49 protein-coding genes and 3 pseudogenes (1 of these 52 running past the window's edge) are annotated in these 57,353 nt (G+C 55.5%); 22 read left to right on the forward strand and 30 right to left on the reverse strand.

Going from position 1 to position 57,353, the window contains the following annotated elements; all coding sequences use genetic code 11:
• The first annotated feature begins 168 nt into the window (after positions 1-168).
• From IGS16_RS05020 to IGS16_RS05025, 3 genes and pseudogenes are all read left to right on the forward strand, one after another.
• A complete protein-coding gene (locus IGS16_RS05020; protein ID WP_297083862.1) occupies positions 169-1,062 on the forward strand; it encodes a helix-turn-helix domain-containing protein in 894 nt (297 codons plus the stop codon).
• A gap of 184 nt (positions 1,063-1,246) precedes the next feature.
• A pseudogene (locus tag IGS16_RS22295) lies at positions 1,247-1,348 on the forward strand (alpha/beta hydrolase); the annotation flags it as partial.
• A gap of 143 nt (positions 1,349-1,491) precedes the next feature.
• The gene (locus IGS16_RS05025; protein ID WP_297083865.1) at positions 1,492-1,893 is read left to right on the forward strand and encodes a RidA family protein; all 402 of its coding nucleotides are present in this window, start codon (positions 1,492-1,494) and stop codon (positions 1,891-1,893) included.
• 79 nt (positions 1,894-1,972) lie between these two features.
• Here IGS16_RS05025 and IGS16_RS22300 read toward each other — a convergent pair.
• Positions 1,973-2,128 (reverse strand): annotated as a pseudogene (locus IGS16_RS22300) (nucleotidyltransferase domain-containing protein); the annotation flags it as partial.
• Between IGS16_RS22300 and IGS16_RS05030 the strand changes: the two are divergent.
• The 3 genes from IGS16_RS05030 to IGS16_RS05040 all read left to right on the forward strand — a co-directional run bounded on the left by IGS16_RS05030 (position 2,099) and on the right by IGS16_RS05040 (position 3,383).
• A complete protein-coding gene (locus tag IGS16_RS05030) occupies positions 2,099-2,284 on the forward strand; it encodes a hypothetical protein (protein ID WP_297083867.1) in 186 nt (61 codons plus the stop codon). The pseudogene IGS16_RS22300 and the gene IGS16_RS05030 overlap by 30 nt on opposite strands.
• 7 nt (positions 2,285-2,291) lie before the next feature.
• Positions 2,292-2,609: a transposase gene (locus IGS16_RS05035; protein ID WP_297083002.1), complete on the forward strand. Its 318-nt coding sequence runs from the start codon at positions 2,292-2,294 to the stop codon at positions 2,607-2,609.
• Between the two features lie 372 nt (positions 2,610-2,981).
• On the forward strand, positions 2,982-3,383 hold the full coding sequence (locus IGS16_RS05040) for a response regulator (RefSeq protein WP_068510234.1): 402 nt from the start codon (positions 2,982-2,984) through the stop codon (positions 3,381-3,383).
• A 71-nt stretch (positions 3,384-3,454) separates the two neighbouring features.
• Here IGS16_RS05040 and IGS16_RS05045 read toward each other — a convergent pair whose 3' ends face one another.
• Both IGS16_RS05045 and IGS16_RS05050 read right to left on the reverse strand, forming a co-directional pair.
• Positions 3,455-4,081, reverse strand: coding sequence for a DedA family protein (locus IGS16_RS05045; RefSeq protein ID WP_297083868.1), 627 nt, complete (start codon positions 4,079-4,081; stop codon positions 3,455-3,457).
• A gap of 272 nt (positions 4,082-4,353) precedes the next feature.
• A complete protein-coding gene (locus tag IGS16_RS05050; RefSeq protein WP_297083870.1) occupies positions 4,354-4,866 on the reverse strand; it encodes a hypothetical protein in 513 nt (170 codons plus the stop codon).
• Between the two features lie 936 nt (positions 4,867-5,802).
• On the opposite strand from IGS16_RS05050, the gene IGS16_RS05055 reads away from it, so the two are divergent.
• Complete coding sequence (locus IGS16_RS05055) at positions 5,803-6,972, forward strand: extracellular solute-binding protein (protein ID WP_297083872.1); 1,170 nt, start codon at positions 5,803-5,805, stop codon at positions 6,970-6,972.
• On the opposite strand, the gene IGS16_RS05060 is transcribed toward IGS16_RS05055, so the two are convergent.
• Positions 6,878-7,579, reverse strand: coding sequence for a hypothetical protein (locus tag IGS16_RS05060; RefSeq protein ID WP_297083873.1), 702 nt, complete (start codon positions 7,577-7,579; stop codon positions 6,878-6,880). The two genes, IGS16_RS05055 and IGS16_RS05060, sit on opposite strands and share 95 nt — an antisense overlap.
• A gap of 538 nt (positions 7,580-8,117) precedes the next feature.
• Here IGS16_RS05060 and gcvP point away from each other — a divergent pair.
• Positions 8,118-11,144 carry an aminomethyl-transferring glycine dehydrogenase gene (gene gcvP, locus IGS16_RS05065; protein WP_297083875.1) on the forward strand — a complete coding sequence of 1,009 codons (3,027 nt, stop codon included), beginning with the start codon at positions 8,118-8,120 and terminating at the stop codon, positions 11,142-11,144.
• Positions 11,145-11,257: 113 nt separating this feature from the next.
• Here gcvP and IGS16_RS05070 read toward each other — a convergent pair whose 3' ends face one another.
• Positions 11,258-11,557 carry a hypothetical protein gene (locus tag IGS16_RS05070; protein ID WP_297083878.1) on the reverse strand — a complete coding sequence of 100 codons (300 nt, stop codon included), beginning with the start codon at positions 11,555-11,557 and terminating at the stop codon, positions 11,258-11,260.
• Positions 11,558-12,089: 532 nt separating this feature from the next.
• Between IGS16_RS05070 and IGS16_RS05075 the strand changes: the two are divergent.
• Positions 12,090-12,374, forward strand: a pseudogene (locus IGS16_RS05075) (hypothetical protein); the annotation flags it as partial.
• A 127-nt stretch (positions 12,375-12,501) separates the two neighbouring features.
• Here the strand turns inward: IGS16_RS05075 and urtE are convergent.
• From urtE to IGS16_RS05125, 10 genes are all read right to left on the reverse strand, one after another.
• The gene (urtE, locus tag IGS16_RS05080; RefSeq protein ID WP_297083880.1) at positions 12,502-13,263 is read right to left on the reverse strand and encodes an urea ABC transporter ATP-binding subunit UrtE; all 762 of its coding nucleotides are present in this window, start codon (positions 13,261-13,263) and stop codon (positions 12,502-12,504) included.
• A gap of 88 nt (positions 13,264-13,351) precedes the next feature.
• Entirely contained in the window at positions 13,352-14,161 is an 810-nt protein-coding gene (gene urtD / locus IGS16_RS05085; RefSeq protein WP_297083881.1) for an urea ABC transporter ATP-binding protein UrtD, read from the reverse strand.
• Positions 14,136-15,302, reverse strand: a complete 1,167-nt coding sequence (gene urtC / locus IGS16_RS05090) for an urea ABC transporter permease subunit UrtC (RefSeq protein WP_297083882.1) — start codon at positions 15,300-15,302, stop codon at positions 14,136-14,138. The genes urtD and urtC overlap by 26 nt, the downstream gene beginning before the upstream one ends.
• Positions 15,303-15,360: 58 nt before the next feature.
• Entirely contained in the window at positions 15,361-16,518 is a 1,158-nt protein-coding gene (gene urtB / locus IGS16_RS05095) for an urea ABC transporter permease subunit UrtB (protein WP_297083883.1), read from the reverse strand.
• A 114-nt stretch (positions 16,519-16,632) separates the two neighbouring features.
• Complete coding sequence (gene urtA / locus IGS16_RS05100) at positions 16,633-17,961, reverse strand: urea ABC transporter substrate-binding protein (protein ID WP_297083885.1); 1,329 nt, start codon at positions 17,959-17,961, stop codon at positions 16,633-16,635.
• 218 nt (positions 17,962-18,179) lie between these two features.
• A complete protein-coding gene (locus tag IGS16_RS05105; RefSeq protein ID WP_297083887.1) occupies positions 18,180-20,054 on the reverse strand; it encodes a monovalent cation:proton antiporter-2 (CPA2) family protein in 1,875 nt (624 codons plus the stop codon).
• Complete coding sequence (locus tag IGS16_RS05110) at positions 20,044-20,739, reverse strand: NAD(P)H-dependent oxidoreductase (protein WP_297083889.1); 696 nt, start codon at positions 20,737-20,739, stop codon at positions 20,044-20,046. Before IGS16_RS05110 ends, IGS16_RS05105 begins: the two co-directional genes overlap by 11 nt.
• Before the next feature lie 107 nt (positions 20,740-20,846).
• Positions 20,847-21,347, reverse strand: coding sequence for a DUF3124 domain-containing protein (locus IGS16_RS05115; RefSeq protein WP_297083891.1), 501 nt, complete (start codon positions 21,345-21,347; stop codon positions 20,847-20,849).
• A gap of 212 nt (positions 21,348-21,559) precedes the next feature.
• Positions 21,560-22,177 (reverse strand): urease accessory protein UreG, encoded by a 618-nt coding sequence (ureG, locus tag IGS16_RS05120; protein ID WP_297083892.1) that lies wholly within the window; start codon positions 22,175-22,177, stop codon positions 21,560-21,562.
• A 117-nt stretch (positions 22,178-22,294) separates the two neighbouring features.
• Entirely contained in the window at positions 22,295-23,605 is a 1,311-nt protein-coding gene (locus tag IGS16_RS05125; RefSeq protein WP_297083895.1) for a TAXI family TRAP transporter solute-binding subunit, read from the reverse strand.
• A 201-nt stretch (positions 23,606-23,806) separates the two neighbouring features.
• Between IGS16_RS05125 and IGS16_RS05130 the strand changes: the two genes are divergently transcribed.
• The 3 genes from IGS16_RS05130 (at position 23,807) to IGS16_RS05140 (ending at position 28,146) form a co-directional block, all read left to right on the forward strand.
• Positions 23,807-24,697 carry a GGDEF domain-containing protein gene (locus tag IGS16_RS05130; protein WP_297083897.1) on the forward strand — a complete coding sequence of 297 codons (891 nt, stop codon included), beginning with the start codon at positions 23,807-23,809 and terminating at the stop codon, positions 24,695-24,697.
• A 63-nt stretch (positions 24,698-24,760) separates the two neighbouring features.
• Positions 24,761-25,267: a molybdenum cofactor biosynthesis protein MoaE gene (locus IGS16_RS05135; RefSeq protein WP_297084041.1), complete on the forward strand. Its 507-nt coding sequence runs from the start codon at positions 24,761-24,763 to the stop codon at positions 25,265-25,267.
• A gap of 362 nt (positions 25,268-25,629) precedes the next feature.
• Positions 25,630-28,146, forward strand: a complete 2,517-nt coding sequence (locus IGS16_RS05140; RefSeq protein ID WP_297083898.1) for a 5'-nucleotidase C-terminal domain-containing protein — start codon at positions 25,630-25,632, stop codon at positions 28,144-28,146.
• 83 nt (positions 28,147-28,229) lie between these two features.
• Here IGS16_RS05140 and ctpB read toward each other — a convergent pair whose 3' ends face one another.
• Positions 28,230-29,570, reverse strand: coding sequence for a carboxyl-terminal processing protease CtpB (gene ctpB, locus IGS16_RS05145; protein ID WP_297083899.1), 1,341 nt, complete (start codon positions 29,568-29,570; stop codon positions 28,230-28,232).
• A 1,591-nt stretch (positions 29,571-31,161) separates the two neighbouring features.
• On the opposite strand from ctpB, the gene IGS16_RS05150 reads away from it, so the two are divergent.
• Complete coding sequence (locus IGS16_RS05150; protein ID WP_297083900.1) at positions 31,162-33,234, forward strand: NAD(P)H-quinone oxidoreductase subunit 5; 2,073 nt, start codon at positions 31,162-31,164, stop codon at positions 33,232-33,234.
• Positions 33,235-33,497: 263 nt separating this feature from the next.
• Positions 33,498-35,090, forward strand: coding sequence for a photosynthetic/respiratory NAD(P)H-quinone oxidoreductase subunit D1 (gene ndhD1 / locus IGS16_RS05155; protein WP_367185730.1), 1,593 nt, complete (start codon positions 33,498-33,500; stop codon positions 35,088-35,090).
• Between the two features lie 153 nt (positions 35,091-35,243).
• Here ndhD1 and IGS16_RS05160 read toward each other — a convergent pair whose 3' ends face one another.
• A complete protein-coding gene (locus tag IGS16_RS05160; protein ID WP_172358542.1) occupies positions 35,244-35,699 on the reverse strand; it encodes a Fur family transcriptional regulator in 456 nt (151 codons plus the stop codon).
• A 174-nt stretch (positions 35,700-35,873) separates the two neighbouring features.
• Positions 35,874-36,593, reverse strand: a complete 720-nt coding sequence (locus tag IGS16_RS05165; protein WP_297083902.1) for a hypothetical protein — start codon at positions 36,591-36,593, stop codon at positions 35,874-35,876.
• Positions 36,594-36,866: 273 nt separating this feature from the next.
• Here IGS16_RS05165 and IGS16_RS05170 point away from each other — a divergent pair, with 273 nt between their 5' ends.
• Complete coding sequence (locus tag IGS16_RS05170) at positions 36,867-37,259, forward strand: hypothetical protein (RefSeq protein ID WP_172359115.1); 393 nt, start codon at positions 36,867-36,869, stop codon at positions 37,257-37,259.
• Between the two features lie 34 nt (positions 37,260-37,293).
• On the opposite strand, the gene IGS16_RS05175 is transcribed toward IGS16_RS05170, so the two are convergent.
• The 3 genes from IGS16_RS05175 to upp all read right to left on the reverse strand — a co-directional run bounded on the left by IGS16_RS05175 (position 37,294) and on the right by upp (position 38,844).
• The gene (locus tag IGS16_RS05175) at positions 37,294-37,572 is read right to left on the reverse strand and encodes a YggT family protein (RefSeq protein ID WP_084782466.1); all 279 of its coding nucleotides are present in this window, start codon (positions 37,570-37,572) and stop codon (positions 37,294-37,296) included.
• A 177-nt stretch (positions 37,573-37,749) separates the two neighbouring features.
• A complete protein-coding gene (locus IGS16_RS05180) occupies positions 37,750-38,055 on the reverse strand; it encodes a hypothetical protein (protein WP_068510187.1) in 306 nt (101 codons plus the stop codon).
• A gap of 138 nt (positions 38,056-38,193) precedes the next feature.
• Positions 38,194-38,844 (reverse strand): uracil phosphoribosyltransferase, encoded by a 651-nt coding sequence (upp, locus tag IGS16_RS05185; protein WP_068510184.1) that lies wholly within the window; start codon positions 38,842-38,844, stop codon positions 38,194-38,196.
• A gap of 178 nt (positions 38,845-39,022) precedes the next feature.
• Here upp and IGS16_RS05190 point away from each other — a divergent pair, with 178 nt between their 5' ends.
• Positions 39,023-39,262, forward strand: coding sequence for a TIGR02450 family Trp-rich protein (locus IGS16_RS05190; protein ID WP_068510182.1), 240 nt, complete (start codon positions 39,023-39,025; stop codon positions 39,260-39,262).
• Positions 39,263-39,284: 22 nt separating this feature from the next.
• Here the strand turns inward: IGS16_RS05190 and ftsZ are convergent, their stop codons facing one another.
• The 4 genes from ftsZ to IGS16_RS05210 all read right to left on the reverse strand — a co-directional run bounded on the left by ftsZ (position 39,285) and on the right by IGS16_RS05210 (position 43,343).
• Positions 39,285-40,493 carry a cell division protein FtsZ gene (gene ftsZ, locus IGS16_RS05195; RefSeq protein ID WP_297083906.1) on the reverse strand — a complete coding sequence of 403 codons (1,209 nt, stop codon included), beginning with the start codon at positions 40,491-40,493 and terminating at the stop codon, positions 39,285-39,287.
• A gap of 583 nt (positions 40,494-41,076) precedes the next feature.
• Complete coding sequence (locus IGS16_RS05200; RefSeq protein ID WP_297083908.1) at positions 41,077-42,096, reverse strand: FtsQ-type POTRA domain-containing protein; 1,020 nt, start codon at positions 42,094-42,096, stop codon at positions 41,077-41,079.
• A gap of 221 nt (positions 42,097-42,317) precedes the next feature.
• Entirely contained in the window at positions 42,318-42,737 is a 420-nt protein-coding gene (locus IGS16_RS05205) for a hypothetical protein (RefSeq protein ID WP_297083909.1), read from the reverse strand.
• 81 nt (positions 42,738-42,818) lie between these two features.
• The gene (locus IGS16_RS05210) at positions 42,819-43,343 is read right to left on the reverse strand and encodes a hypothetical protein (RefSeq protein WP_297083911.1); all 525 of its coding nucleotides are present in this window, start codon (positions 43,341-43,343) and stop codon (positions 42,819-42,821) included.
• 337 nt (positions 43,344-43,680) lie between these two features.
• Here IGS16_RS05210 and IGS16_RS05215 point away from each other — a divergent pair, with 337 nt between their 5' ends.
• A complete protein-coding gene (locus IGS16_RS05215; protein WP_297083913.1) occupies positions 43,681-44,697 on the forward strand; it encodes a TOBE-like domain-containing protein in 1,017 nt (338 codons plus the stop codon).
• Between the two features lie 61 nt (positions 44,698-44,758).
• Here the strand turns inward: IGS16_RS05215 and IGS16_RS05220 are convergent, their stop codons facing one another.
• A complete protein-coding gene (locus IGS16_RS05220) occupies positions 44,759-45,178 on the reverse strand; it encodes a hypothetical protein (protein WP_297083915.1) in 420 nt (139 codons plus the stop codon).
• Between the two features lie 413 nt (positions 45,179-45,591).
• Between IGS16_RS05220 and IGS16_RS05225 the strand changes: the two genes are divergently transcribed.
• Positions 45,592-47,217: an ABC transporter substrate-binding protein gene (locus IGS16_RS05225; protein ID WP_297083917.1), complete on the forward strand. Its 1,626-nt coding sequence runs from the start codon at positions 45,592-45,594 to the stop codon at positions 47,215-47,217.
• Between the two features lie 81 nt (positions 47,218-47,298).
• Here the strand turns inward: IGS16_RS05225 and IGS16_RS05230 are convergent, their stop codons facing one another.
• Positions 47,299-49,515 (reverse strand): alkaline phosphatase PhoX, encoded by a 2,217-nt coding sequence (locus IGS16_RS05230; protein WP_297083918.1) that lies wholly within the window; start codon positions 49,513-49,515, stop codon positions 47,299-47,301.
• Positions 49,516-50,419: 904 nt separating this feature from the next.
• On the opposite strand from IGS16_RS05230, the gene IGS16_RS05235 reads away from it, so the two are divergent.
• Together IGS16_RS05235 and IGS16_RS05240 are read left to right on the forward strand one after the other, a co-directional pair.
• Positions 50,420-52,105, forward strand: a complete 1,686-nt coding sequence (locus IGS16_RS05235; RefSeq protein ID WP_297084042.1) for an AarF/ABC1/UbiB kinase family protein — start codon at positions 50,420-50,422, stop codon at positions 52,103-52,105.
• Between the two features lie 150 nt (positions 52,106-52,255).
• On the forward strand, positions 52,256-52,777 hold the full coding sequence (locus IGS16_RS05240; protein WP_297083920.1) for a hypothetical protein: 522 nt from the start codon (positions 52,256-52,258) through the stop codon (positions 52,775-52,777).
• Between the two features lie 25 nt (positions 52,778-52,802).
• Here IGS16_RS05240 and sixA read toward each other — a convergent pair whose 3' ends face one another.
• The 3 genes from sixA to IGS16_RS05255 form a co-directional block, all read right to left on the reverse strand.
• Complete coding sequence (sixA, locus tag IGS16_RS05245; RefSeq protein ID WP_297083922.1) at positions 52,803-53,300, reverse strand: phosphohistidine phosphatase SixA; 498 nt, start codon at positions 53,298-53,300, stop codon at positions 52,803-52,805.
• A gap of 98 nt (positions 53,301-53,398) precedes the next feature.
• The gene (locus tag IGS16_RS05250; RefSeq protein WP_297083923.1) at positions 53,399-53,731 is read right to left on the reverse strand and encodes a hypothetical protein; all 333 of its coding nucleotides are present in this window, start codon (positions 53,729-53,731) and stop codon (positions 53,399-53,401) included.
• A 172-nt stretch (positions 53,732-53,903) separates the two neighbouring features.
• Positions 53,904-55,313 (reverse strand): aspartate ammonia-lyase, encoded by a 1,410-nt coding sequence (locus IGS16_RS05255; protein WP_297084045.1) that lies wholly within the window; start codon positions 55,311-55,313, stop codon positions 53,904-53,906.
• Between the two features lie 249 nt (positions 55,314-55,562).
• Between IGS16_RS05255 and IGS16_RS05260 the strand changes: the two genes are divergently transcribed.
• The gene (locus IGS16_RS05260; protein WP_297083925.1) at positions 55,563-56,456 is read left to right on the forward strand and encodes a tetratricopeptide repeat protein; all 894 of its coding nucleotides are present in this window, start codon (positions 55,563-55,565) and stop codon (positions 56,454-56,456) included.
• Positions 56,457-56,662: 206 nt separating this feature from the next.
• A protein-coding gene (locus tag IGS16_RS05265; RefSeq protein ID WP_297083927.1) for an endonuclease/exonuclease/phosphatase family protein crosses the window boundary here: on the forward strand, positions 56,663-57,353 show its 5' portion. The gene runs 212 nt beyond the window's last position; 691 of the gene's 903 nt are visible here — the first part of the coding sequence; it begins with the start codon at positions 56,663-56,665; the stop codon falls past the right edge of the window.

Here is a 57,353-nt window from a genome sequence, read left to right on the forward strand (position 1 = left end):
GGAGCTTCATAGGGTCAAATGTAAAGTTTTATGTCTCAATTCAACACTTCTGGATCTAACACTTTTGTTGTTATCTTGGCTTCCTGACTGACAAACGCTTTTTTTTCATAGTTAATTTAGAAAAATTTTAATTTTTGGGATCACAAGAAAACGGTGAGAGCAAGCTCTATGGCCAGCAACCAGCTCAACTCGCTTGAACTCAGCCACCAGTGGAATAAAACGCTGATGTTCTCCAGTCGCAAAATGAACTGGAATGGCATTTTGGTGGAGCAGTGTCAAAGCCCTGCTTCAGCGTTTGAAATGGAACTCCCTGCTTTAGCCGATCACTGGCTCTACTTTCACACGGGAGATTCTGCCCCTTTAGTTCAAAAACGCGACGATCGCCTATATGAATCAACCCTCCACAAAGGGGACAGCCTTTTGGTTCCAGCTGGACAACCGAGCTATTGGTGTCAAGCACCAGATATGAGTGATGTCATTTGTGCGCCGCTGCACATTTGCTTAAAACCGGAATTGATTCAACAGGTTGCTGAAGCCTCTGATATGGATTCAGAACGGTTCGAGTTTATGCATTGTTTTGGTCAGCAAGATTTGCAACTTCACCAGATTGGCATGCTAATGTTCGCTGAGTTGAAATCGGGCGGGATGATGGGGCAGTTATATATCGAATCACTCACTCAGGCTTTAGTGATTCATTTACTACGACGCTATTCAAACCTAACGCAACCGATCGCATCACCCAACAGCAGCTTCTCTCGTATCCAGTTGCAGCAGGCGATCGATTATATTCACACTTACTTGAATCGAGACTTATCCCTGGCAGAACTGGCAGGTGTTGTTAACATCAGCCCAACTTACTTTGCGAGTTTGTTTAAGCAAACAATGGGAATTTCGCCCCATCAATACGTAATTCAACAGCGTGTAGAACGGGCGAAAGTGATGTTGATGAAAACGGATCTGGCGATCGCCGACATCGCTCTACAAGTCGGCTTCTCCAGTCAAAGCCATCTGACGCAACAGTTTAAGCGACTCACTGGAGTAACACCAAAACAGGTTCGCTAACACCTTAAGAATCTGACAATTTACCCTAAGAATCTGAAAGAAACCGAGCATTAGAACTCACTATACTTCGGTTAAATCAGATAAGAACATTTTGCAATGTTCATTAGGGGGCAACATGCCTTATGTGACTGTTGGTCAAGAAAATTCTACAACCACTGATATCTATTCTGAAGATCTGGGGGCCGATAGTCAGCTTGGGATTATCCCTGGCGGGCCGCATGCCGTCAACTAGACTCACGCTGATCAGGTCAATCCCATCTTGCTAGACTTTTTTCAGCAAAAATAGTCAGCAATCTACCACATTTCTGACTGATGAAAAAATTGTGAATTCAGACTGTCCACGGTTCCCATCCTGGTGGCTGGCTGGCGTAGGCTAAACGTTCAGCAACTGAATCAAAAGAATTAATTGCTCCCAAAAAAAGGAACACTATGAATCAGCCTGAATTTTTTGTCACCCCTGGCTATGGGGAATACATGCTGAATGAATTGCATTACTCGCAAGCGCTAAAAATTGGCGATCGCGTGGAGACATCCGGTCAAGGTGGCTGGGATGACAATCTGCACATTCCTGAATCACTTGCGGATGAGATTGCTCAGGCGTTTCGGAACGTAGAGCGAACCCTGGCGGCGGCTGGGGCGGGTTGGGAGCATGTTGTCCATGTCAATTCTTACCATGTTGGCGGGTTGCCCCCAGAGGTAAACGATGTGATGGTCAGGCTATATCACCATTACATGCCCAACCATGCCCCAATTTGGACACAGGTAGGAGTCGCGGCTCTTGGGCTGCCAACGATGCGGATTGAAATCCGCGTGACTGCAATTGTTCCTTGAGTTGTGCATCAGTGGTAGCTTACCGCCTAGATAAAATTGAAATTTTTGGTTGCGGCATCATGGCGAGCATTCTGCATGTCGATTTAAGTCTATGTATAAAGCACAGGTCTACGTCTGACTTGGGGGTATGGTTGCCTCTTGCCCTTGAGCCACTCAGAGCGATCGCCACAATTCCCTCAATTGCCTGCAAGCCATCGACAACACGATGAATGAACTGGAGCAATTGCTGATTCATAATCGCAAGTTGACGGGCTTTGGGGTGCAGCCGATTGGTTCAATTCAATGGGAGTTTGTGTATCGGTGGCTGTACGGTCTAGTGGAACCGCTGAGCGATGCCTCGTGGATAGTCGAGTTCTCTCATCTCGACGGTTCTCGACGGTTCCTGTTTTGAGGCGTTTTTGCACAGCTTTGCGGCTCAGTTCCCCGATGATTTACATCTGATTCAGGTGGATAATGCCGCAGCCCATACGGCTTTGAACCTGACGATACCGGACAATGTCATCTTGGTGTTTCAGCCGCCTTATTGCCCTGAGGTCAATCCCATTGAGCGGGTCTGGCGAGAACTCAAGCGGGAGCTAGCTTGGGTTCACTTTGATGATGTTGGCCAACTCCAGCACGCCATCAGCCAGTGGGTTTGTCGCCTTTCGGCTGAGTCGCTGCGATCGCTGACTCAGTGGGATTGGATTGTCGATGCTCTATGTGTAGCAGGTATTTAGAGAATTGATATAAGAGAATATTGCGAGGAATCATTGCCATTTTTCTTTAAGGAAACTCTCCTTGCAACGAAACAAAAAACGCTCAAAATTCTCTACGAGACTTTCAATAAGACTTTCATCCGGTATCGTTTAACGCTCCATGAGTCAAACCGGTGTTAACTTGTAAGTCTTTTGATAATGCAGTGTTAAGGTTTGAAAACTATCGCCAAGTTTCTATTGTCAAAGCCTAAAAAAAATTGAAGGCCGCTGATAGAAACTAATCACTAAATCGTCCTACTGGCAAGGGTTTGAGCCTAATTTTTCACGAACTATAGTCTGGAGTATAGTTACTTGACAACACCCGATATCCCAAGCTGGGTATCTGAAAAAATCATGCAACTGCAACTCAACCAGAGCTATGTCTTGGTGTTGGATAAGCCGTCCGACGAACTTCGCAGACTGGAGTCTCAACTTGCTCGGTTGCACTGTCCCGTTGTGGTGACGAACTCAGCCGTGCAGATGATGCTACGGGTCAGCCAATCGCCGCCGTCTCTGGTGATTTTGGTGGGGGGCGATCGCCGCTGGTCTGAGGTGCTAGTCAAACAGCTCCGCAACAACGCCAACGCCCGCCACACTACCATCGTCACGCTGACCGATCACCATGCGCCGAGCTGGCTACATCAAGAAGAAAATCCGGGCTTTGATGGGTTTTTGGTTAAGCCGCTGACGGCCGATGTGCTGATGTCGCTAGTCCAGTCGGCCTGGGCGCGGCAAAGCGTCGGCTCTGCAAGCTAGCTTCAGGCATGTTTAATCCGGATTTGTTGATCCAAACTTGTCTAATCCAAACCTGGCTGAATGGATTGGGCTTAGCCTTCAAGCTCCTGCTTGGCGCGGTGTTCTAGCCAGATGGGGAGGGCGATCGCCGCACAAAACAGCAGCAGCGCCACCACTGCAAACTGCCCCACTATGGTTACCAATTGCTCCAAGGGAATCAGCTTCCCCACAAAGAAAGCCAGCGTCACCATCACCGAAGCCCAGGACAGCGCCCCGATCAGGTTGCACAGCAAAAACTGGGGATAGGGCATCTGGGCAATGCCTGCTAGGGGTCCAGCAAAGATTCGCAGCAACGCCAGAAATCGCCCAAAGATCACGGCTCTGGCGGCATTTTCGCTAAACTGCTTGCGGACTGCCAGCAGCCTAGATTCCTCAATGCGAAACACGCGGCCCGCTCGCACCAGTAGCGGCCAACCCCCAAAATATCCAATCCAGTAGCCAAAATTGTCCCCCAGCACAGCCCCGGCCGTTGCGCTGGCTAAGACCAGCCAGTAATTTAGCTCATCGCTGCCTGCCAAAAACCCACCCACCAGCGTAATCGTCTCCCCTGGCAGCGGCACACCAGTATTTTCGAGCATAATGCCCAAAAACACGACCCAATAGCCATACTCATGTGCAAGATTTTCCAGGGCCTCTAGCGATAACAGCTCAAGCGACATGAGGGAAGCCTTCACAAAGATTTACGAACACCCTTTTGATCTTCACTTAAGCGGGAGAGGGTGTCAATGATTAAGAAAATCCCCCCATTTCCCAGTGCGATAGGAGTTCGGGGGGATAGCCGGAGGATTTAGTTCAGACTTTAGATCGGTGAGATCCCAACTAGACAGTGTTGGCTATCCCGTTAGATCTCAACCTAAACATCACACAGTGTCATCGTTTCTAGCCGTAGTCGCTGCAAACCTGCAAGTCAAGAGATGCCCTACGCAGCAGCCTAGAATCGATAAGCTGCACCCACTTGCAGGCTCACAGCAGCGTCGTTGCTGTTTCGGTATGCATCAAAGCCTACCTTCGCGTCACCGTAGAGGACGATGTTGCGACGAATCGCGGCTTCCACACCCACCGTGGCCACCGGAGCGCTGCGATCGCCCAGCGGGGTAGACCGACCCTCATCCGTGACGAAAGAGTAGCCACCACCAATGTAGAGGTTGGCACCCGGCGCGATGCCGATGTCATACGTCACTAGGGGCATTAGCGCCGCCGAATCGCTGATCAGGGCTGCGCCGCGCACCGAGATCGGAGCCACAGGCACGTCAAACCGCCCTTGAACATTTGCCCCGAAGGACGTGTCGCCAGCGGCATCTTCGGTCACACCCGCAGCAATACCTGCGCCAATGTAGCTACCAGACATCTGGGCCGAAGCAGGGCTGGCAGAAAACAGCATGGGAACCGCAGCAACAGCCGACAGAGCAGAAACGGTAGCAATCGATTTCAGAGAGAGTTTCATAGGTTTTTCCATCCCAAAAACGTACAAGAGAGCGCAACAATCCGACATAAATGCAAACTGCACTTATGGTGAATTCGAACCAGGTAATCGAATCAGAGTCGCTTCATGCTCGACCATAGACCTGAGATGAAAGATTTCTCAAAAAGGCGCTTTCGCACCTCTTTCAATCTCAGTCTGATGGCATCAAGAGCAGGTGAATTGCAGGTTCTGGTTTAAAGAATTCGTCTATGTCTCAAAAGTTCCTTAGACTTAGAAAGAATCCTTTAGCGCCTGAACTATCTTAGTTATAGAACTAGAAAATGAGCGATCGCCCCATCTATGTTTCGCTAATTAAACTGTCACAAGTCTGAGCGCGATCGCCAAACGAAAATTAGCTTCCAAGGCTTTTCACCATCGTCTAGGCGCATCTATTCAAAGATATAAATAACCAAAACTGACAGCTTAAAAGTCTTGCTAAAAGACGAATAAACTTACATTTTGTTCCCGGAATGAAAGGTCGCAATTGTCTACGCAATCATCTATCTGACACAAGTGAATAGAAGGATGGAAATCTTATGAGACGTATGAGTAAAAGGTACACCAGTTGGTTTAGAGGAGGCAGGCATTCCTCCAAAATTTAAGACCGTCCTTTTCTTATTCCCTACTCCTTTCTATTTTATCTATCGGCGCAATCGGGAGGATCGATCTGACTTGCGTTTTGCAGTCCACCTGATGTCTAAGAATTGCCCGCAAGATTCTGCCAGTTTCATAAGAATTAGCGCTGTCGGAACGCTACGTTGGCAGCAGTGGGCTGCAATCCTCGCTCGAAACGATAAAAGGGGCGATCGCTCTCTGACCCGTGGGGAAGCGACGGATACCTGACATTCTGCTAACATCCTGAAACAACTAGTTCCTTGAGTCCAACCCTCTATCTCTACCCTCCTACCCCTGATCAACATGAAGCGGCGATCGCTCCTCATTGGCTCCGGCAGTGTAGCGCTTGCGGCCCTGCTGGGCGGATGTCGCCGCCGCGACAACGGGCTGCGGGTGCTGTTTCTCGAAGACTCGGTGCCGCCGCAGGTCTTGAAGGCATTTCGCAGCACCCTGAGGCAACCGCTGCCGCTGAGCTTTGTGCCCCGTCCGCAGCTTGCCAGCATCTTTGAGCAGTTGCAAACCTGGCAAACGGCGGAGTCGTCGCAGACGGCCGACTTGGTAACAATGGGTGATGCGTGGCTAACGGAGGCGATCCAGCAAAAGCTGATTCAGCCGCTGGAGATGTCGTCTATTCCCGGCTGGGAGCGAGTACCCAAGCCCTGGCAGGATTTGGTAACGCGCGATCGCCAGGGTGCGCTGAGCGCTACGGGTCTGGTGTGGGGTGCGCCCTACCGCTGGGGCAGCGTGGCGATCGCCTTTCGCAGGGACAAGCTAGACCCCCTGGGCTGGCAACCCCAAGACTGGGCAGACCTGTGGCGGCCGGAGCTAGCCGGAATGCTGTCGCTGCCCGATAGCCCGCGCACGGTGTTGGGGCTGGTGCTAAAGAAACTGGGGCGCTCGTTCAATGAATCAAACCTGGAGGCCGTTCCCAATTTGCAGGATGAACTGGCTGCCCTCGACCGCCAGACTAAGTTCTACAGTTCTACCGATTATTTGCAGCCGCTGCTGATCGACGACACCTGGGCCGCCGTGGGCTGGACGACCGACATTCTGCCCGTGATGCAGGGCGACCCGCGCATTGGGGCGGTGATTCCCGCGTCGGGCACGATGCTGTTTAGCGATTTGTGGGTGCGTCCAGCGCGATCGCCCTCTACAGAGTCCAATCCGGGGGCGATCGCCGAATCTGCGCTGGCCCAGTGGATCGACTTTTGCTGGCAGCCGGAGACTGCAACCCGCCTGTCGCTGCAAACGGCCGCCGCATCGCCAATCTTTGCATTAGATGCGTCAGACTTGCCAACAGACCTACGAAACCGGGAGCTACGACTGCCCGCCGAGTCCATTTTGCAAAAAAGCGAATTTCTATTGCCGCTGTCGCCCGCTAGCGCTGCCCAATTTCGGCAGGCGTGGTCGGCGTTGCCGCGGCAGGCGTGGGCCGACCCGTCAGCCCAGCAATCCCGTCGGAACGCAGCATAATGTCGCAGTCTCGCTGCCCCTCTGCCTGGCCCAATGCCACGCCCGAAAAATCGCACAGATAAGCTGCCAGCAGGTTACCCTGGCGGTCAAAGACGCGGGTGCTGTAGCCATAGGTGCTGGCAGACGCGCCAAATTGGTTTACAAACGTGTAGCGCTCCATATAGTTATAGATGCTCCACACTTGCGGGTTGACGACGAGTTCCACCCGCTGGGGCGAGTCTTCGCGGGCGGGATAGACCAGCCAAGTTTCCAAAAGCTGTTCGCCAAACTGGTCACGCACCCACCACAGACTGGGCAGCGTCAGTCCTTCCTGAGAGATAGTGTTTGCGGTAATCATTCCCGGATCGGGCAAAACTGCGCCGGGTTGCGCCAGCGATAAATCCGGGGGTTCGCTCAGCAGCAGACGGGTCATGTCGTCGGAGGCTGCCGCTGCTGTGCGGGTTGCTGCGGGTGCGTCGGACTGGGGAGCCGCGTGGACGGCGATCGCCCCACCCAGCAGCCCTGCAACCAGACCCACGCTCAACCCTGTTCTTGCACCAACAGACATCCAGTGCGATTGGCGAAGCGATCCCTGGGGAAATCGCCCGTCTACCCGTCTACCTGCCATTTTCATGGTTTGCTCCAAGTGCCTCATGACCTACCGCTGACGGGCCCTTGTGTCTGCTGGTTGGGCGCGACATCAGCCAGTGCGACATCAGCCAATGCGGCATTAGCCCACTAGAACGAGCCAGCCAGGGTTCGGCTTTTCTGACTTGCGGTTGTCAACTTTTCCTATGAATTTTTCCTATCCTCACCCAAACCGATTTAATCGGCAAGTCCAGGAAAAATAGATCATCCGATTGGATGATCCAGAGCCAGAGTCCGGATGAACCAAGCCGCGACCCGACGGAGCGATGGGCGATTTTCTTAACATCCCTTAAGATTACTAGAATACGTCTTAGAGAAATGGGAACTCAGGAGCAGCAGCGTCATAACCAGTGCCTCGTCTGTTTGAGTGGCTGTCTTTCGGCGGCGCTTCTGAGTCTTCGTGAGTCTATCGGTAAGGTCTGTCGGTAAGGTCTGTTTCTCTGGGCTGGTTTTCCCAAGCTCTTTTCGATTTTTATCCTCAAACTCACCCTCTGCTGCTGTCTATGTCGCCTGAAACTTTGACCAATTCTCAAGTGTCGATGGATAACGCTGGCTCAATTTCAAACGGCGAGGTCGCCGGAACGCTGTCCACAGGGATAGAGAACAGCGCAGAGGCAGATGGCAGGCAATCGGGCGATTCCCGCAGGGATTGCTTCGCGAATCGCGCTGGCAATGCAGCGGTCGATGGGGTTACGGCTGCGGATGACTTTGTGCAGCGGCATATTGGACCGTCGGAGGCAGAGATGCAATCCATGCTGGCGACGCTAGGCTTGGGGTCTTTGGAAGAACTAATCGACCGGGCCGTGCCCAGGGCTATCCGGCTCCAGCAGCCGCTGAACTTGGGAGAGGGGCAGAGCGAGTATGAGTTGCTCAAGGAACTGAGGGCGATCGCCGCTCAAAATAAACTCTTCCGCTCCTTCATCGGCATGGGCTACCACAACACCATCACGCCGCCGGTCATTCAGCGCAATATTCTGGAAAATCCTGGCTGGTATACGCAATACACGCCCTACCAGCCCGAAATTGCCCAGGGTCGCCTGGAGGCGCTGCTGAACTTTCAGACGATGGTGATCGACCTGACAGGGCTGGAAATCGCCAACGCCTCGCTGCTGGACGAAGGCACCGCCGCGGCCGAAGCGATGACCCTCAGCTATGGCCAGCACAAGGGCAAGAGCAAGACATTTTGGGTGTCGGAAGCCTGCCACCCGCAAACGATCGAGGTGGTGCAAACCCGCGCCCAACCGCTAGGCATCGACGTTTTGGTGGGCGACCACCGCACGTTCGATTTTTCCACGCCTGTCTTTGGCGTGCTGCTGCAATATCCGGCGACGGACGGCGCAATTTACGACTACACGGCGTTTATTGAGCGGGCGCATGAACAAGGGGCGATCGCCACTGTGGCCGCCGACCTGCTCAGCCTGACGCTGCTGAAACCGCCGGGAGAATTTGGCGCAGATATTGCCGTCGGCAGCACCCAGCGCTTCGGTGTGCCCCTCGGCTATGGCGGCCCCCACGCGGCCTACTTCGCCACCAAAGAAGCCTTCAAGCGGCAGATTCCGGGTCGTCTCGTCGGCGTATCCAAAGACGCGACGGGCCAGCCCGCCCTGCGTCTGGCCCTGCAAACCCGCGAACAGCATATCCGCCGTGACAAGGCTACTAGCAATATCTGCACTGCCCAAGTGCTGCTGGCCATCATTGCCAGCATGTATGCCGTCTACCACGGCCCAGATGGACTGAAGCGCATCGCCACCCGCATTCACCAACTCACCTGCGTCCTCGCCGAAGGTCTAAAGGCGCAAGGCTACGAACTGGGGAGCGAACCCTTCTTTGACACGCTGCGGGTGACGGTGCCCAATGCTGAGAAGCTCATGGAGCGGGCGATCGCCCACCAGATCAACCTCCGCCGCATTAACCCCAACACCTTCGGCATCAGCCTCGACGAAACCACCACCCCCGCAGACCTCCAGGATCTCCTCCAAGTCTTCGCCCCCAGCGCCCCAACGCCTTCCCTGCCGAATGCCCCTCACGTCAGCGCTGCGGAGCAAAACCCTCAGATCCCCAGCCCCCTCGCCCGCACCAGCCCCTACCTCACCCATCCCGTCTTCCACCGCTACCACTCCGAAACCGAACTCCTCCGCTATATGTATCGCCTCCAGCTTAAGGACTTGTCCCTAGCCACGGCGATGATTCCCCTCGGCTCCTGCACCATGAAGCTGAACGCCACCTCCGAAATGCTGCCCGTCACCTGGGCGGAGTTTGGCCAGCTTCATCCCTTTGTGCCGCTGGATCAGGCCCAGGGCTATCAAGTCCTGTTCCAGCAGCTTGAGGACTTGCTCAAGGAAATTACGGGTTTTGCGGGTATCTCACTCCAGCCAAACGCCGGGTCCCAGGGCGAATACACCGGGCTACTGGTGATTCGGCAATATCACCTCAGCCGGGGCGAAGCGCATCGCAATGTCTGCCTAATTCCCGAATCGGCCCACGGCACTAACCCCGCCAGCGCCGTGATGTCCGGCATGAAGGTGGTGCCCGTCGCCTGCGACAGCGAAGGCAACATCGACGTGGCGGATTTGCGAACCAAGGCAGAGAAGCACCAGGCCGATCTGGCAGCGCTGATGGTGACGTATCCCTCTACCCACGGGGTCTTTGAGGCGGCGATTCGGGAAATTTGTGACATTGTTCATGCCTACGGCGGTCAAGTCTACATGGACGGCGCCAACATGAACGCCCAGGTGGGATTGTGTCGTCCGGCCGACTTTGGCGCAGATGTATGCCATTTGAACCTGCACAAGACCTTCTGCATTCCCCACGGCGGCGGCGGCCCCGGCATGGGTCCCATTGGCGTAGCGGCGCACCTGGTTCCTTTCTTGCCTAGCCATCCAATCGTGCCAATGGGCGGCGAAAACAGCGTCGGCTCCGTCTCTGCTGCGCCCTGGGGCAGCAGCAGCATCTTGCCCATTTCCTGGGTCTACATCCGCCTGATGGGCACGGCTGGGTTGACCCGCGCCACCCAGGTCGCCATCCTCAGCGCCAACTACATTGCTAAGCGGCTGGAGAAACATTACTCCGTGCTGTATAAGGGCGAAAACGGGCTGGTGGCCCACGAGTGCATCCTTGACCTGCGCCAGTTCAAGAAGACGGCTGGTGTGGAGGTGGAAGACGTTGCCAAGCGGCTGATCGACTACGGGTTTCACCCGCCCACCATGTCCTGGCCCGTGGCGGGGACGATCATGGTAGAGCCGACCGAGAGCGAGTCGCTGGCAGAACTGGATCGCTTCTGCGATGCGATGATCGCCATCCGCGAAGAAATCCGCGAGATCGAAGACGGCAAGGTTCCCCAAGACAATAACCTGCTGAAAAATGCACCCCACCCTGCTGCCATCTTGCTCAGCGACGAATGGAACCGCCCCTACTCGCGGGAGCGGGCTGCCTACCCCACCGCATGGACACGGGAGAACAAGTTCTGGCCCGCAGTAGGACGGATTGACAACGCCTATGGCGATCGCAACTTAGTCTGTTCCTGCCTGCCCATGGACGCTTATTAGATCCATCGCGCCATCGAATGGGGGAATTTTAGATTGGGGATTTTGGATTTTGGATTGAGGGAATGCCCTGCCAAAACCCAAAACCCAAAACCCAAAATCGCCCTTATCTGTTCTTACTCGTTTGCGCTGGGGTTGCTCCGGACTTCACGGTGCAGGCAGCGCAGCACTTCGCCGGGTTGCTCGGCGTTGAGGACGATGCCGTTGGGCGGGAATTCCAGGGCGCGAGTCCACTCGAAGCGTTCGGCATAGCGGAGCAGGTGCAGCCGGTCAATCGCCATCTGTGCGTCTTCGGGCAGGCCGATGATGCAGTGGCGCAGGCGGCGACGGTGGGGCAGTTCGCAGGTGAGCGGGGGCAGCGAAAACTGGGTCGCCTCCGAGCGTGGGGACGACCAGGTGTATTGGATTGTCAGCATTTGGGGTTTCCTCCTTGGAAACGAGGTAGGGAAACCCCGAAAAGATGGCCGCCCAAACGACGCAAAGCAGGTTTCAAGGCGGCCATACAATAGGCAAAGCCCTGAGACAGCTCACTCTGTCCTGGGGTCAGGCGTTGGTAGGTGTTGGCGCATCTACCAATGCCGTAATCGACGAACCGGCCAAATTTTCGGGGAGTGGAATAAGCTGCGTGTTGGAAAAATTACAGCTTGATGGACGATTGTAGTGGATACCCCTGATCGACGCAAGCAAAATTTTGCTACGGAATGTGAAGGAGTCTGGCATCCGCTTTTTGGCGCGAAATCGCTCGATGCGTGGCTCTAGATGGGACACTTTTTTGAAGGTTTGTATTCTAGATTCGCAGCGAAACTCAACATTGCATTACAGTTTGCAATCTGTTTTTCTAGGAGAGTGCTTTAATAAATCTGTGAACTGCTGTGAATTGCTGTGAATTGAACTATTGCTTTGCTGTGCATGTCGGCTGTCCTGACGCATTCCGCTGAACTCACCGTGGACTCTAATCTTTCGTCGATTCCCTCCAGCGTAGATACCAGCGACAACTTGCCCCGCGAGGTGCGGGTTGCTCAGCTTCGCAATACTGTCGAAACGCTGCAAATGGCCGATGCGATCGCCAGCAGTGGTTATCTGATCACCAGCGCCGAACTGGCCGACCTGATGGATGTCAACGCCAGCGCCGTCACCGGGCGGGGCGATCACTGGGTCTGGCGCAACTGGGTCGTCTCTCGCGTGCGCCGCGAAGGAAACCAGATTCTCTGGCAGCTAGAGCGAGTCGATTAGCCGCTGAGCGTTTGGGTTTGCTTAGGGACTTCAAGCCCCTCTTGCTCCCCGCCTCCCGACTGGGAGCAGAGGTTGGGAAATGACGGCAGATTGAACGTTGCACATCGCGCCGTGATACGACACGTCATTACACGGCCAGGAATTGCTGGATCACGTCATTACTGAGTTCGCTAGTCGGGCCAGAGGCGACAATGCCGCCCTTTTGCATAGCGTAGTAGCGGTCGGCCTGGCGCACAAAATGCAAATGCTGCTCCACCAAAAGGACCGAAATCCCTGTGGAGGCGACGATCTGGCGCACGGCGTTTTCGATATCCAGGATGATCGAGGGCTGAATACCTTCGGTGGGTTCGTCCAGCACCAGGAGTTTGGGCTTGCCCATGAGGGCGCGGGCGATCGCCAACTGCTGCTGCTGCCCGCCCGATAGGTCGCCGCCCATCCGATCCAGCATGGTCTTTAGGACGGGAAACAGGTCGTAGATGTAGTCGGGAACCTGGTTGGTACTGCGCCCAGCCTTGTCTGCCCTTGCTTCGCGCCCCAGCAGCAGGTTTTCCTGCACCGTCAGCCGGGGAATCACCTCGCGCCCCTGCGGGACGTAGCCAATGCCCAGCCGCGCCCGCTGGTCGGGAGTCCGTTCTAAGAGCGATCGCCCATCGAACGTGATATTCCCACTGCGCGGCTTCAGCAGACCCATGATGGTCTTCAGCAGGGTCGTCTTGCCCACGCCGTTGCGCCCAATCAGGCACACCATCTGCCCCCGCGGCACCGTGAGATCAACATTCCGTAAAATATGACTCTCGCCGTAATACACATTCAGCCCCGATACACGGAGCATCGCGTCATCAGCAACGGCAGGCGTTTCGTAGGCAACAGCAGAGTTGGTTTGGCTCATGATGGCAGAGGGAAAGGATAACAGAGTGTTGGAATGACGAGAGTTGGAATGACAAGATATTGCCGTATTGGAACACCTGCTTCCTGCGCTACACGCCTTCGACGGCCTCTAGCAGTTCCTCAGTGTCTTCCAGGCTAATGGGGCCGTCGGCGTGAATTTCTTGACCCAGGTAAACCTCAATAACGCGGGGGTCAGACTGCACCTCGTCGATGGTGCCTTCACAGAGGACAGAACCCTGGTGCAGCACCGTAACCGTGCCTCTGGCAATTTGGCGAACGAATTCCATGTCATGTTCGATCACGATGATCGAGTGGCTCTCCGCCAAGGACAGAAGCAGTTCACCCGTGCGTTCCGTTTCTTCGTCCGTCAGCCCAGCCACGGGTTCATCCACCAGCAGCAAATCAGGGGATTGCGCGACCAGCATCCCAATTTCTAGCCACTGCTTTTCGCCGTGCGACAGCAGATTCGCTTTCATGTCCGCTTTGTGTGATAGACCGATGGTTTCCAGAAGTTCCGCCACCGTTCGCCGCTCAGCGTTCAGCGTCTTGCGAAACAGGGTGTGAATTACGGACTTTTGGCGGTTGGTGGCTAGCTCCAGGTTTTCGCGGGTGGACAGGTTCAGGTACACTCGTGGCGTTTGAAACTTCCGCCCCACGCCCATCTGCGCGATTTCATGCTCAGCGTAGGGACGCAGATTCCGACCTTTGAATCGTACCTGTCCTTCGGTGGGCTTGGTTTTTCCCGTAATGATGTCGAGAAAGGTCGTCTTGCCTGCACCGTTGGGGCCGATGATGACGCGCAGTTCCCCCTTATCGAGGCTGAAGTTAAGATGATTGAGGGCTTTGAACCCGTCAAAGCTGACGGTCAGGTCGTCAATCTCCAAGATTTTTTCGTTCATATTCAACCTCTGGGTCTTCCTCTAGGCTTGGGTAGGTAGATAGGCGAGTTTGTCCGGTGAGTTGCTTATAGAGGTTTACGCCGCTCGTGCGGAGCCAGCCAATGATGCCACTCGGCAACAGCAACACCACCAGCAAAAACAAGCCACCCTGGAAAAACAGCCAAAAATCAGGAAACTTTTCGCTCAGCAGGCTCTTGGCCAGGTTCACAACCACTGCACCCAAAATTGCGCCTACCAGCGTTGCGCGGCCACCGACTGCAACCCAGATCACCATTTCAATCGAGAAGGCAATGTTCATCGTGTTGGGCGACACAATGCCCGATTGCAGCGTGAATAGGGCACCCGCAATCCCGGCCAGCGCACCAGACACAGCAAACACCAGGATCTTGAACCCCGTTGGGTTATAGCCTGTAAATCGAACGCGACTTTCATCATCACGGATGGCCACGAGGAGGCGACCAAACCGACCGCTGGTCAGCCATCGACACAGGGCGTAGGCCGCCACAACAAACAGGATGGTGACAATGTAGAGAATGTACTGTGTCCGGTTGTCCTTCACAGGCAACCCAAAGACCGATCGAAAATCGGTCAAGCCGTTGGTTCCGTTGAACAGCTTTTGCTGACCATTGAAAAAGTTGAAAAAGATAATTGTTGCGGCTTGCGTCAGGATGGAGAAGTACACGCCGCGAATCCGGTTTCGGAAGATGACGTAGCCCAGCAGTCCGGCAATGATGGCGGGGATGACAGCGATCGCCATCATAGAAAATGGCGCAGAGTAAAACGGTCGCCAGAACCAGGGCAACTCGCTGACTCCATAAAGCGACATGAAATCTGGAAGCCCGCTTCCTGGCGGCTGGGGCAACTTCAGGTACATAGCCAGGGCGTAGCCGCCCAGCGTAAAAAAGATGCCATGTCCCAAGCTAAGTAACCCAGTGAAGCCCCAAATCAGGTCAATACCGAGGGCGACGATGGCTAGCGCCAAGAATCGACCCATCAGGTTGAGGCGAAAGGCGGAAATCATCCAGGGCAGCGCGAAGATGAGGAACAGGGCGATCGCCGCTACGATGGCAATTTCTATCAAGAGCGATCGCCGCTTTGCCAGGTCGATTGTGCGGTTGGGAACAAAAGTGTCAACGGCCATGAGGATTGCTCAGGTAACGGCAACATGAATGGGTGCAGGGCTAAACAAAATCGGATCGCTAGGCATCCACTGTGCGTCCTTTCTGCGGGAACATCCCCGCCGGACGAAACTGGAGAAATAGGACGATTAGGGCAAACACCATCACCTTTGCCATGCTAGTGGTCGCAAAAAAGGTGAAAAAGTCCTTGATAAACGGGATATTGGTCAAGTTTGCCAGCATTCCGGTGCCAATGATGTAGTCCGTAATGCCAATTGCCATCGCGCCGACAATCGTGCCAATGAGTTTGCCCACGCCACCCACAACCACCACCATGAACGTATTCACGATGTAATTTTGTCCCGTGTTGGGGCCAACAGAACCCAGCAGGCTGAGGGCGCATCCAGCAATGCCCGCCAGTCCCGACCCCAAGGCAAACGTGAGTGCGTCCACAGTGCGAGTGGGAATGCCCAGACAGGCACTCATGTTGCGGTTTTGGGTGACAGCGCGAATTCGCAGCCCCCAGGCGGTGCGGTTCAGAAACCAGTAGACCCCTAGCACACACAGCACCGTCAGCACCATGATGAACAGGCGCGTGTAGGGAAGTTGGTAGTTGCCGAGGGGAATGCCGCCACGTAGCCAGGCCGGTGCAGTCACGTCTTTGTTTTGTGCGCCAAACCAAGGTTGTGTCACAGCTAACCCATAGGTTCTGGCGAGGACGTTGCCCGCGACAAGGGCGATCGCCCCCGACAGCGCCAGCAGCAGCGCTGTGACCCAGCCTTTCACCCGGTCAAAATCAGGACGACGCTTCGCAATCCACTGTCCACCAAAGTACAAAATGCAAAATAGAGCCAAGCCAAACACCAGCACCCAGTTCACACTGCGGACGAACTGTTGCAAAATCAGGCTCACGCCCCAGGTGGCTAGAAGCGTTTCCAGCGGTCGCCCGTAGAGATAGCGAATCACGCCCCGCTCCAGCAGCAGCCCCACCAGCGCTGCGACAATAAACGCCGCTATCAGCGCAAAGAAAATATAAACCTCAAACAGCGGCCCACCGATCGCTCTGAACACATTCTGCACCACGAAGGTCGTGTAAGCGCCAAGCATCATTAGCTCACCGTGGGCCATGTTGATCACGCCCATCAAGCCAAACACAATCGCCAATCCCAGCGCCGCCAGCAGCAAAATCGAGCCGATGCTGACTCCGTTAAAAATACCGTCCAAAATACTTGCAACCACAGGCTCTCTCCCAGTGAGTCAGCAACAGGCAACAGGTCACCCATAACCGAGGTAAGTAAGGGATTTCCCGCGGGCACGGCCCGCGAGAAATCTGAGAAATCAGCTACCCAACCTCTAGATCTTGAACTTCCCTGGATCATCCACGTCAGTTCTCGTCCAGTCGCAGGCAAAGCCCTTCGTCTCGGCAACGTACTGATTCCAGGGCACTGGATCGACCGGCGCAGGCGTGGAGTAAACAATTTCAAACAGGCCGTCATCCCGCACTTCACCAATCCGAACCGTCTTGGAAATGTGGTGATTTGGGAACATCTTCACCGGGCCGTGCGGTGCAGCAAATTCTTGACCGTAGGCGGCAGAGCGCACTGCTTCTAGATCAGTCGGTGTGCCTTCAGAACCGGCCTTTTCAACTGCCTGCTTCCAGATGTTGACGGAGATGTAGCCCGCTTCCATCGGGTCGTTGGTCACACGGTTGTCGCCATACTTGGCTTTGAAGGCATCCACAAACTTCTTGTTTTCGGGCGAATCGACCGTCATGAAGTAATTCCAGGCAGCAGCATGGCCGAGCAAGTATTCCTTGCCGATGGCCTGCACTTCTTCTTCTGCGATACTGACTGACATGGTGGGGTACTTGTCGGGCGTGAGACCTGCGCCTTGCAGTTGCTTGAAGAAGGCGACGTTGCTGTCGCCGTTCAGCGTGTTATAAATGACACCGCCGTTGGGCAGAGCCGAACGAATCTTGGCGATAATCGGCGCAACTTCGGTGTTGCCCAGGGGTAGGTAGTCTTCGCCAACCACCGTGCCGCCCTTGGCAGCCACCTGGGCTTTGATAATCGTGTTGGCGGTGCGGGGGAACACGTAGTCCGAGCCGACCAGATAGAATTCCTTGCCCTTGTTTTCCAGCAGCCAGTCCACCGACGGCTCAATTTGCTGGTTAGGCGCAGCACCCGTGTAGAAAATGTTCTTGGAGCATTCCTGCCCTTCGTACTGCACCGGGTAGAACAGCATGTGGTTCTTTTCTTCAAACACGGGCAGCACCGCTTTGCGGCTGGCAGAAGTCCAGCAGCCAAAGATAACGACGACCTGATCTTGATCGATTAGCTTGCGGGCTTTTTCGGCAAAGGTGGGCCAATCCGACGCGCCATCTTCGACGACCGGGATAATTTGCTTGCCCAGCACGCCGCCAGCCGCATTGATTTCATCGATGGCGAGCAGCGTAGAATCGACCACCGACTTCTCAGAGATGGCCATCGTGCCGCTGAGCGAGTGGAGGACACCCACCTTGATGCCATCCCCTGAAGCAGGAGCCGTTGGCGAAGATGCATCCGCAGCGGGGGAACTTGCCGTAGTGGTAGTAGAGGGGGCACAGGCCTTGAGCAACATGCTAGCTCCGAGTGCAGCGGAGCCATAGACCATAAATTTCCGACGACCAAATAGCCTTGTCATGCAACACGTCTCCTCATCGCGAGGGGGCGAAATGAACGAATAATCATACTAGGGTGTGATGGTAGGTCTGGAGACTCTTGCCATTTGTGCTGTAGGCTACAAAACCAAGGTTCTTAAGTTTTTATAAATCTGCTTTCAGACCTTATTTCTGCGCTTTGGCGGAGTCTTCCCTGTCGTTTGGCTGAGTTGGCGCGGCGCTATCGCCTCTTTGCCGGTACCTATGCGTCTTTTTCGACTGCTTCTTTTCTAAGAGCAGAAGTGTCCCAAGCGCGATCGCCCTCGTCTCGTCGATCTTCTGCGTCTGCATGCAAAATGCGCTCCAGATCTTGGGCCAACTGGCGCGATCGCGCAACGATGGCAGTATCGTCGTCTTCCATGACTGCGACTTCGCGCAGCGCCGCTTCATCGTGCTGCTTAAAGATCTGCGCTGCGCGGTGGGCCCGATAGGCCCGCATTCCCATGAGTTTCAGTGCTTCCACGCCCAGATCCAGCGCGGAGCTAAAGGTTTCCCGCTGGATCACGTCTACGCCGCTGCGGATGAGTTCGTAGGCATGACGGCGATCGCCCGCCCGCGCCAGAATCTTCAGGTGGGAAAAATGCTTGTGGGTCAGTTGCACAATCTCCCGCATCTTTTCACGGTCGTCGATCGCCAGCACCAGCAGCCGAGCCTCCGCCGCCCCCGCCGCGTGCAGCAAATCCAGCCGCGCCGCATCGCCATAAAACACCTTCCAGCCAAAGCGTCGCAGCAGGTCAATCTGCGCCGGGTTATGCTCTAGCACGGTGATGCGATAGCCATTGGCAATCAGCAAACGTCCGACAATTTGCCCAAACCGCCCGAAGCCAACGATGATCACCGGATTATCAGATTCATCAATCTCATCGGCTTCGCGTTCTTCGGTCTGCGTTTCAAAGCGGGGCATAATCAGGCGATCGTAGGCAATCATCATCACAGGCGACAGCAGCATCGACAGCGCCACCACTGCAATCAAAATCCCCGCCAGATCCTCCGTCAGCACCTTGGTTTGCGCGGCGAAGGAAAACAGCACAAAGGCAAACTCGTCGCCCTGCACCAGCGAAAAGGCAAACAAAAGACTCTGGCTCAGAGCCAGCTTAAACAAGTTGCCCAACCCTACCAGCACGCCGCACTTCAGAACCGTGATGCCCGCGATTAGCCCAGCGATCAGCATCGGCTGCGCCAGGATCAGGTTAAAGTCGATGCTGGCCCCAACGGAGATGAAAAACAGCCCCAGCAAGAGGCTTTGGAACGGCTCGATGGTGCTCATCAGCTCGTGGCGATACTCGCTCTCTGCCAGCACCACGCCTGCCACAAACGTGCCCAGTGCAGGCGACAAGCCTACCGTCTGCATGGCCAGCGTGATCCCCACGACCAGCAGCAGCGCCGTCGCCGTAAAACTTTCCCGCAGGCGTGTCGCAGCGATAAAGCGAAACACAGGCTGCATGAGAAACCGCCCGCCTAGGACGATGCCGCCGACCGTGCCGATCACCAGCAGGGTTTGCTGCCAGCCCGCCAGAGTGCTTGCTGCCGAGACGGTCTGTTGAGTCATAGCGGGCGGAGCGGTGGATAGCAACGGCAGCAGCGCCAGGATAGGGATCACCGCCACCGCCTGAAACAGCAGCACCGCAAAGGCTGATTGTCCGCCTTCGGTTTTCATCAATCCACGTTCGTTCAGGGTTTGCACGCCGATGGCGGTGGAGGAGAAGGGGAGGATGAGGGCGATCGCCATCGCCATGTTCCACGGCAGCCCCACCAGCATTGCCAGCGCCGTAATCAGCACTACGTTTGCCACCAGTTGCAGCCCACCCAGCCCCACAATCGGCACCCGCAGCCGCCATAGCAAATCTGGCTGGAGCTGCAACCCTACGAGAAACAGCATCATCACCACGCCAAACTCGGCGAAGCGCATCACATCCTGTCCTTCCTGACCCACCAACCCCATGACAAACGGGCCGATGACCACGCCTGCAATTAGGTAGCCCAACACCGACCCCAGCCCCAGTCGCTTGGAAATAGGCACCGACAGCACCGCTGCCGCTAGGTAAATAAACGCCTGAAGAAATAAGCTACTGTCCATTCGGGGCAATCTCCGGCTGCATTGGGGGAGTCAGTGTGGGAGTCAGTGTTAAGGGCGGGTTGGGAGCAGCAACCTGGGGCAAAATCTTTGTCAGATAAGCATTCAGCGTCTTTTGCTGGATCAGCGTGGGCCAGTCCAGCGTGCCGTCGCGCAGCGCCACCAGCGCCATTCGGTACGCCTCGGCATAGGGCGCAATCTGATCTGCCTGCCGCAGTTGATGCGTTCCCGTGATGACAAACGGCGGCAGATATTCCATGCCGCAGAGCCGCGCCGTCTGCTCAAAGGGAGTCAGCAGTTCCCGAATGGTGAAATAGTTGTGGCCCTGCCGACAATAGGCTTGCTCACTGCCACCTGTGGTGATGGCAGACAGGAACTTCTTATCCCGCAGTGCTGTGCCATTGTGCCCGTAGGCAAAGCCATATTCCAGCACCAGATCCTGCCACTCTTTGAGGAGGGCGGGGCTACTGTACCAATAGAAAGGATGCTGGAAGACGATAATATCGTGCGATCGCAGCAAATCCTGTTCCAGCTTTACGTTGATGTGAAAGTTGGGGTATTGCTCGTAGAGATCGTGCAGGGTAATGGAATCGAGTCCCTGCACCGCGCGAATCAGTTGACGGTTCACCCGCGACTTTTCCAGCGCTGGGTGTGCAAACAAGATCAGGATACGGTTTGGGTTGCCCATGCGCTTGATTGAGGAACGCGATCGCTTCTAGGGCAATCTTAATCTTAAAAAGAATCTTAAGAAAAACCAGCTTCGTTTAACGGAGCATTGTAGCGGCGGTGTTAGCATTACGGCGCAACGTCCCGCTGCTTCACCACTCGCCCAGGGCTGACAAAGGAAATGCCCTGAGAAGACGAGGTGCTGATCATCACCGCTTCGATTACAGGTTCCGAAACGGCCGTTTCTGCCACCCAGTCCACCAAAAAGTTTGCGCCTGCGCCGCCGCTGACATCGTTTGCCGCCACAAAAAAGCTGACCGAAGCCAGCGGCCCTAGTTTCGACGGCTGGGCAATATCTTGACGAATCATCTCACCCGCAGAGTCGAAGTAGCGCACCGACGTAATGACGATGGCGTGTTCTGCGTCGGTATTGCGAATGCTCAGCGTGGCCGACAGGTTGATCGCGTTGCGCGGGTTGTTGTGGTGATAGATATGCGAATAGACCGGAACATAAACCGTCTGTCCGTCGATGATTTTCTCAGGGTTTAGGGAGACGGGTTGAAGCGTTGCTTCTTGCTGAACAATCGTCGCTGGCAGTTGCTCTGGCGGCTGGGTGGAACAGGCCACCATTACAATCGCCAGGAGGAGTCCAAAACCTGCTGTCAGTCGTTTCGCTGATTTACCAGGTTCCATCTTTTTACTGGTTTTTGAGCTTTGCTTTGAGACTTGTCGCCATGTTCTTGCTTGCGTTCGAGAGAGAGTGCCTTCTACTTGTTCTATTGTTGCAGGATTCTGGTCGGAGCTTGTTCTTGGGGAGCGATCGCCCCCCATCTCCATCTCATTCAAGCCGACGGTTGCAAAGACGGTTTGCCCATGTGCAGTTCTATAAACTGCACGATAGTTTCTAGCTCCTGATTGATCTTCAGATTTGTAAAGACAAACGGCTTGTCGCCGCGCATCTTGCGGGCATCGCGCTCCATCACGCCCAAGTCTGCCCCCACCAGCGGAGCCAGGTCGATTTTGTTAATCACTAGCAGGTCAGATTTCGTAATGCCAGGGCCGCCCTTGCGGGGAATCTTGTCCCCAGCGGCCACGTCGATCACGTAAATCGTCAAGTCCACCAATTCTGGGCTGAAGGTAGACGCGAGGTTGTCGCCGCCGCTTTCCACAAAGATTAAATCAGGCTGAAACTGCTGCTCTAGCTGCTCAATCGCCACCAAGTTGATCGAGGCATCTTCGCGAATCGCCGTGTGGGGGCAGCCGCCCGTTTCCACACCCACGATGCGATCGCCCGTCAGCGCCTCACTCCGCACCAAAAACTGCGCGTCTTCTTTCGTATAGATATCGTTCGTCACCACCGCCAGGTTATACGTCTCCCGCATCGCCTTACACAAGCGATCAACCAGAGCCGTCTTCCCAGAACCCACAGGGCCAGCAATACCAACGCGAAAAGTATTCATCGGAGTCTCTTTTGTCTTTCTTCGCTCTTCGTTCTTCGTTCTTCTTTTTTCACTCTTCTTTTTTCACTCTTCGTTCTTCACTCTTCGTTCTTCGTTCTTCGCTCCCGCCTAAATCTATCATCGCCGCACCTCTGGTTTCTGATCTTTGTAATCCATCGCACGACTCATCAACAATTCTCGATGGCGAATCGTGCTGAGGGCCACATCCCAGGGAAAGGTAAAGGACTGAAATGAAGCCTGGGAGATGCGGTCGGTGTCTAGGTCAGTCACCACTTTTTGGAACATTTCAAACAGGGTTTGGCGCAGAGACTCCAGTTCCTCTGGCGTGTTCGCCTGTTCTACTTTTTCGAGCAGCGCCAGCACCTTGAGGTTGTACATATCAGCACGATTTTTCTGGCGTTCGTCGAGCCAGCGGCGAAATTGCCACAGGCTAGAGGCCGCCAGCACCGCGAAGGACAGCAAGAAGCCCATGACCTCAGCGTATTCCACCAAAAAGGCGGGTTCGTCCTGGTTATAGTAATCGCGAGCGCCGGGATGCAGCGACAGTCCCAAATTTTCGCGGGCATCGGGCAGGCGCATTAGGGCAGCACGGGGATACTGGCTGACCAGTTCGTTGCGAAACTCAAACAGGGTTTGGGTAATCACTTTGGCGATCGCCGGTTCCAGATCCCGCCGCGTCACCAAGATCGCCCGCAGACCCACGGCCGGAATATCTTCGCTTGGAATCGGCAGCGCCCCGTCGTAGGTGCCTTTGGGAATTTCAGTAGCTTCTAGCACGGGCAGCGTCAGCCGCATAGATTCTGCCTGGTCGATGGGGACGAGCTGCGCCTGGGTGCGCTGGAGCAGGCCACGCACCGAGGGACTGCCCAAGGCAATCACGCGAAACAGCGCATCGATCTCGCCCGCTTGCAGCTTTTCGTAAGATTCGGCGGTGGTCATGGGCAGCGGGCGAAAGTCGCTGTCCTGGAGGTTGTAATGGGTCTTGAAGTGCTTGAAGATGGCGTAAGACCCACTGCCCTGGGGCGGGACGGCGACCCGCTTGCCGCGCAGGTCGGTGAACTGGCGAATGTTGGCGCTGGGCGCGGTAATCAGGTGGCAGATTTCGGGAAACAGGTAGGCGATCGCCTGTACGGACGGGTCTAGCGACGTGTCGCCCTGGATGATGCCCAAATCCGCTTCGCCCCCTGCCAGCAGTTTCGCATTTTGCAGAGAGCCGTCGGTTTCCAGCACGCGAATCTGAATCTTGGGTTCGTGGGCAGCGACCACGCTCGACAGCGCTGTGGCAAAGGCGTAGTATTCTCCGTCTGCGTTGCCTGTGGCAATGGTGAGCGAGTAGACCCGCTGCCGCTCGATCGTCCACTGGGCCGCAAAGGCGATCGCCCCCAGCACACTCAGCACCACGATTGGAATTGCAAACTTGCTCTGCATAGGCTTTGACCGAATGAGACAATACCCGATCCAATTGGGATGATGCCCTGATGAGCACTAGATGGCAGGAGTGAGAACCTAAAGTTCTGAACGCTGTGAATCGGAAACTGCTTGCATTCTTGACCGACTTTGCTGACCAAACTGAACCCGATAGATTGGCTTTACAGACTTGAAAATGGCTCCAGGAAGCGCTTCCAAACCATGAGAATTGAGCAGGGCAATTGGCTTGAGCAAATCGCGCATCAACCAATCTGGGTTCAGGTTGCAGTTTACACGCTGATCGTGCTGACGATCGGTTGGCTGGATCATCTCCTAGGTTCAGACATTGTGCTGTCCCTGTTTTACCTGATTCCTATCGCCTGGGCAGCTTGGTGTTCGCCTCGCCCCATCGCCCTATATACCGCGCTGCTCAGTTTGCTGGTGATATTCCTTTTGGCGGAAAATGCCAGCGGCTTGATTTATACTAAACCGCTTGTTTCTGCTTGGCGGAGCGTCACGCGACTCGGTTTTTTTCTTGTCACCAGCATGTTGATTACGCGACTTCGCAAGACACAGGATCGGCTCCGCTGGCTATCCAGCATGGATGGACTGACCCAGGCAGTCAATGCTCGCGTGTTTACCGAGAAGCTGGCGCAGGAAATAGAGCGATCGCGCCGCTATGGTCGCCCGTTCGCCATTGCCTATCTCGATCTGGATAACTTCAAGCAGGTTAACGATCAGGGGGGGCATCTGGAGGGCGATCGCACTCTGAAGCTCGTGTCCCAGGTGGTTCGAGACAGCATCCGCAAGACCGACCTGTTTGCCAGACTCGGTGGGGATGAATTTGCCCTGCTGCTTCCTGAAACCGACCTCAGCGCTGCCAAGACCGCCATTTCCCGAATTCAGACACAGCTTGAGTCCGCTATGCAGGCAGAGCAAAGCCCCATCACCTTTAGTATCGGTGTTGTGGTTTGTACCCAGCCGCCCTCTTCCCAGGCACCGCTGATTCACTACGCTGACCAGCTTATGTATCAGGTCAAACGCACAGGCAAAAACGCTGCCCAATTTGCGATCTATCCCGACGCAAACGCCCCACGGCATAATAGCGAGTAATGCCTGCAACTTCTTGATGTGACTTTTCTGATTGATGTGACTTTTCTGAATGAGTGCGCCGATATGAGTGCGATCGCCCCTTCTGCCAGTGCCTTTGCCAGTCGCCCTGCAATTCCCCATCCTGGCGACCACTTCGCGATCACGTTTGCCCCTCTATCGCTGCAAGAAATTTATGACCTAGTTGATGACCCAGCCAATGGCGCAGTGGTGGTCATGAGCGGCATGGTGCGTCAGCAAACCGACGGCAAGCCCGTCATCGCGCTGGAATACCAGGCCTATGAACCGATGGCCCTGAAGGTGTTTCAGCAAATCGCAGCCGAGATTCGTGCCACCTGGCCCGATGTGAGTCATGTCGTCATCCATCACCGCACAGGCAAGCTGGTCGTTGGCGAAATCAGCGTGATGGTTGCCGTGGGCTGTCCCCATCGGGCCGAAGCCTTCACCGCGTGCCAGTACGCCATCGACACGCTGAAGCACAACGCCCCCATCTGGAAAAAGGAACACTGGGCGGATGGCTCCACTAGCTGGGTCAGCATCGGCGCGTGCGAACAGTCACCAGCAGGCTGCTAAGAAAAAGCCCAGATTTCATGATCGATGCCGAATCCAGCGATGAGATTTAACCCTCGCAGGTAAAATATTTTGCTATCTCCTTGCAGCGGCGCATTTACAAATTAGAACGCATTTCCAAAGTCTTATTGAAAGGCATTAAGAATTTAAAAGGATTGAGAGAAACCAACCGAAAATCGAGGGGCGAGCGATCGCCCCATCTTTGTTCTGCTCCTTTTTGATCCCTTTTCTTAGGGTCACCTTAAGGAAGGTTAATCGCCCAATTACGAGACGTTAATAACGCGATTAAACTCGCTTAATCTCGCTGTGGGATCGTTTGTGAGGCATTTATTACCAAGCGCCTCCAAATCGCTTCAACGAAACCTATGGCTTTTCAACTGCAAATTCTGCACGCTTCCGACATGGAAAGCGGCCTCCCAGCTTTCACCGATGCAGTCAATTTCTCTACGGTGATTAACGCGCTGAAGGACGACTACGCCAACACCGTTATTCTGTCCTCTGGCGATAACTACATTCCCGGGCCGTTCTTTTCCTCTGGAAGCGACGCATCGCTTCGCAAAACCACCTCTTCCCCGGCCCCCGGTGATAACTACACCTTCCGCGAGGGAGTTGGGCGCGTCGATATTGAAATCCTCAACCAGATGGGATTTCAGGCTTCTGCTCTAGGCAACCACGAATTTGACCTGGGCGAATCGACTGTTGTTTCTCTGATTCGGCGCGATCGCGAATTTCGAGGCACGGTCTTTCCCTACCTCAGCAGCAACCTGAACTTCACCGACCCCAATCCGGCAGATGACGGCACCTCTAGCCAGGAATTTGTGCTGGAAGATCTGGTCGTTGCGGATGGTCAGCCCGCAGTCCCCAATAGCATTGCAAAAAGCACCGTGCTGACGGTCAATGGCGAACGGATTGGGGTTGTAGGCGCGACCACCCCGACCCTGGGAACGATTTCTTCGCCAGGAGCCAACGTCGAAATCCTGCCGCAGCCCTTTGGCGCAAACCCCAGTGCGGCTGAGCTAGATGCCCTTGCTGTAGAAATTCAAAAATCCGTTGATGCGCTGACCGCCGCTGGAATCAACAAGATTGTGATTGTGGCGCACATGCAGCAGTTGTTCATCGAGCGGGAACTGGCCAAACGGCTGCGCGATGTAGACGTGATCATTGCGGGGGGTTCCCACACGCTGCTGGCAGACAGCACCGACCGACTGCGCCCCGGTGATACGGCGGGCGGCATTTACCCCCTAGTGGAGGACTCTCCAACCGGGCCGGTGCTGGTGGTCAACACTGATAGCAACTGGAAATATGTCGGGCGGCTGGTGGTGGAATTTGACGACGGCGGCAAAATTGACCTGTCAAAGCTCGATCCCAATGTCAATGGAGCCTATGCCACAGATACGGCCAGCGTGGCTGCGCTGACGGCTATCAACCCCGGTGAACCCGATCCAGAAGTGGTGGATTTGCTCGGTAAGCTGCGGACCATCATCAACACTAAAGACAGCAATATCTTTGGGAAGACCACGGTATTTCTCAACGGCACGCGCAACTCGGTGCGGACGGAGGAGACAAACCTGGGCAACCTGACAGCGGATGCCAACCTGTTTGTAGCAAAGCAGGTGGATTCTTCTGTTGTGATCTCGCTAAAAAATGGCGGCGGTATCCGCGACAACATTGGCGCAGTGTCTCCCACGCCGGGAGCGACCGACCCCAGCGACATTGTGACCCTGCCACCACCCGCTAACCCAGAGGCAAACAAGCAAGAAGGGGATTTGTCGCAACTGGATATTGAAAATTCGCTGCGCTTTAACAATGGCTTGAGCCTGATTACCGTGACAGCGGCTCAGTTGAAGGAAGTGCTAGAGCATGGCGTGTCGGGGGTTGGGCCAGGACGAACTCCTGGCGCATTTCCTCAAATCGGCGGCATCTCCTTTAGTTTTGATGCCAGCAAGACGGCCCAGCGACTCGCAAGCGATGGCACCGTGACCACAGCCGGAGAGCGCATCCAGTCGGCAGCCCTGACGGATGCCAATGGCAACTTTACCCAAATCCTCATTCGGAATGGCCAGATTGTGGGCGATCCCAACCGCACTTTTCGATTGGTGACGCTCAGCTTTTTGCTGGGAACGAGTTCGCTCGATTCCAGTGGGGATGGCTATCCGTTCTTCCGATTTGTGCGAGAAAATCCGACCCTGGCGAATCGGGTGGATTTGCTGGGTGAGACGAGTCTTGACCTGAACCGGAATGGCGTGATCGACGGGCCAGTGAGCCTGCCGGATGGGGTGGCGACGTTTACAGATGCAGGCAGTGAGCAAGATGCGTTTGCGGAGTTTCTGGCTCAGAGCGGCACGTTTACCAAGGCAGACACACCCGCAGAGCGCGATCGCCGCATTCAGAACCTCGGCGTGCGGGGTGACAATGTGTTTGGGGTTCAACTCGTGGGCACTGGCGGCCGCAACCGTCTGGTCGGCCGATTTGCCAACGATCTGCTGCAAGGGCTGGGCGGAGCCGACGTGCTGAACGGGCGGCAGGGCGACGATTTGCTGGAGGGTGGACGTGGGGGCGATCGCCTCAACGGTGGCCCCGGCAAAGATGTGCTGGTTGGCGGGCTGGGCCGCGATACCTGCATTGGCGGAGCGGGCGCAGATACCTTTGTGCTGACTCGCGGCGCTGGATTCGACACGATTGTGGACTACAAAGACGGCGTAGACAAGATCGGTCTGTCTGGCAATTTGCGCTTCGGCAATCTGCGCTTTACCGATACCACTCGCGGTGTTCAGATCCGGGCTGGTAATGACCTGCTGGCGGAGTTGCTAGGCGTGCGAGCCAGTGCGCTCAACCGCACCGACTTTGTGACCACGTTTGCGACCGCAGAGACGTTCACTTAATGTGGGTCTGAAGCCAGCCTATAAAAGCGCATAAGAGGCACGGCGCGATGCGCTGTGCCTCTTGCATTTGCAAGGTGCTGCGTTTAGTTGCTCATGCGGGGGGCGCGGGGGGCGCTGGCCCGCTGGGCAGGAGTTGGACGGGCGGGCTGTGCTGCGATGGTAGACCGAAGAACGGCGATCGCCCGCACATACTGGGGATCGCTCTGGCTGCCGACCGAGGTGGGGTTTGCGGCAAGCTGCTGGCGCTGGCTATCGGTCAGGTTGACCTGCACGTTGGGCGTGATGCCGCGCTGGCTGATGTCCGTGCCGTTGGGCGTGTAGTAGTGGGCGATCGTCACCGCCAGACCCGATCCATCCGACAGCGAATGCACCGACTGCACCAGCGCCTTGCCAAAGGTCTTGGTGCCAACAATCGTGGCTCGCCGATTGTCCATCAGCGCCCCCGTCAGAATTTCACTAGAACTGGCAGAACTGCCGTCTACTAACACGACTAGCGGCAAATCCGTCAGCGCCGTCCGATTGGCCCGAATCCGCTCGTTGACCCCGTACCGATCCACTGTGCGGACGATCAACCCATTGCCCAACCACTGACGCGAGATGTCGATGCTGGCTTGCAGCAGACCCCCTGGGTTTCCCCGCAGATCCAGCACAAAGCCCTGAACCTGCTGGCTCAGCAAGTCCTCGATCGCCCGCTGCATTTGTTCTGCCGAGTGGGCGCTGAACTCCGTCAGGCGAATGTAGCCAACGCGAGTGCCCTGCTCTTGTTTCAGGGTGTAGTGGACATTGGGCAGTTCGATGCGAGCCCGCGTTAGCGTGAGTTCGGTCGCCTCTTCCGACTGGCGTTGCAGCCGCAGAACGATGCGCGTGCCGACCTCACCCCGAATGCGATTCGAGGCTTCTTCTAGCGTCATCCCTTCAGTCGAAACGCCGTCAATCGACAGAATGCGATCGCCCACCTGAATGCCCGCCCGCGCCGCCGGAGAGTTGGGAATTGGCTCTACCACAGTAATCGCGCCCGTTTGCTCGTCTGCCTGAAGCCGAATGCCGACACCTGACAGTTCTCCAGAGGTCTGACTCGTCAGCACTTCAAACTGGCGCGGGTCCATGAAGCGGGTATAGGGGTCTCGGAGTCGCTGGAGGGCGCGGCGCAATGCATTGTAAGCCTCTTCCCGCGAGCTATAGGAGGCGCTGAGCAGTTCGTGGCGCACGGCTAGCCAGTCTACCTGGTTAAACGTGCTGTCTACATACTCCCGATTCACAATTTGCCATGCCTCATCAAGCAGCGCCTTGGGGCTGTCCTGAAGCGTAGCGTTCACAGCCGAACTAAACACAGGAGTCAGCAATGAAACCGTAGCGGCTGCGGCGACGGTTCCACCAAAAAGAGCGGCATTGAGCAGACGAGAGCGGTTGAAAAAGCGGCGCATGGGCAGTAACCGGGATAGAGGGGGACAGGAAAGCTTAGGGATTCAATGCGCGGCCACACGCTGGATTCGCCAATACGGCAGGATGCGTGTGCTAATTCAGTTTTGAAGCTTGGTTTAGTTTGAAGTCTGGTTCAGCTTGGGTTTGGCTTAGTGGGTTTGGCTTAGACAGACAGATGCTTAAACCTCCGGGGCGAACTGCGGAATGGCTGAGCGGAATGACTGAGTAGAACAAGGGCGAAACGGACAGTGCAATCGTCCAAGTAATAACGCATCGGGGGGAGTCTTCCAAGCAGTCTACGGAAGTCGATGAGGAGGCAGATCTCGCTAGAGTGCAGAATCCTGACAAATACAACTCAGAGCCAGTCTCAGCATGAATGTTCTTGATGAACTTGAGGTGTAAACCTTGAGGCAGAGATGTGAACCCTTGAGCTTGGACAACGTGGCTCCCTCCATAACCATTGGACAGACTCTCTAGACGGGTTTATCCAGATTGAGGTTGCAGGCGGCAGCAAGCCCCGAACAGCATTGCCCCATCCCTGCACACGAGTCCCTCCCGGAGTCCCCTACAGGAGAAGGGGATATAGACGATTTGAGCCATTTCCTCATCTATCTAAAGGTAGCCCGTTTGGGAAATTTTAGGAGTAACAAAAATCACTGGATAGCTTCAGTAGGTCAGGTATCGAGCTAAGCCAATCTTGAGCCAGCGCCAGCAATATGCAGAGAACGCAGGCCATGCGGCTTTGGGCACCATTTTTGAACACAATCTTGCACGCACACAATCTTGCACGCAATAGGTTACGTCAGACGCGCCGTGACCTGAAGAAATTGCCAGATCGACACAGGCGATCGCCCGTAGAGCCGTTGGTTGCAAAGAACACAACAACCCCAAGATCGCTCCAGTTCTGCAACCGCCCTACCTCAAAGAAACCTGCCTCAGAGGAGTACAGTTTTCATTAATACTCCCGCACGAAACGGGTAGAAGCACCGAATACTGAGCTTATCTAGAAGACTCAGACCCATCTAGCCGAATGTATGTACCAGACGCAATGGAAAAATATATCCGCACCAAATATTTCGCACCAAATATACTGAGTTTCCGCTACTTTAACCCTAGTTCACCCCGATCTTCCAGCATCCTTTGAGGAAATTTAACGAAGTCTGAGCGCGTGCAGACGGGCGATCGCCCCTAAAATTCCATGCCAACCTGTAAATTTGCCCTAATGCGCTGTATCGCCTGCAATTCTGAGTTTCCTGTAGCAAGGTTGCAGCTAATCTTCATCAAGTCGTGCGGCTGTCGAATAAAAACGGGAGAAATTTTAATAGCGTGTCGAACAATACAGGGAAGAATGGGGCAGTATGTGATCTATGACGATTAGGTTCTGACAGGTGATCTGTACAGATTAACTGTGACCGAGTGCAGTAGATGATGCGGAGTCGGGTGGCTCATTCAGAATTGGGTGAGGAATCGAGTCTAAAACCATCGCAGCCCCATTCTTGACAAAACCTTCAGAAACACCTCTACTCCGCCAGTCTGTGTCAAAATGTAAGCGGTTTTGCCCGATTTGAAAAAAAGCTTGAAGTAGGCTTCATCATGGAATCCCTCTACGCATATGCCTGGCTGATCCCAGTGTTGCCCCTGGCAGGGGCGATGATTTTGGGGCTGGGTCTGATTTCTTCCAGCAGTTTCGCCAAACAGTTTCGCAAGCCCAGCTCGGTGTTTATTGTCTCGCTGACGGGCACTGCAATGGTTCTCTCCTTTGCGCTGCTGTGGAGCCAGATTCAAGGACATCCGACCTACGAGCGCTCGATTGAGTGGGCATCGGCAGGCGATTTTCACCTATCGATGGGCTATATCGTTGATCACCTGACGGCGCTGATGCTGGTGATTGTGACGACGGTGGCCTTTTTGGTGATGATCTACACCGACGGCTATATGGCTCACGATCCGGGCTACGTCCGGTTCTATGCCTACCTCAGTTTGTTTAGCTCGTCGATGCTGGGGCTGGTGATTAGCCCGAACTTGGTGCAGATTTATATTTTCTGGGAACTGGTGGGGATGTGTTCCTACCTGCTGATCGGCTTCTGGTATGACCGTAAAGCGGCTGCCGATGCCTGCCAGAAGGCGTTTGTAACGAACCGGGTGGGCGACTTTGGGCTGCTGCTGGGGATACTGGGCTTGTACTGGGCGACAGGCAGCTTTGAGTTTGAGGTAATTGGCGATCGCCTCCAGGAACTCGTCCAGTCGGGGGCCCTGAGTGGAGCGATGGCAGCGCTGTTTGCAGTGCTGGTGTTCCTTGGCCCGGTGGCAAAGTCAGCCCAGTTTCCGCTGCACGTTTGGCTGCCAGACGCCATGGAAGGCCCCACCCCCATTTCGGCACTGATCCACGCAGCTACGATGGTGGCGGCGGGTGTCTTCTTGATTGCTCGCATGTTCCCCGTGTTTGAGCATATCCCCACTGCCATGAACGTGATTGCCTATACGGGCGCGGTCACAGCATTTTTGGGAGCCAGCATCGCCATCACGCAAAACGATATCAAGAAGGGTCTGGCTTATTCCACAATGTCCCAGCTTGGCTATATGGTCATGGGCATGGGAGTGGGAGCCTACACCGCCGGACTCTTTCACCTGATGACCCACGCCTACTTCAAAGCAATGCTGTTCCTCGGTTCTGGTTCTGTGATCCACGGCATGGAGGGTGTGGTAGGACACGACCCAGTGCTGGCGCAGGATATGAGGTTGATGGGCGGTCTGCGGAAGTATATGCCGATCACCGCCACGACCTTCTTGATTGGCACGCTGGCGATCGCCGGAATTCCTCCTTTGGCTGGCTTCTGGTCAAAGGACGAAATTCTAGGAGCGACCTTCCGGGCGAACCCTGCGCTGTGGGCCGTTGGATTTCTAACGGCAGGGATCACGGCGTTCTATATGTTCCGCATGTACTTCAGTACCTTTGAGGGCGAGTTTCGCGGCACTAATGGGGAGATCAAACGCAAGCTGAAAAATGAACAGCTTCAGAAGTTGGGTCTGGCCTTTGGCCCCGGTGCAATGAACCCACTAGAGCTAACGGCGGAGCCTCCTGCCGAAGATCACGAGGCTTACGACGACCACGGACACCACGCCAGCGAGCCGCACGAGTCGCCAATTACGATGACGCTGCCGCTAATGGTGCTGGCCATCCCGTCGATGCTGATTGGGCTAGTGGGCACGCCGTTCAAGAATTACTTTGAAGAATTCATCCACGCGCCCGGTGAGGTAATCCACGAAGCCGAGGCAGTGGACTGGGGTGAATTTTTGACGATGGGCGGTAGCTCGGTGGCGATCGCCCTCGGCGGCATTGCGCTGGCAACGGCAATGTACCTGCTCAAGAAAATCGACCCAGCGGCGATCGCCGACAAGATCCAGCCGCTTTATCAGCTTTCCCTCAATAAGTGGTATATCGACGACATCTACAACGCCGTATTCGTGCAGGGCAGCCGTCGTCTGGCCCGGCAGGTGCTAGAAGTGGACGTGCGAATTGTGGATGGGCTGGTAAACCTGACGGGCTTTGTCACGCTGGTCACAGGCGAAGCGCTGAAATATCTGGAAAGCGGCAGGGTGCAATTCTACGCGCTGATCGTCTTTGGCGCGGTGCTGGGGCTGGTGCTGGTTTCCGGGATTACCTAAGGTTGACACAGGGCGGAGGGCGATCGCTCTCCGCTTCTGTCTTGCCCCCTTTTGGGAAATTTGCCGCCTGAGTGAGCGTCCAAGTTACTTGAGTTGACCGTTCAATCTTCAATGTTCAATCTTCCATCAATCAATCTTCAATCAATTCAACTAGATCGCAGTTGGGTCGCAAGTGAGATTGCAAGTTAAAAGCTAATCCTTTCAGATTCTTTCAGAAACTTACTCAGAAACCTGCTCTGAACGTTTGAGATCTAAATTTCTACATGAATACTGCTGAATTTCCCTGGTTAACAACCATCATCCTATTGCCTGTCCTTGCATCACTGGCGATCCCGGTTCTTCCCGATAAAGACGGAAAAACCATCCGCTGGTACGCTCTAATCATCGGACTGATCGACTTTGCGCTGACGGTCTACGCCTTCTATACCCAATACGACTTCAGCCGTTCTGACTTGCAACTGGTCGAGAGCTATTCCTGGGTGTCGTCACTGGACCTGCGCTGGTCAGTGGGGGCAGACGGACTCTCAATGCCACTAATTCTGCTGACCAGCTTTATCACCACGCTGGCGATTCTGGCATCCTGGCCCGTAACGCTGAAGCCGCGCCTGTTTTACTTTCTGATGCTGGCGATGTATGGCGGACAGATTGCGGTATTTGCCGTACAGGATATGCTGCTGTTCTTCCTAGTATGGGAACTGGAGCTAATCCCGGTGTACTTGCTGCTGTCCATTTGGGGCGGCAAGAAGCGGCTCTACGCAGCCACCAAGTTCATTCTGTACACCGCAGGCGGATCGCTATTTATTCTGGTGGCAGCGTTGGCGATGGCATTCTATGGCGATACGGTCACCTTTGACATGCGATCGCTCATGGATAAGGACTTCCCGCTAAAGTTCCAGCTTTTGGTCTACGCAGGCTTCCTGATTGCCTACGCCGTCAAGCTGCCGATTTTCCCGCTGCACACCTGGCTGCCGGATGCCCACGGCGAGGCGACGGCTCCAGTTCACATGCTGCTGGCGGGCATTCTGCTAAAAATGGGCGGCTACGCGCTGCTGCGGATGAATGTGCAGATGCTGCCGGATGCCCACGTCCGCTTTGCGCCGATTCTGGTGATTTTGGGCGTGGTTAATATTATCTACGCCGCGCTGACTTCCTTTGCTCAGCGAAACCTGAAGCGGAAAATTGCCTACTCCTCGATTTCCCACATGGGCTTCGTGCTAATTGGCTTAGCCTCCTTTACCAACCTAGGACTGAGCGGAGCCATGCTGCAAATGGTGTCCCACGGGCTGATTGGAGCCAGCCTGTTCTTCCTAGTAGGCGCAACCTATGACCGAACCCACACCCTCATCCTGGACGAGATGGGCGGCGTAGGCAAAAAAATGCCCAAGATCTTCGCCATGTTTACAGCTTGCTCGATGGCCTCGCTGGCCCTGCCGGGAATGAGCGGATTCGTCGCAGAACTGATGGTATTTGTGGGCTTTGCCACCAGCGATGCCTATGACCAGACGTTCAAAATTATCGTGATTACGCTAATGGCGGTGGGCGTGATCCTGACACCGATCTATCTACTGTCTATGCTGCGAGAGATTTTCTATGGGCCAGAAAACCAGGAACTCGTGGAGCATGAGGTGCTGGTGGATGCCGAGCCTCGCGAAGTCTTTATTATTGCGTCGCTGTTGATCCCGATTATTGGCATCGGGTTCTATCCCAAGCTGATTACGCAGATGTATGATTCTACGACCGAGCAGGTGACAGCCCAGCTTCAGGAATCTTTTGCGATCGCCGCTGCGGAGAAAGAAACCGCGACGCTTTCAAAGCAGGCGTTGCTCAAGGCTCCTGAGATTTCGTCCAATCTCTAGCCTGATCTGTCGCGCCGATAGCCGTTAACAGGAAAGCCCGGAGTCTTTCAACTCTGGGCTTTTTGGCTCTTATGAGAGCCAAATCAGAAGATCTGTAGCAGAAGCCGTCAAAACTGGCAGATCAGTCCGCCCTGAACCAAATCGAAGAAGAAGCTAAATCGGAAGGAGCGATCGCTGACAGGTTGGACAAACAGCATGAATAATAAGCTGGCAGTCGAGCAGGTGATAGCCCTCTTTCTGAGCGGTGCGGCTGCCCGTTTTCAGGATTGAATCGTTCTTGAACTCAATCGTCTTGTTGCAGCGGACGCAGATCAGGTGATGGTGATGATAGGGCGCGGGCTGGTTGATTTCGTAGTGCTTATGGCCCTCGGCCAGCTCTAGCTCTCGCAGAATGCCCATGCGGGCCATCAGCTTGAGCGTGCGATAAATCGTCGAGAGGCTAATATGATGCCCCTCCTCGTTCAACAGGTTATACAAGTCCTCAGCGCTGAGATGATTGCCCTTGGGCAAGTTCTGAAAGATTGTCAGGATCGTCTCGCGCTGAGGGGTCAAGCGCCAGCCCCGCTCGTTAAGTTCAGCCTTTAGTGAGGTCGCAGTGTAGGCAGTCATAGGCACCTTTTCAATAAGGTTGCTTTATTGAGAAGGATACACAATAAATCGAGTATTTGCAAGAAAACTTGCTTATTGAGAATAATACCCACTTAGGCTTCACAAATCTTTTAGATTTCCGATGACAGGAACGCCTTAAAACAGGAGAATAGGCGGGATTTTCGTCAAACCTGCTCAGAACCGGGATTCTTCCCCAGCCCAGCGCCAGTTATAGCGATTCCACTCATAAACACCCTGAATTTCGTATTCCATGCCGTTATCAAATCGGACGCAGCAGCTTGCCTGTCGGGTTTCGGAAGCCTCTGACATGCCTGTGGTTTCTGGTTCGCTGCTGGCAGATTGGCTATTGGCGGATTCTTGCGGGGCTGGTTCATTAACGGAGATAACGGTACAGGGAAACCACTCGCGGCTGCACGGGCCGTCGTCTTGCACCCATTCCCAGAGACTATTCGCCACTTCGATGCGATCGCCCACCTTCAGCCGCAACGCTGCCTCTGCATAGGCCGCCAGATGCACAGGACGCACCTGTTCCAACCAGTTCAGCCCAAACTGATCGCGGACAAACTGCACCGGGCCAGAATCATTTCCTCGCAGCCAGTCATTGAGCAACTGCGCCTTCCACGATCGCCCGCTGGCTTGAGCCTCCTGCACATAGTCCAAAAACGCCCGCCGCTGATCTACCGTGAGCGCATCCAGCGGGTTGTTTTGGCTATCCCCTGGCTTGTTCCGATCAGAGACCGCGGAGTCGGTTGCAGACAATGCCGCTCCGTTTTCTAACTGTTGCGCCACAAGCTGCAACAACAGGCTCTGCTGTTCCAAACTCAGAGGATAGCCTTCGGCATCACAGGCATCGAAAGCGACCCTCAAAGCAGCTTCAATCTCGGCAGGGGTCATGCGCGGTTCACTCTGCTTCGCAACCGTTAACTCTGCAAGTTAACTTTGCATTATGCCACTACATCTGTGGAGTCATCTGCGAAGTCATCTATAAAAATAGGCTGGCTAACCCCCTGTGCCCCCAGATTCAGGTACGCTGAGGGTAGCCATTTTTCCATGCCTACTCCCTAGATTTCGACCTGGATTCTGCTACTGTCTACGCTATTCCCTGCAATGATGAACTGGTTTAACTTCCGCCTTCAGCGCGTTTTCGTAATTTTCCTGGCGGTCTGTATGGCGATCGCCCCTTGGTTCTACGCACCTACAGCCCTAGCGCTCGTGCAGATTCGGCTATTTGACCTGTCCTATCAAGTCTGCCCAGAAGAATTGGGCGAAGGCGCTGTCACTCCTGGCGGCACGAGTATGCCCGCGAGTTGCTACATCATTACGGGCAAAGCCGAAAATCCAACCAACAAGGACATCTACAACGCCGACATTTTCGGTCGTATTTACGATGCCAACGATAATCCAGTGATGCAAAACCGGACTCGACTGGGATCGATCGACGAAGTTCCGCCCGGTGTCAGCGATTTTGAACTCCGCATCAGCGTGTCCGAAAACCAGCCCACACCGCTAAAGCTGGAGCAGTTCAAGGCAGCAGGATTTGCAGGAACCGTCCGCCGATAGCCGCTTGGGTCACCGCTTAGAAGGGTTAGAAGGCTTAGAAGGCGGCATAGGCGGCGCTTTCCAGAAAGCGTCCCAAAAATTGCAGGAGAAAAATTGCCAAGATCGGCGAAAAATCAAAGCCCCCCAGCGGCGGAATCACGCGACGAAAGATGTTGAGGTAGGGGTCAGTGATTTGGCTGAGGGCGGCGAAGGGCTGGCTATACCAGTTGACGCTGGGAAACCAGGTAAGCAGGATGCGGATGATCAGGATTGTCGTGTAGATCGAGATGAAGGTGGAGAGGGACTGGGCAACCAGCATAGTAGAACCACTCATGGGCGTTTGGATGAATAATGGCGAACTAAACTCATTCAACACTCAGTTTAACCTACACGACCTGGAAGCCAGCGGGCGCTTGACGACTTCCAGGATTTCTACAGGATGAGGCTAGTTTGAATGAGGCTTTAAGGGGGCTTTTTCAGAGATGGGCTTTTCACAAGCTTTCCAAGGGGGCTAGTAAGGGCGATCGCCCCGCACCCGTTCCATCCCTTCAACTCGATTGCCGCCGTTCACCCCGCCCAACTGTTGGCGAACGTCATCGATCGCGTCGTTGAGTTGGGCAATTTTGTCCTCTAGCCCCCGACGAGAGTCCTCGCTGTTTTGCTCAGACAGGGGCAAATGACGGTCTCCCTTTTTGCTCTCTAGCGAGTCTTGCCGCGAGAGGCGGGGGGCAACCAGCACGCCCAGCACGCCGCCCACTACGCCGCCCACAATTGCGCCGACCCAAAACCCGCCAAAGAAGTTATCTTGCTGACTCATACCCTTTCTCTCCGCGATCGCCACGAGCGGTTATTTCAGATACCCTTTAGTCTACCGTTAAGTCGATTCGTGGGCGTGTGATTGCTCAGTGGGTTTCTCAAGTCCCCGTCTCAAGTGCCCGTCCTCAAGTGCCCGTCCTCAAGTGCCAAACGTGCGATCGCCCGCATCGCCCAGCCCTGGCACAATATAGCCCCGATCGTTCAGCCCTTCGTCGATGGCCGCTGTGAAAATCGACAGCGCTGGGAAGTCTGCCCCCAATAGCTGCAAAGCCTGGGGAGCCGCCACCACCGCCACAATCCGAATCAGCGCCGGATCAACACCGCGCTCTACCAGCAGCTTTAACAGCGAATGGCTAGAGCCACCCGTCGCCAGCATCGGGTCCGTCACCAACACCCGCGTCCCTGGCGGCATCTGTTCTGGCAGCTTGTTCAGGTAGCAACTGGCTTCCAGGGTTTCCTCATTTCGCACCAGCCCCACATGATAAATCGAGGCCAGCGGCAGCAGCGCCTGCGCCCCATCCAGCAGCGCCAGCCCCGCCCGCAAAATTGGCACCACCACAATCGGCACCTCCGGGTCAATGAAGGTGGCTGGACAGGGGGCCAGGGGCGTTTGCACTTCGCTCTCGGTGGTCGGCAGCCAGTCGCGGGTGGCTTCGTAGGTGAGCCAACGCCCCAGCTCGGTCATGGCGCTGCGAAACAAAACCGTAGGGGTTGATTCGTCGCGGGCAACCGAGAGCCAGTGCTTGATGAGCGGATGGGAGGGGACGTAAACGCGGAGGGTCAGGGACATAAGGGGTTGGGGGTTAGCGTAGATAGAAAAAGCGCAAATCGACCAATGATTGCAAGTTCTGCAATATCACCCTGGAGACGCGGCTTGAAAGGTCGCACGGGCAGGCAATCTGGATTATCATATCAACGTTTTTTCCCAAGAATTGCGTTGCAAGACTGCTTTGGCGTGAGGAGTAACGATGCCCAAAAAGCAAAAATTTCCCCATCTAGTAGGGTCTAAGTGGACTTCGCTGCAAACCACCTGGGGCTGGCGACACTTTCAGGTGGTCAACCGCAAAAATGAGGGCGAGTGGGTATTTGCTGAGATGGTGGCATCCTGTGATCCCAGCGTGCGGTTCTGGATCAACGCAAAGCAGCTAAAAGAGCGATCGCTCTGGCAGGCAGGCTGGCGATCGCTCCAGGAACAGTCCATTGAGTGAACCCAAAAATGAACCCAAAAACCTAGCGGGTCGGCGGACGGCGACGCTGTAAGAATTCGGGAATATCCAGCCCCGGTCGCAGGCGCGGATCGGCGGAAGGCGCGGTGGGCATAGTGCCAATGGGTGGAGCAGTGACCGTGCGCTTGAGCGGAGCTACCCGGCTAGACTGCAACGTTGCTACCTCACCCGGCGCAAAGCCCGTCGCGATGACCGTAATCTGGACTTCTCCCTGGAGGCGATCGTCAATCACTGCGCCGAAGATAATGTTGGCATTGGGATCAACCGCTTCGTAAATGATTTCGGCCGCCGCATTCACCTCATGCAGCGTTAGGTCAGAACCACCGCGAATATTGAACACCACGCCCCGTGCGCCATCGATAGAAGATTCCAGCAGCGGTGACGAAATGGCGGCCGTGGCTGCTTCCCGCGCCCGCGACTTGCCCGTGCCAATGCCAATCCCCATCAGGGCAGAACCCGCATCGGCCATCACTGCCCGCACGTCTGCAAAGTCTACATTCACCAGACCCGGAATGGTGATGATGTCGGAAATGCCCTGAACGCCTTGGCGAAGGATATCATCTGCTACGCGAAACGCATCTTGCACAGGCGTTTCGGCTGAAATCACCGTCAAAAGCTTGTCGTTGGGGATGACGATGAGCGTATCCACCCGGCTTTGCAACGCCCCGATGCCCTCTTCTGCCTGAGAGGTGCGGCGCTTGCCCTCAAAGGTAAAGGGGCGAGTCACTACGCCGACCGTCAGAGCGCCGACTTCCTTCGCGACTTCTGCCACAATGGGAGCCGCGCCCGTGCCCGTGCCGCCGCCCATGCCTGCGGTGATGAATACGAGGTCAGCCCCTTCTAGGGCAGTGGCGATTTCATCCCGCGATTCTTCGGCTGCTTTTTCACCCACTGGCGGATGCCCGCCTGCGCCCAGCCCACGAGTCAGCTTCTTGCCCACCTGGAGGCGGTTCGGCGTGGCGGCATTGGTCAACGCCTGAGCATCGGTATTGACCGACCAAAACTCGACTCCAGAGACTTGGCTGGCAATCATGCGGTTAATCGCGTTGCAGCCGCCTCCCCCCACGCCAATGACCTTAATCCGGGCCAGGCTGCTCGGCACGATGTCGCTATATCCAGAGTCGTCTGAGAGGGACGGTTTCGTGTCGTGGCTCTGGTTTAGATGAAGCCCAGAGTTCGCGCCTGCATTGGCAAAAGGGTTCGCATTATTCATTGGTCAAAAAAGTGGCTTAATTCGTTAACCAGGCAGGAAAGCCCAGGCATTATATTTACATCAATACTACACGCGCAGTCCGCATCCACATCTCCAAATTCCACCTTTGATGGCAATTCTCTAACGTTCGCTAACGCAAAGAGGCTACGGAGCAGTGGAAATGCCTGATGTAGCCTCAGGCTCGGCGGATTTGGACATTTAGTTTGAACGGAACTTGAACGATCAACTTGAACGGTTCACTGAAACAGTCGATTGGAACGATCAACTTGGACACGATCCAATTGACCGGGACTGGGGGTGGGGCTATGAACAGTGGCTCTGGTCATTCGAGAGCGATCGCAGAACACCCAGATTATTCATGGTGGAAACCCAAACCAGTCAAACGCTCAAACCCATTGGAAATCAGAGCCAATCGCTATCGGCGTTCTATTAGCGTGATCCAAGAGATTTCTAGACGATTTCTCAGGTAGGAATGTGAGGTCTAATTCTAACTAAATATAGTGCAACTTGATTGGAAAACAAACGAAAGTTCTTGGGTGACAGCGTTGAGCCGATTTGAACCGACGGGGGCGCGGCGCTGGCTCTACCAAGCGGCGGGTGGGGCGATCGCCGGATCGGAAACCGTGTCAGAACTAGTCGGATCGGTCAAGCTTCCCGTCTCAGCGTTTGACCCAGTCCCAGTCTCTTGATCCCAGCTAGCCTCATCGTCAGGATTGGATGATGACGGACTGGGGAGGCGCATGTCTCGCGTTTGGATGAGGGGCTTATCTGGATTTTGCAGATCAATATAGATGACCTGGCTGAGATCGAGCTTGGTGGGCAATTGTCGGAGCTGGTCGAGGGCGCGGAGCTGGGCCGGGAAGCGAGAACTGTAGCCACCCAGGTGAACCGATCCCAGTTCGGTAGTCAAGATGAGGTTGGACGGGTTGCTCCAGTCGATTTCCTGAATGGCGATCGCCCCTGGGGTTTGCTGCTGATGCTGGCTCAGATCTCGATAAAAGTTGGCCCATTCCTCGTGTTGTTCAACCCGAAAACCGACGACTCGTAAAGTAGGCAGCGTTAGCCCTGCGTCTAGCGCAGTGGTTTCATCCATCGGCACGAGGAAACCCGTTGCATCCAGCAGTCCAGTGGTTGGCGGGGGGCTGGGTGCGTTCGTGGTGGAATCCTTGGGAATCGCAGTCTCGTGTCCGGCAATCGGCGGTGCCAGAACGGCGATCGCCACGGGATCGCGCTCCTGTACGGCAAGCGTCAGGCTGGGCGGAAACAGGTGGCGCGTCACCGATGCCTGAGCAATAATGCCCTGGGACTCTAGCTGGCGGGCGATCGCCTCGGAGCTAAGCTGCCACAGCGCTTTGGGATAGTCAATCTCCAACATCGACTTCACCGTATCGTCCGACAGCAGCCGATTCCCTTCCACCTCTACCTGCTGGGGCGACGCGATAACCCAGGCAGGGTGCGTCAGCAGCCACACCGCACCCCCCGCCATGCCCATCACCATCGACAGCCGCCAGATTCCCTGCAACGCCCGCCAGCGACGTTGTTGCCGCAGCCGCCTGCGCCGATTGGCTAGCTCCGCCCGTGAGACTGAAACAATATCCGCCATGAATCTTGGTCGTGAACCCCTGCCACTTAATTCACTTAAACTTAATTCACTGAATTTGAGGCTTGCCGATGAAGACAGATTCCAGGCAAAGCCCCGCTGCTTTCCCTGGTATATCCTGTTTTTGCAAAATTGCCACAAGAGATCAAGACGAGATCGAGGCTTTCTGAAGACTTTGCTGGGCAAAGCGTTGGAACGGCGAAACCAGCAGGTTTGCAGTCAGGCTATGGTTCCAGCAGGGTTTGCTGATGGCGCTGGAGGAACCGTCCCCATTCCACAGCTAGGGCCAAGTCTGTGAAGGGGATGGTGACCGCCCCATTCGGCAATTCCAAAGCAATTGCCAGATTTCGTCCCGTTTCGGGGGGTGCATCCAGCGGCAGAGCTTGGCCATCAACTTGTAGGGCGATCGCCCTCACGTCGCCCAGCTTCACGGTTTGCAGCGCCACTGGCCCTTGGCGCGTCGGCTTGCCCCACACTAGCTCATCGCCCCGCTGCCCCAGCGCAGCCAGAATGTCGTACTTTGCCCGCTCAAACTGAGCGGCCCACTGGCGATAGGCCTCCAGCTTTTGATACTCATTCCAGCCGGCCCAGGCTAGCCAGCAAAACACCGCCAGCAGGGGCAGCCACAGCAATCCTCTTGTCATGAACGCTCGTCTGAGAAAACGCCTGAGAAAACGCCGGAAACTCTGCTTAGACTGGAACCTCAGGGCGATCGCCCTTGGGCGCTATCGAGGCAAATCGGGGCAGATAAACTCGTCCTCCATCGCACTCAGCGTCACCTCCTGCGTATCACCACTACGAACCAGGGTTTGCCGCAGCCTCAGCGTGGTGTTGGTCAGTTCCAAAATCTCGGCAGTCAGGGCGACCTGTCCATTCTCGCTCACCTTCAGCACGTTTGGCGCGTCTTTATCAACTGTCCAGCCCGACAGGGCGTAGGTTTCCACGCAGGAGGTCTGTAAAAAGGTGCCATTGGGCAGGAATACATAGATGCTGCCCGGTGCGGGTTCTGAGGGGGCTTGCGTCATCCGCCACACGCGGCTGAACAGAACGGTCAAATCCTGACCCGATGCGGCGGCTGTCAGGCTGGAATCTGATGAAGCGGCAGGCTGATCCTCCGCAGTGGCCACTTCGGGCGCACGGGCTGTATTCGCTGGATCAACCCCACCTGAGCAACTTGCCAACCCTGCCAACAGCGCGGCAGGCGCAGTTACCCATAAAACCCGTCGCAACATTTTTTTCAATCCTTTCATTTCGATTCTCCCAAAAGAATTTCCAGACTCTCTCTAGACGGTTTTCCATCGAGAAAAGTTCATATAGTCTATCGAACCGTTGGGCTGGGATCGCACTCTAAATAAAATCGTTGCAGTCTTTCGGGGAGTGCTGTAATCTACAGAAAGTACATCTGAAAACCGGACTTTCATCCGTCATTGAGTGTTGAGTTGAGGAGTGTTGAGTTGAGCATTGAGTTACGTTCACCGAAGCACCGTTTGGGGTGATATTCTGACGAGTCGTGGGGCGATCGCCCAGCCTCCTTAACCTATCACCCGGCTGCACTCCGCTTCACCAGTTCTTGGGGATTTTTGAACAATGGGGATTGTTGTTGAAAACGTATCAAAGCGCTTTGGCAGCTTTTGCGCGGTCGATCAGGTCAGCCTGGAGATCAAGACGGGATCGCTGGTGGCGCTGCTGGGGCCGTCGGGGTCTGGGAAATCCACGCTGCTGCGGCTGATTTCGGGGCTGGAAATGCCCGATACGGGGCGCATCTTGCTGACGGGCAAAGATGCCACCTATGCCAGCGTGCAAGACCGCAACATCGGCTTTGTGTTTCAGCACTACGCCCTGTTCAAGCACATGACGGTGCGGAAAAATATTGCCTTTGGGCTGGAACTCCAAAAAGTGCCCAAAGACAAGGTGAAAAGGCGGGTTGAGGAACTGCTGGATCTGGTGCAGTTGAATGGACTGGGCGATCGCTATCCATCTCAGCTTTCAGGCGGGCAGCGGCAGCGCGTGGCCCTGGCCCGGGCCCTGGCAGTAGAACCCAAGGTGCTATTGCTCGACGAACCCTTTGGGGCGCTGGATGCCAAGGTGCGGAAAGACCTGCGGGCCTGGCTGCGGCGGCTCCACGACGAGGTTCACGTCACCACGGTCTTCGTCACGCACGACCAGGAAGAGGCGATGGAAGTCTCCGATGAAATCGTGGTGATGAACCAGGGACGGGTGGAGCAAATGGGCACACCCGCGGAAATCTATGACCACCCCGCCAGCGCCTTTGTGATGAGCTTCATTGGGCCGGTGAACGTGCTGCCCAGCACTTCGCATATCTTCCAGGGCAACGGCTTCGACTCGCCCCATCCGGAAGTCTTTCTGCGCCCACAGGACGTGATGGTAGAAGTGCAGCCCAATGGCACGACGGTTCCCGCCCGCGTCAGCCGGATTATTCATCTGGGCTGGGAAATCCAGGCAGAACTGACGCTGGACGACGGGCAAGTGCTGACGGCGCACCTGACGCGCGATCGCTTTGATGAGCTACAGCTACAGCCCAATCAGCGCGTCTATGTCAAACCCAAGGATGCCAAGGCGTTCCCGCTGTATTACTCCATCTAGCCTGTCTGCATCTGGCCGCAACTGAGAGAGCGGCAGAACGCTCGACTTGAATCTAGCAGCACTAAAGCTGAAACTGGAATCTGGCCTCCGTCAGCACGGGCGGCAAGGTCAACGGTTGGTCGGAGCGAAAGCCAGAAAAACCCTGGGTGAACTGGGCAGCATTCTGCCAGACTGCCGGACTCGTTTTGGGAGGACTGGCCAAACTTACACGATCTGAGAACAGCGTCGGGCGCTGACTCAGGTAAAGCGAAAACGATGAGGAGGTATCGCCACTCTGGTTTGTCAGCATCGATGATGTGACGGATGACGGAGCCTTGGTTGCGCGATCGCCCCTCATGCCCGTCATCACCGAGTCTGCCCAACCAGCCACCACCTGCGGAAAAGAGTGGGGTTGGGGATAGGCATTGGCCGCCGTGATTGTATACCCCGCTACTGAAAATAGCAAGAATGCCTTTGCCAAAGCCAAATCTGCCTCAGTCATACCTGTCAAAGCCCTGTCTAAAACGTTGGTCTAAAGCTCTGTAAATCTACGGAATAGCTCTAGCAAACCACAAGTGCCAAAAATCCGCAATATTACTGAGGCAGGGTTTATTTTTGCTTGATGGAACGGGGCGGAGACGGGCAAAGACAGATTGTTGCAGATCGCGTGGATCAAAGGGGCGATCGCCCCTTCCTCAATCTCGGCTGCCGCTCCAACAAGGCAGGTCGTATATTAAAGTTTTAATGCGATGGGCTGCTTGTTGCTAAGGGTTCTTGCTGAAACAGCAGAGAGTTTGTAGGACGCAACAGGGCGTAAATGTAATGCGTAAATGTAGTTAGGACTCAATAGGACGCAATATGAAGGGATTGGTGAAATGGGGCCGTGGGCAATGGGCACGGCCAGGGCAGAGTGCGATGCGAATCACCCAATTTGCCACGCTATTCTGCCTGTGCGTGGCGCTGATTATCGGTTGTGGCGGTCCTCAGACAAACAACACGCCCGCTCCCAATGCAACAGGGACGACGGGTTCCTCTTCGGGCGGCCGCATTGCGATGGGCACAACGCAAAAGATCGAAACGCTCGATCCCGCCGATGCCTACACGATTTTCGGCGGTATTTTGCTGTATAACCTGGGCGATCGCCTCTACACCTACCAACCGGGCACCACCGACATCGTGCCCCAGCTTGCCACCGAAATGCCCACTGTCAGCGATGATGGGCTGACCTACGTAATTCCCCTGCGCCAGGGCGTGAAGTTGCACGATGGCACCGACTTCAATGCCGAAGTCATGAAATTTTCGATGGATCGCTTCATGCAGAACGGCGGCGGCCCCTCCTTTCTGCTGTCCGATCAGGTCGAGTCTGTCACTGCCAGCGGCGAATACGAACTGACGATCAAGCTCAAGTCGCCCTTTGCCGCCTTTCCTGCCTTGCTCACCTTCTGGGGTGTCACGCCCGTCCCCCCCAGCAGCTACGAAATTGGAGAAGGCAAATTCAAGCCCGATAGCTTCATCGGCAGCGGCCCCTACAAGGTGGCCTCGCTCACGCCCGACTCCATCAAGCTCGATGTCAACCCCGATTATTGGGGCGAAAAACCCGCCAACGACGGCATTGATATCCAGATCTACGCCAGCCCCGCCAATCTTTACAACACTTTCCGCACCAAAGGGCTGGATGTTGCCTATCAAACGCTTGATCCCGAACAAATTACCAGCCTCAAGCGGGAAACCAGCAGCGGCGGCTGGGAAGTGATCGAAGCGGGCACAACTGTTGTCAACTACATGACGCTGAATCAGAAGGTGAAACCGACCGATGATCTCAATGTCAGGAAGGCGATCGCCGCCATGATCGATCGCAACCTGATCAACGAGCGCGTCTTTCAAGGTCAGGCCGCCCCGCTTTACACCATCATTCCCCCTGCCTTTGAAGATTCTGTCCCCGTATTCAAAGAGGCCTACGGCGACGGCAATTTTGACAAAGCCCGTGAGTTCCTGACTGCCGCTGGCTATTCCGAGGCAAATCCGCTGAACTTTGAGGTCTGGTATCCCTCTGCCTCCACCATCCGCGCCAATGTTGCTAACACCATGAAGCAATCTATCGAGCGCGGTCTGCCCGGCCTCGTCACCGTCACCGTCAACAGCGCCGAACGCGCCACCCTCTCCCAGGGCGTAGACAACGGGCTGTATCAAACGGTGTTGCTGAACTGGTATCCCGACTTCTTTGATCCCGACAACTTTGTGCAGCCGTTCCTCAGTTGCGACCAGGGTTCCCCCGAAACCCTTTGCCAGCGAGGGGCCAGCCAGGGCAATGGTTCTTTTTACTACAGCCCCAAGGCCAACGAACTCGTCACCAAGCAACGCGCTGAGCAAGACCCCACTGCCCGTGCCAAGATCTTCAAAGACCTGCAAACCCTGCTGGTCGAAGACGTGCCTTACATTCCCCTTTGGCAAAACAAGGACTACATCTTCGTGCAAAACACGGTCAAAGGCGCGGCCATTCAGCCCACGCAGCAGTTCTTCTTCTGGCAAATGAGTAAGTAGGCGCTGAGGACAAAAAAACACCCCCCACCTCAACAGAGTCAGGGTGAGGGGTGATTCTGATTACTCAAGCCAGCTCAAATCCTATACAAGCGGTGAGCCACTGATGCGGCGAATTGCAATCACAGCAGGCTTGGGCGGGTCATTGGGCTGGTTGCCCGGCCAGTTGGAGCCGATGGGCACCTCGCGAGTTTGCTCAAACTCCTTGCCATCGGTGGTTCGCATTGCAAATTTGCGAGTCTCGGACTTCATTTGCTTGCGAACCCCGCCAATTTCTCCGGGGTGCTGAACTGCTAGGAAGAAGCTCTTCATATCCGAGGTTACGAAGGGCCCCGTCATTTCACACTCCATCGGGCCGTAGGCAAACAGATAGGCTTCTCCAACGTTTGCCCCCGACATGGGGAAATACCACACCGAGTTGTTGCCATATAGACCCCGCAGGTCAGACTGGCTGACCTTGGAACCATCAGACTTGATGCGGCTGGCAATCTCTTTGTTGTGTTTGTCGGTAGACATGTCTGTCACCATCCACAGGTTGCCCTTCGCATCAAACTCCAGGTTGTCGGGGTTGGCGAAACCAAATCCACCGTCAGCGGGTTCTCCACCGAGGGCCATGACATCCCACTTGAAAGTCATCGCGGCGGTGTTGTTGCCATCTTCCATTAGCTTGACGATCCAGCCATACTCCCACTGAGATTCACCAGTTGGCGCTTTGAACACAAGCTTGTTTGGGCTGCCATCGCTACCGCTGGGTGAGCCAGAGGTAAAGGCGATGAACAGGGTGCCGTCGGCGGCCAGGTCGGTGTCTTCGGGGCGGGCGGTGCAGGTGGCCCCGGCAGCGTTGGCAGCATAGTGTGCATCAATCAGGATCGCGCCCTGCTTTTCTTCGGCGTTTCCGACATACAGGTCGCCCAGCGTTTTGAACTGGGACTTGTAGGCGGCGATCGCCCCGTCGTCGGTCACTTTGCTAAAGCCACCATCAGGACGGTTGGGTAGATTAATCATGCCACCCACATGCACGCTGGGCAGTTCGGGATCAACAGGCGTATCTGCCTTCAGCGCAATCCAGCGGCCAGTGCCATCGGGATTAAACTTAGCGGCATAGAGCATCCCGTTTTCCATCAGGCGAGAGTTGGACTTGCTCTTGGGATCGCGCACCGTGCCGTCGCTGACGAACTTGTAGAGGTGCCCACCCCGGCGATCGCAGCCTGAGTAAACCGCCAGCTTTTGTCCTGCCACAGCTCGGATGCCAAAGCCCTCATGGCGATAGCGACCCAGCCAAGTGTGCTTGGTGCCGTAGTCATTGGGATTAGACGGGTCTACTTCGACTGCCCAGCCGTACTTATTGCCCGCCAATCCAAACACATTGCCCGTACCGTCCACACCTTCATTGTTGACCGTAAAGGCTTTCTTGCCAGGGTCAAAGGAGGTGCCATCCGCGAAGACGGCTTCCGGCACGAAATCTTGGATGTTTTCTTCACCGCTGAACACAGTACCCCAGGGAGTGGTTCCACCGGAGCAGTTGTTAAACGTGCCAATCACCTTGTCACCCAGGGTATCGACGTAGCCCTGTCCGCTGCGCTTCCGGAAAATGGTGACTGCGGGGCCAGTAGTCTTCAGGTAGCGGCCGTCTTTTAGGCCAGAGGCACCCGTAATGCGGCGATCATTGCGAGAGTTGGTGCGAACCCACTTGCCGCTTGCATCTCGCCGTACCGAAATAACGGACATGCCGAGGTCAATCAGGGCTTCCTCGCAATACTGAGCAATGGTCGCTTTCAAAGGGTCGCTGTCTGGTAGCGCAAAGGCGTTGATGCCTGCGTCGCCAGCAGCCGTCACCGCGGCTTGAATCTCTGCAACAGGCAGGGGCTTGCCAATGACTTGCTGGAACGTTTCGTTCCAGGGCACAGAGCTAATGTACTCGTGGTTGACCACCAGGAAGCCCTCGCCCGGTGCCGTTTCAATCAGCGAAATATAGTCGTTGTTGTAGCCAAAGCGAGAGTCACCCACGCGATCGCCCCAGGCAGCCACCACGTCATAGGTATATCCAGGGGGCAGCACCACATCGTCCTTCACGACATAGGTGCTGTATTGAGCGATCTGCCGGGTCAGCGAAACGCCGTCTGTTTCTACGGGCATCGGCCCTTTAACTGGCACAAACGGAATCGATGTGGACTGGGCAGCAGCAGGTGCACCTTCCAGCACGGGAGAGAGCTTTTGTCCGTTTTGCACCAAGGGTTGCAGCGCCAGAGAGCCAGCACTTGCACCCATAAACATCAGGAAGTGTCTGCGTTTGAGACTCATATTCAGTAGTGTTCTCTCAAAAAGTGCGTTGGATCGTCAGGGTTGTTTGTAAACTCAGCGTCGCCTGCACCACCGCGCCCCTTCCAAGACACGTTAAAGCAACCAAACCAGAGCCATCAAGTCAAGTCCAGTGAATCAGAGATCAGTATGAGCTTGGGATACAAGCGAACCAGGCTGGGGCACGTTGGATTAGAAAAGGCTGAGAAAAAACTGACACAGCTTAAAAATTTACAGAGTTTGGATTAAGGGTCTGTAATCCCTTCGTTAAGGCTTTGGATCAAATACCTTTGAAAAATCTGTAGATTTAGCCTACGGCTGAGCCGTTTTAGAAGGGTTAGGGAATGGTTAAGGTTTCGGCACAACCTGCAGCAGGCGATCGCCCCGAACGATGGTGTTTAGACGAAAGGCGATCGCCCCCATCAGGCGTTGATCCCACACCTCGGAGTCTTGTTAAGAAATATGTAATACCTTTGGAATTATTTACATTGTCACCGCAAGTTTTAACAATCGCTTAATGTGGCGTGAAGTGCTTAGAATAGTAGGCTTTGGCGATGTGGATATATGATTTCTATTTAATGTATTGGCATAAAATATTCAGAAAGTTTACTGAGATGGGCGATCGCCATTTCATTCGATGTAGTTTCTTATACGATGGTAAATAGAGCAGCCTTGAAAGCTCTATCGGGAACCCTAGGCCCGAACCATCTCAAACCCGCCCAGACCTGCCTGAATGCTACCGTTGGGAAGTTGGGTTCTCCCCTTCCCCAAGGCAACCTCACACTGAAAATCCTGTTGCTGGCAGGCAATGGCAGGTTTTGAGTCGCACCCCTTTGGTTTGAGAGGATACGCAAGCGTGAGTCAGCATTCTCGTCAGCATGTTCTGGGTCAGCACTCACTGAGTCAGATGCGGCGCTACGACCCAGAGGCGATCGCCCAACATTACCGCACTCGCCCCTGGCAGTCCCTTTGGCGGGCCGTTTCCATCCTCTGGATGTTTGCCGGGTTTCTCCTAGGTCTGCAAATTGATCGGTGGCGCGGACAGACGGGGGATCACCATCTCCGGCGTGCCGCCCAGCTTCGCCGCATTTTGACCCGTCTCGGCCCGACCTTCATCAAAGTAGGGCAGGCCCTTTCGACTCGCCCTGACCTGATCCGCAAAGATTTCCTTGATGAGCTGGTGAAGCTGCAAGACAAGCTGCCGCCCTTCCCCAACGACATCGCCTTCAGCATTATTGAAGCCGAACTGGAGCGCCCGGTTTCCGAACTCTATCAAGACATTTCACCAGAACCTGTCGCCGCTGCCAGCCTTGGCCAGGTCTACAAAGCCAAACTCTACACCGGCGAAACAGTTGCGGTGAAAGTGCAGCGCCCCCGCCTGCTGCCCGTGATTACGCTGGATCTGTACCTGATGCGCTGGGCTGCAACCTGGATGGAGCCTTTCCTGCCGCTGAATCTGGGGCACGACCTGACGCTGATTGTGGATGAATTTGGCACCAAGCTGTTTGAGGAAATCGACTACCTCAACGAAGGGCGCAACGCCGAAGCCTTTGCCGCCAATTTTCAGGACGATCCCACCGTCAAAGTGCCTGCGATCTACTGGCGATACAGCAGTCAGCATGTGCTGACGCTGGAGTGGATCGATGGCTGCAAGCTCAACGACGAGTCGGGGCTATGCGCCATGAACCTTAACCCCGACGCTGTGATCAAAATCGGGGTTACGTCAGGTCTGCGCCAGTTGTTGGAGTTTGGCTTTTTCCATGCCGATCCCCACCCTGGCAACCTGTTTGCCATGGCCGATGGGCGCATGGCCTATATCGACTTTGGCATGATGGATCAGCTGGATCAGTCCACCAAAGAAACGCTGGTGGATTCCGTCGTGCATCTCATCAACGAAGACTATGCAGAGATGGCGCGGGACTTTGTAAAGCTGGGGTTCCTCACGCCTGATACTGACATCCGCCCAATTATTCCGGCGCTGCAAGCGGTGTTTCAAAACGCCGTCGGTGCGAGCGTGGGCAGCTTTAACTTTAGAACCGTCACCGACGAGTTTTCGGCGCTGATGTATGAGTATCCGTTCCGACTGCCCGCCAAGTTTGCGCTGATTATCCGGTCGCTGATTACTCAGGAAGGGCTGGCTCTCAGCCTCAATCCTGATTTCAAGATTGTGGAAGTGGCCTATCCTTACGTGGCGCAGCGGTTGCTGAAGGGGGAAACGCCTGCCCTGCGCCGCCGCCTGCTGGAGGTTTTGTTCAAAGACGGCAAGCTGAACTGGAAGCGACTGGAAAACCTAATTGCGATCGCCCGCAGTGACAACAACTTTGACCTGCTGCCCACCGCCCAACTAGGTCTCCAATACCTCATGTCGGACGAAGGCGCTTTTCTCCGCCGCGAAATCATCCTCGCCCTCACAGAAGACGATCGCCTCCACACCGACGATGTGCAGCGCCTCTGGGAACTGGTGAAACACGACTTTCAGCCGGGTCGCTTGGTCACCGCCGCCTGGGGGGCGATCGCCAGAGAAACGAGCGATCGCGCTGCGGCTCTGCTGCCTTCTGTCGCTACGCTGCTGGTGCCTCGCCCCGAAGAGTAGACCCTGGAACAGGGGTTTTCAATCAGCCTGGTTGAAAGATTAACTTGGTGGAACCATCAAAAGTTTGCGTCTGATTCCAGCGGCTTTGGTTCGCTTGTATTATGCTGGGGATTGCTTGAGAAACTCGATTCTCGCAATTGTGGCTGCTCTATGCAAAAAACAAGCGCAACTCGTCATGGCGCTAGCTCTGAAATCGCCCGGCGGCTTTCGGTCGCGGAACTGAGCCAGCGAATCCTGGACATGGGCAAAACGGGGGTCTACCGAGCCTCTCTGTTTGAGGCGCTGGGACCCGTGGCGACGCAGCGGCAAATTCGAGCGGCGATCGCCCATGCCAAGCATTTTGGGCTGCATTCGGTTCCCAGCCTGCGCGATGCCGAATTGGGCACGTATTATCAGCTAGATCTGGCGAAATATCAGTCGCTCCAGCACTTGGTAGCAGCCTCTGCGCCGCTGACCGCCGACGGCAACGTGATCGCCAAATACACGCACGCCGCAGAAACCATCACCACGATGCTGAATCTGGGGCGTGGGCTGGGCATTCTGCTGGCAGGTGCAGGCGGGGTGTGCGTGTTTTTGGGAAAGCCGCAGGTGAGCTTCGGTCTGCTGAGCGGGGCGCTGAGCCTGGGGCTGCTGTGGCTGCTGCAAGGGGCGATCGCCCGCCGACAGTCCTAGTCAGACCCCGCTGCGATGGAGTCCGCTAAATCAAAAATCGCGGCGGCGTTAGCCAAAAAAGCTGGCTATTGCCAACAGGGTTTCCCGTCTGGGGCACCAGCAGCCCCACCACACCCGCCTTCTTGAAAACGACATGGTGCTTCACCTCGCCCCACACTAGGCGTTCCGTCCATTCACTCAGACAGGGTTCATGCCCCACTAGCGCCAGCGTCTTGGCTCCCGTTTGCCGCCACTGGTCAAACCAGGGCAGCCAGTCGAGCAGCGACCCATCAAACGCGAGATGGCGCGATGCTTCGAGCGACTGACTCAGCCCTGCAGCACAGAGAATCTCCGCCGTCTGCCGTGCCCGCACCAGTGGACTGGTCAGCACATGGTCAAACCGAATGTCCAGCTTGTGCAGCCGCTCGGCCACCTGCCGGGTTTTGCGCTGACCTTCTTCGGTCAGCGGGCGCTCGTCATCGTTGGCATAGCTTCCATGTTCGCCCGCCAGTCCGTGACGAATCAGGTAGAGTTCGAGGGTCATGAAGGGGAAGAACCAAGCGACAGGGGAACAGAAATGACGGGGATGACGAAGGCGGCAGAGTGTCGAATATTGGCAACTCCATCACCGCATTCAACCCGCTATCGAGAACGATTGAGAGCCGTCACGCGCTCCGCGTTGGAGAAGACATCTTCGCCCTGAAGCTGGGACAGAGCAGGTTTCATCTCCATTTTCAGCACGTTGTCTACGTTGATGAACACGGTTTGCTCTGGCAGGTTGACGATCCACCAGTCTTTTTTCAGCAGGTGACGAACTTCGAGTTGGGTGGTTTGGTGCGTGCCATCGCTTTCAATCGGGGCATACAGGTTGAAGGATTCGCTGGTGCCGTTGACGTAGTGAAACGTGAGCTGGGTGTAGAGGGATTCTTGATATTCCATGACCTTCCAGTAGTGGGGATGCGGGTGTGCGGTCAATCTGCGTCTCGAAAGGCGCGAATGCTTCAATATTGCGATGGTTTCTGGAAAATCGGCCCAAGATTTTAAGGAATCTTCTCAAGACGTTTCAAGACGTTGGATGGGCGATCGCCCGCCGGGTTTTCCTAGTAAGACTAAAAATTCGTCCATTTCCCACTGCTAATTCCCACTGCTACCCATCGGCTTGGGCCGGGGTCATGGCGCTCATTTGCTCCAGATTGAGGACATTCGCCAGGTCTACCTCGCTCATCAATCCTTTCTCCAGCACGATTTGCCGCAGGGATTTTCCGGTTTCTAGCGATTCTTTGGCCACCGCCGCTGCGTTGAGATAGCCGATGTGCGGGTTGAGCGCCGTTACCAGGGCAAGGCTGCCCTCGGCATAATGCCGACAGCGATCGCCATTTACCACGATGCCCTTCAGCCCCTTTTCGGTCAGGGCGGCGATCGCATTTCCCAAGATTTCAATGCTCTGGATCAGGCTGTAGGCAATCATCGGCATCATCACGTTCAGTTCGAGCTGGCCCGCTTGGGCGGCCAGGGCGATCGCCGCGTCGTAGCCCATCACCTGAAAACAGACCTGGGAAATCATTTCTGCCATCACGGGGTTGTATTTCCCCGGCATGATGGAGGAACCGGGCTGCACAGGCGGAAGCTGGATTTCCTTGAACCCCGTCTTGGGGCCAGAATCCATCAGCCGCAGGTCGTGGGAAATCTTCACCAGGTCTTGGGCCAGGTTGCGAATTGCGCCGGAGACTGCCACCAAGGGAGCCATACTCTGCATAGCCGCCATCAGATGTGGGGCAGAGGTGAGCGGCTTGTCGATCAGCGTGGAGAGAATCTCTGCCGCCCGGAAGCGATATCTGGGATGCGTGTTCATGCCTGTGCCCGCCGCGCTGCCGCCCAACCCCAACACCGTCAGGTCTTTTTCGGCAAACTGGAGCCGCGCCAGATGATCCGTCAAAATCTGCGCCCACGCGCCAAAGGTGTCACCCATGCGGACGGGGACAGCATCTTGCAGGTGCGTCCGACCCGACTTGACGACATCCCGGTATTCCACAGCTTTTGCCTGGAGCGCGGCGATCGCCCCCTTCAGAGCAGGATACAGCGTCCGCTCCAGCGCCAGCAGCCCGCCGATGCGAATGGCGGTCGGAATCACATCATTGGTCGATTGCCCATAGTTGACGTGATCATTCGGGCTGACGCGGCTGTAATTGCCCTTTTCATCGCCCAAAATTTCCAGCGCCCGATTGGCCAGCACTTCGTTCACGTTCATGTGGTGCGACGTGCCCGCGCCCGCCTGATACACATCCACCACAAACTGATCGCGCAGGCTGCCCGCCAGAATCTCGTCTGCTGCCTGCACAATCGCCCGACTGAGGTCTTCAGAAATGCAGCCCAGTTCTCCATTGGCGATCGCCGTTGCTTTTTTAATCAGCAGGCAAGCATCGACATAGGTTGGCAATGGCTTTAGCCCGCTAATAGGGAAATTTTCGACCGCCCGCAGGGTTTGAATACCGTAATACACCGCGTTGGGAATCTGCTTTTCTCCCATTGAGTCGCGCTCTATCCGAAAATCCGCCATATCCACCCGTCGTTTCACGTAATTTCCCGCTATGAAACCCTATTCAACCTGGGCATACTAGCTTTCAGAAGGGTGCATGGCGAGATTGGGACTTCATCATTATGAATGAAACGCTCCGGGAAACTAAACGCCCATCTCACGGGATGTTGATAAATGGCTAATTCTGCATTCTCGATTACCTTAGAGAAAGCAGGGTTTGTGCTGTTTCATTCGCTTCTCCGCCGGATGGCGCGATGACTGAGTGGTGCTATGAGTCAGACGCAGGATCAAGTTAATCAAGCTGATCATATTCAAGACCGAGTGCAAGACCCAGAGATTCCAGATCAGGCTCAAGAGCACACGCAAGATTTAAACACCTGGCTTGACCAGGGCATGGCGCTCTACGGGGTTGGCCGGTATGAGGGTGCGGTCGCTCGGTTTGATCGTTTATTGCAACAGCAGCCCGATCATCCCGAAGCCTGGATGAAGCGAGGCTTTGCGCTACACGCGCTGGAATACGACGAAGAGGCGATCGCCAGCTTTGAGCGGGCACTAAAGCTCAAGCCCAAAAACGCGCTGGCCTGGCACGGCAAGGGCATTGCGCTGGCCCGGCTGGAGCGCTACGAAGAGGCGATCGCCAGTTTTGACAAAGCGGTGAAGTTTGACCCCGCCGATGCCAAGGCCTGGTACAACCGGGGCTACGCCCAAAATCGGCTGTATCGCTATCGAGAGGCGATCGCCAGTTTTGACAAAGTGGTGGAACTGCGCCCCAACAACTACCGCGCCTGGTATAACCGGGGGCTGGCGCTGGGGGCACTGCGCCGCTACGAGGAAGCGCTGACCAGCCTGGAGAAAGCGGTCACCATTAAGCCCACCTGCCACTATGCCTGGAGCTATCGCGGCATTGTCTTGGTCAAGCTGGAGCGGTTTGAAGAGGCGATCGCCAGTTTTGATCAATCGCTGCGATGCAAAGACGACAATCCCGAAGCCTGGTATGGCAAAGCCTGCGCCCGCAGCCTCCAGGGCGATCTGGAGCGCACCCTGAGAAATCTGCATCGCGCCGTGGTTCTCAGCCCCAATCTCTACCGCGTGATGGCGCAGACGGATACCAGCTTTGACAATGTGCGCCATAGTCCAGAGTTTCAGGCACTCCTAGGCGATTGAGGCGGGACGAGCGGGAAAACCGAGGAAACCGAGATCAGGTCGCTTGGAACTGATCTTGGGAACTAATCATCGAGATTTTATCCACAGGTGTTGGACGTGATCTGCGGCGGCTCCTATCAGTCGATATTATGTCGATATGATAGGGACACGTTGTTGCGTCGCCCCGACGCTGCAATGGTTTCAGGGTTGTCGCTCTGGCCTGGCTTATGCGCGTCCGCATCGGTACGTTCAATGCTGAAAACCTGTTTGCCCGGTTTCAGTTTAAGGAAGACCTGCCCTACGACGAGCTTCCCGAAAAGTGGACTGCCAGCGTGACGCAGTGCATTCCGTTTTCGGAAGGGAAAGATCGGATCACGGCGGAAGCCATCGGTGCGCTGCGAGCAGATATTCTCGGACTGCAAGAAGTCGAGAGTATGGACACGCTGAAGCAGTTTGTGCGCCAGTTTCGTCCGCTGATGCCCGACTATCCCTACAAGCTGGTCATCGACGGCAACGATCGCCGATTGATTGACGTGGGCTTGCTCAGCCGCTATCCCTTTCGCCACATCCGCACGCACCAGTTCGATCGCGCTCCCAGCGGCCACCTGATCTTTTCCCGCGACTGCTTGGAAGTAGACCTCGAACTGCCCGACGGCAAACCGCTGACGGTGTTTGTTAATCATTTCAAATCCATGCATGAGGGGCGCGAGGAAACCATGCATATCCGCAAGATCCAGACCCAGCGCGTTGTGCAGATTTTGCATGAGCGGTTTGGGGCCGATCCGGGCGCGGCAACCTGGGTGATTTTGGGCGATTTTAACGACTACCTGCCGTCGCTGGGGCTGGAGCCGCTGCTCAGCCAGCCCTGGCTGGAGAACGTGATCGAACGGCTGCGTCCTGATCAGCGCTGGACGCATT

Origin of the sequence: Thermoleptolyngbya sp. C42_A2020_037, assembly GCF_015272455.1 — a bacterium.
GTDB lineage: Bacteria > Cyanobacteriota > Cyanobacteriia > Elainellales > Elainellaceae > Thermoleptolyngbya.

Bases quoted from the DNA above. Each gene is read 5' to 3' on its own strand.
- IGS16_RS05020 (WP_297083862.1), top strand. From the start codon at position 169: ATGGCCAGCAACCAGCTCAACTCGCTTGAACTCAGCCACCAGTGGAAT.
- IGS16_RS05025 (WP_297083865.1), top strand. From the start codon at position 1,492: ATGAATCAGCCTGAATTTTTTGTCACCCCTGGCTATGGGGAATACATG.
- IGS16_RS05030 (WP_297083867.1), top strand. From the start codon at position 2,099: ATGAATGAACTGGAGCAATTGCTGATTCATAATCGCAAGTTGACGGGC.
- IGS16_RS05040 (WP_068510234.1), top strand. From the start codon at position 2,982: ATGCAACTGCAACTCAACCAGAGCTATGTCTTGGTGTTGGATAAGCCG.
- IGS16_RS05045 (WP_297083868.1), bottom strand. From the start codon at position 4,081: ATGTCGCTTGAGCTGTTATCGCTAGAGGCCCTGGAAAATCTTGCACAT.
- IGS16_RS05050 (WP_297083870.1), bottom strand. From the start codon at position 4,866: ATGAAACTCTCTCTGAAATCGATTGCTACCGTTTCTGCTCTGTCGGCT.
- IGS16_RS05055 (WP_297083872.1), top strand. From the start codon at position 5,803: ATGAAGCGGCGATCGCTCCTCATTGGCTCCGGCAGTGTAGCGCTTGCG.
- IGS16_RS05060 (WP_297083873.1), bottom strand. From the start codon at position 7,579: ATGGCAGGTAGACGGGTAGACGGGCGATTTCCCCAGGGATCGCTTCGC.
- IGS16_RS05070 (WP_297083878.1), bottom strand. From the start codon at position 11,557: ATGCTGACAATCCAATACACCTGGTCGTCCCCACGCTCGGAGGCGACC.
- urtE (WP_297083880.1), bottom strand. From the start codon at position 13,263: ATGAGCCAAACCAACTCTGCTGTTGCCTACGAAACGCCTGCCGTTGCT.
- urtD (WP_297083881.1), bottom strand. From the start codon at position 14,161: ATGAACGAAAAAATCTTGGAGATTGACGACCTGACCGTCAGCTTTGAC.
- urtC (WP_297083882.1), bottom strand. From the start codon at position 15,302: ATGGCCGTTGACACTTTTGTTCCCAACCGCACAATCGACCTGGCAAAG.
- urtA (WP_297083885.1), bottom strand. From the start codon at position 17,961: ATGACAAGGCTATTTGGTCGTCGGAAATTTATGGTCTATGGCTCCGCT.
- IGS16_RS05105 (WP_297083887.1), bottom strand. From the start codon at position 20,054: ATGGACAGTAGCTTATTTCTTCAGGCGTTTATTTACCTAGCGGCAGCG.
- IGS16_RS05110 (WP_297083889.1), bottom strand. From the start codon at position 20,739: ATGGGCAACCCAAACCGTATCCTGATCTTGTTTGCACACCCAGCGCTG.
- IGS16_RS05115 (WP_297083891.1), bottom strand. From the start codon at position 21,347: ATGGTGGCCTGTTCCACCCAGCCGCCAGAGCAACTGCCAGCGACGATT.
- ureG (WP_297083892.1), bottom strand. From the start codon at position 22,177: ATGAATACTTTTCGCGTTGGTATTGCTGGCCCTGTGGGTTCTGGGAAG.
- IGS16_RS05125 (WP_297083895.1), bottom strand. From the start codon at position 23,605: ATGCAGAGCAAGTTTGCAATTCCAATCGTGGTGCTGAGTGTGCTGGGG.
- IGS16_RS05130 (WP_297083897.1), top strand. From the start codon at position 23,807: ATGAGAATTGAGCAGGGCAATTGGCTTGAGCAAATCGCGCATCAACCA.
- IGS16_RS05135 (WP_297084041.1), top strand. From the start codon at position 24,761: ATGAGTGCGATCGCCCCTTCTGCCAGTGCCTTTGCCAGTCGCCCTGCA.
- IGS16_RS05140 (WP_297083898.1), top strand. From the start codon at position 25,630: ATGGCTTTTCAACTGCAAATTCTGCACGCTTCCGACATGGAAAGCGGC.
- ctpB (WP_297083899.1), bottom strand. From the start codon at position 29,570: ATGCGCCGCTTTTTCAACCGCTCTCGTCTGCTCAATGCCGCTCTTTTT.
- IGS16_RS05150 (WP_297083900.1), top strand. From the start codon at position 31,162: ATGGAATCCCTCTACGCATATGCCTGGCTGATCCCAGTGTTGCCCCTG.
- ndhD1 (WP_367185730.1), top strand. From the start codon at position 33,498: ATGAATACTGCTGAATTTCCCTGGTTAACAACCATCATCCTATTGCCT.
- IGS16_RS05160 (WP_172358542.1), bottom strand. From the start codon at position 35,699: ATGACTGCCTACACTGCGACCTCACTAAAGGCTGAACTTAACGAGCGG.
- IGS16_RS05165 (WP_297083902.1), bottom strand. From the start codon at position 36,593: ATGACCCCTGCCGAGATTGAAGCTGCTTTGAGGGTCGCTTTCGATGCC.
- IGS16_RS05170 (WP_172359115.1), top strand. From the start codon at position 36,867: ATGGCGATCGCCCCTTGGTTCTACGCACCTACAGCCCTAGCGCTCGTG.
- IGS16_RS05175 (WP_084782466.1), bottom strand. From the start codon at position 37,572: ATGAGTGGTTCTACTATGCTGGTTGCCCAGTCCCTCTCCACCTTCATC.
- IGS16_RS05180 (WP_068510187.1), bottom strand. From the start codon at position 38,055: ATGAGTCAGCAAGATAACTTCTTTGGCGGGTTTTGGGTCGGCGCAATT.
- upp (WP_068510184.1), bottom strand. From the start codon at position 38,844: ATGTCCCTGACCCTCCGCGTTTACGTCCCCTCCCATCCGCTCATCAAG.
- IGS16_RS05190 (WP_068510182.1), top strand. From the start codon at position 39,023: ATGCCCAAAAAGCAAAAATTTCCCCATCTAGTAGGGTCTAAGTGGACT.
- ftsZ (WP_297083906.1), bottom strand. From the start codon at position 40,493: ATGAATAATGCGAACCCTTTTGCCAATGCAGGCGCGAACTCTGGGCTT.
- IGS16_RS05200 (WP_297083908.1), bottom strand. From the start codon at position 42,096: ATGGCGGATATTGTTTCAGTCTCACGGGCGGAGCTAGCCAATCGGCGC.
- IGS16_RS05205 (WP_297083909.1), bottom strand. From the start codon at position 42,737: ATGACAAGAGGATTGCTGTGGCTGCCCCTGCTGGCGGTGTTTTGCTGG.
- IGS16_RS05210 (WP_297083911.1), bottom strand. From the start codon at position 43,343: ATGAAAGGATTGAAAAAAATGTTGCGACGGGTTTTATGGGTAACTGCG.
- IGS16_RS05215 (WP_297083913.1), top strand. From the start codon at position 43,681: ATGGGGATTGTTGTTGAAAACGTATCAAAGCGCTTTGGCAGCTTTTGC.
- IGS16_RS05220 (WP_297083915.1), bottom strand. From the start codon at position 45,178: ATGACTGAGGCAGATTTGGCTTTGGCAAAGGCATTCTTGCTATTTTCA.
- IGS16_RS05225 (WP_297083917.1), top strand. From the start codon at position 45,592: ATGCGAATCACCCAATTTGCCACGCTATTCTGCCTGTGCGTGGCGCTG.
- IGS16_RS05230 (WP_297083918.1), bottom strand. From the start codon at position 49,515: ATGAGTCTCAAACGCAGACACTTCCTGATGTTTATGGGTGCAAGTGCT.
- IGS16_RS05235 (WP_297084042.1), top strand. From the start codon at position 50,420: ATGCGGCGCTACGACCCAGAGGCGATCGCCCAACATTACCGCACTCGC.
- IGS16_RS05240 (WP_297083920.1), top strand. From the start codon at position 52,256: ATGCAAAAAACAAGCGCAACTCGTCATGGCGCTAGCTCTGAAATCGCC.
- sixA (WP_297083922.1), bottom strand. From the start codon at position 53,300: ATGACCCTCGAACTCTACCTGATTCGTCACGGACTGGCGGGCGAACAT.
- IGS16_RS05255 (WP_297084045.1), bottom strand. From the start codon at position 55,313: ATGGCGGATTTTCGGATAGAGCGCGACTCAATGGGAGAAAAGCAGATT.
- IGS16_RS05260 (WP_297083925.1), top strand. From the start codon at position 55,563: ATGAGTCAGACGCAGGATCAAGTTAATCAAGCTGATCATATTCAAGAC.